This is a genomic window from Pseudomonas glycinis (genome assembly GCF_054871425.1).
Genome location: NZ_JBTYHF010000006.1, coordinates 169,812 through 226,298 on the forward strand (window position 1 = coordinate 169,812; position 56,487 = coordinate 226,298).

Here is a 56,487-nt window from a genome sequence, read left to right on the forward strand (position 1 = left end):
TCGCGGCGCGCGGTGGCTGAAGGGCGAGAAGTGCCAGAGTGCGGCGTCGAGCAGGAGCAGGACGGCGCTCCAGGACAGCAGGTGGGCGTAGAAAAGAGTCATGACCGGTACTCCGCGACGCTGGTGAGAAAAAAGATCGCAGCCTGCGGCAGTTCCTACAGGGAATCGTATTCCAGGGTAGGCGCTGCCGCAGGTTGCGATCTTTTGCGGTTAAGGCTGCAAATGAGTTTTCAGTTCAGCCGCCGCCTGGCGCACCGCCGCTTTGACTTCCGGAATCTGGCTCAGCGGATTGAGCAGACCAAAGTCATGAATCATCCCGTTGTAACGCACCGAGGTCACCGGCACTCCGGCCGCATCCAGGTGCCGCGCATAGCCTTCACCTTCATCACGCAGCACGTCGAACTCGGCGGTCTGCACCAGCGCAGCGGGCAGGCCCTTGAGCTGTTCGCTGCTGGCGTTGAGCGGCGAGGCATGGATCTGCGCACGCTCGGCCGGGTTGGTGGTGTAGTTGTCCCAGAACCACTGCATCATGCCCTTGGTGAGGAAATGGCCCTCGGCAAATTGCTGGTACGAACCGTCGTCGAACTGCGCATTGGTCACCGGCCACATCAACAGCTGGAAGCGCAGGGCAGGGGTTTGCTGCTCCTTGGCCATCAACGCCACGACCGCCGCCATGTTGCCGCCGACGCTGTTGCCGGCGACCGCCAGCCGCTTGCCATCGACACCGATGTCCTTGCCGTGCTCGGCCACCCATTTCGTCGCGGCGTACGCCTGGTTGATCGCGGTCGGGTACTGCGCTTCCGGCGATGGCGTGTAATCGACATACACCGCAACAGCGCCCGAGCCGACCACCAGATCACGGATCAGGCGCTGGTGCGTCGGGAAGTCACCCAGTACCCAGCCGCCACCGTGGAAAAACATGAATACCGGCAACTCGCCTTTGACCTTGGCCGGGCGCACCACTTTCAGGTTGAGGGTCTGGCCATCGACCTTGATCGCCTTGTCGCTGACTTCCACACCGGACAGATCAACGTTCACCGAAGCCTGCGCACCGGTCAGTACCGCACGGGCGTCTTTCGGGCTCAGTTGCTCCAGCGGACGACCACCGCCAGCGGCGAGGGCATCGAGGAACGCTTGGGTGTTGTGTTCGACGCCAGGGCTGCCAGCGGCGAAAGCGCTGCTGACGGAGAGGGCGAGGAGGGACGCGGCGAGGGTTTTCTTGACGATGTTCATGGTGAAATCCTTTTGAATGATTTTGATTTTCTGATCGTTCCCACGCTCTGCGTGGGAATGCAGCCGGGGACGCTCCGCGTCCCAACGATCAGATGGCTGCCTTCGGCAGCTCTTTATGTTCAGGGTTGTTTTCAAACCGTGAGCACAGATTAATGGGCTGCTGAAAAGCGAAAAAGCGGCTATAAAGCGTTTAACTGTCCACCAGAGAGTGACAATGAACCCGTTCGAAGACATGCGTATTTTTTGCCAGGTGATGGACTCCGGCAGCTTCACCGCTGCGGCCGATCAGTTGGGCCTGTCCAAGCAATTCGTCAGCCGCCGTTTGATGCAACTGGAAGAGCGCCTCGGTGTGCGCTTGTTGAACCGCTCGACCCGCCGCCTCGACGTCACCCCCCTGGGGCAGAGCTATTACGAATCGGCGTTGCGTTTGCTCGGAGAAGTCGAGCAGGTCGAGCAGGGCATCGCCGGCGAAACCGCCGAGCCGCGCGGCACGATTCGCCTCAGTGCACCGCTGTCGTTCGCGGTGGCGCATCTGGGTTGTCTGCTGCCGTTGTTCCTGCAGCGTTATCGCGAAGTCACCGTCGAGGTCGATTTAAGCGATCGCCCGGTCGACCTGCTCGGCGAGGGTTACGACCTGGCCCTGCGCATCGGCGTACTGGAAGACTCGACTCTGATCGCCCGACGTATCGCCAGCATCGAACGGGTCTACTGCGCCAGCCCGGCCTACCTCGCCGAACGCGGCACACCACTCAAACCCGAAGACCTGCACAGCCACGATTGCCTGCCTTACGGCCACGGTCGCTCGGTGCAATGGCGCTTCAACGAAGCACCGGGCAAACCGCTGCTGATCAACGTCACCGGGCGTATGCGCGTCAACAACGGCGAACTGCTGCGAGACGCAGCGGTGCAGGGGATGGGCATTACTTATCTGCCAACCTTCATCGTCGGCGCGGCGTTGAAGGACGGGCGGCTGGTGCCAGTGCTGGATGATTTACGCCCGGAGCCACTGACCCTGTCGGCGGTTTATCCGCAGCATCGCCAGGCTTCGCGGCCGGTGCAGGCGCTGGTGGAGTTTTTGCGTGAGCGGCTTAACCAGAGTCATGTGAATCTTTGATAGTGGTGCCTACTGGGCAAACAAACGGCGTGTTATCGATCGGGCGAACGTCACACCGTTTTTTCCTGCGATGTCGTTATGGATATTCCTGTCGGGTATGCAAAACGCTAAGTATCTCGATTCGATCCGTCACCTCATAAATCACTACGTAGTTAGGATGTACAACAATTTCCCGGGTGCCGGGAGATCGACCTTTACGGTAGAGATGGGGATGAACGGAGAGTGAGGTTGTGGATTCTTCGATGGATTTCGAGAGACTCACTGCGGCTGCAAAGTTTCTCTCGCCAATGTATCTGAGGATGTTCGAAAGATCGGCCTTGGCTTCGGGCCGCCACTCAATCTGCATCGGCCTTTTTTCGCATGGATTCGATCAAGGCATGCATGTCCGCCATCACGTCCTCATGGGGGAGACTCGGATGGGGATCATCTCTGGACGCCTGCACCTTGGCTCGCAACCAGCGATCATGACTGGCAGCCTGCTCGTCGTTTTCAAACCCTGAATCGTCGGGAAAGATTTTGCCGTCCATTGTGCCTCCGGGATCAATGCCTGGCAGTCTATTCGGTACAGGGATTGCTGTCGTCGTTGTCTGGATGAACTGCATCTGGGTCGAGCTCCATGAGTACTTGTAGTTCGTCAAATCCTAGCCTGAGCGCTTCCGACGGCCAACCGACGGAAGATGTAGGAAAACGGTTGGGGTATCCCGAGTTCCTTCCTTTTTCTGTAGGACTCGCTGAAGAGGACTGCGCAGTGTGATTACAACATTGGAACAACCACCACCCGGGTCTGTTCTAGACTCACGCCGCTCAATCACGAGCCTCACCCGGAGTAGCGCCATGGAAGTGCCCAACCCCAAAACCGCCATCGAAAGCAATCGACAGGCGTGGAACGATTCCGCCCGTCATCATCAGGATTCGCCGGACTGGCAGGCATTGCTCAACGATGTCGCGCAGGCAGAGTTTTGCTGCCTTGATGACACTTTGCGCGGCTTGCTGGACGTCGACGGCAAAGACGTGATTCAACTGGGCTGCAATAACGGTCGGGAGAGCCTGTCGCTGTTTGCGCTGGGTGCCCGCAGTGTCGTCGGCGTCGATCAATCGGCAGCGTTTCTTGAGCAGGCCCGCGAGCTCAACAGCCGCTCGCCGCATACTGCCGAATTCGTCGAGAGCGACATCCACCATCTGCCCGCATCGCTGCATAACCGCTTCGACGTAGCCCTGATTACCATTGGTGTACTCAACTGGATGCCTGACATCGGCGAATTCTTCCATCATGTCGCGAAGGTGCTGAAGCCGGGCGGCAAACTGGTGATCTACGAAACCCATCCGTTTCTGGAAATGGTTGATCCGCAGGCTGAAGATCCCTACCGCCTCGCCAGCTCGTATTTCCGTGTCGAGCCGTTTGTGCAGGAAGAACCGATTGTGTATGTCGGCAAGGTCGAGCAGCCGGCGGCGAAGTCGTACTGGTACGTGCATACGCTGGGCGCGATCTTCAGCGGCGCCATTGGAGCGGGGCTGAGCATCGTTGATTTTCAGGAATATGCGCATTCGAACCGGGAAGAGGTGTATGACTGCTACCTGAACCAGCAGGCGCAGTTGCCGATGTGCTTTAGCCTAGTGGTGAGCAAGGCCTGAGAACCTTTTTTGCGACGGCTGGCCTCTTCGCGAGCAGGCTCGCTCCCACAGGGAAACGCATCCCAATGTGGGAGCGAGCCTGCTCGCGATGGCGGCCTTGTGACCGCCAGAAAATTCAGGGAACGGCGTGATTGACTACGTGCCCCGGCTGCGCATAAAGATCAATGCCCAGCGCATGAATCACCTTCAACACTGTGTCAAAGCGCGGCTTCGCTCCGGGAGCAAAAGCTTTGTACAAACTTTCGCGACCCATGCCTGAATTCTTGGCGATCTGCGTCATTCCTCGCGCTCTCAAAACGTAACCGATTGCGCGAAGGAATTCTTCGCTGTCTGCGTCTGCAAGAACCTGTGACAGGTACTCACTGATGGCTTCATCACTGTCGAGCAGCGCGACCATGTCGAAATTCGTCAAAGTCTGGCTCATGGTTAAACCTCCTTTGCCATTTTTTGTGCGCGTCGGATGTCTGCGCTTTGTGAGGATTTGTCGCCTCCGACAGTTGCGTAGCTGGCCGACTTTAACCAGATGGCCATGGATAATCAGTCGGCCAGATCTTTACTGGATGTTGGAAGTGTCGTCACAGTTTGTAGGCAACCAGCCAATCGCTTGTGAGAGCTGCGGGTGCAGCTACTGGCCTCATCGCAAGCAGGCTCGCTCCCACAGGGAAACGCATTTCAGTGTGGGAGCGAGCCTGCTCGCGATGGCGGTATCAAAACCGCCGCAAATATTCAGCCTGAATCAAGCCTGCGCGGGCGTACTTACTACTGGTCTTTCCGGCTTGCGCAGCGCCTCCAGCCTCGACTCGCTGTAGCGCGTTTCGCGGAAGAAGCGCCAGTGGCCGAACAGGTCGTAAACATGCGTGATCCGCCCTTGTTCCTTGTAGCCCAGGCGCACATGCATCTTCAGGGCCTGGATATTGGCGTTGTCACAGATATCCACCACCTTTTTATACCCCCCGGCGTCCATGACTTGCCAAAGTGCGGTCTGTGCGTCGACGGTCAAGGTGCTGCCGAAATAGGGCCGGGCAATTTCGGCACCGAACTGGAAGTACTCACCGGGCTCGATCGTGAACGTGTAGCGATAGAAGTGTCGATCGTAATAGTCGCGAGTGCTGGCCCAGACGAATCCGACGGTGTGACCTTCCGGGTCCAGGTACATGTGCCCCGTGTGCCCTTCAGCGGCCAGCTCGGCCATGGTCTGCACACGGTCACCAAAGTACTTGCCGAAAGCCTTGGCGTTATCCTCGGTGATGTCGACTCTGTGTAAACCTTCACAGGGGCGCAGTTTGTTCGGCGCGATCGGTGTGACCAGATCGCGCTCCATCCACAGCAATTCACGGTGAGCGAAGACATAACGTTTGCCGAAAGCGCCAAGGGTGCGGCGCAGGCCTTTTTGTTTGATGCGCAGAAGCAGTTTGTCGATGACGTTCATGATGCTCTCCGAGGCGCTAGCCCTGGTGTGGTGGATGATGTTGCCGGTTGAGTTGCGCAGGTATTTGCCGCTTTCGGTTTGCCGGCACGCTGTGCGCGCCATTTTTGCAGGGCCGGTTTGACGCAGTACCAAAGACGCAGGCCCAGGCCCAGCAGCAAGCCACTTGGGCGCCATGAGTAGAAGCTCCAGCGCCAGTGTTCCAGTTGTCCGGTCATGCGCTCGTGCAGTTGATGACTGGAGTTTCCCAGGCTGACCCGCGAGGCATCGATCCAGTGCCATTGCTCGTCCAGGCCCCAGCGAATCCATTCCTCCAGCAGCACTCGACCACTGCCCAGATCGGCATGTTGCGGCAGGAACGCCAGGTTGTAGTCGTAGAGGCGGCCCTGCTCGAGCAGGCCCAGCCGATAACTGATGCAGCGGCCGTCCAGCTCCAGTATCACCACTCGCACCAGCCCTTGAGCGGCGAGGGCGGTGAAGGCGTTCTGTATCCATTGACGACTGTGGTCAGTTGCGAAAATGCCGACGCCCTCGTCGCCTTTCCAACTGACCGACTCGACTTCTTGCAACGCCTGTAAAACCGCAGGCATCGACAGCGCATCGGGGGTGATTCGCCGTACTTGAGCGCCGCACGCGACAATCCGTTTGCGCGCACGACGCAGTTTGTAGCGCGGGTCGCCGGAAACTTCCTGCTGGTCGGCGTCGCTGATCAGATGCACCGGCACCCGGCAACTCAGGCGCCGTTCAGCGGTGGAGCTACGCGCCATCCAATCGGTGAGGGCACTTTCTTCCCCGGCAGGTTCCGACAGTTCGTTGAGTTGCAGCAGCGCATGGGGCAGGCGCTGACGGATCAGCATCAGCGCATCGCGCATATCCTCTGCGCCGAGCAACGACAGCAGGGCCAACCGATCGGCCAGCGGATAACCCAAGTGGCGCAAGACGCGAAATGGCACGCCCGCGAAGCGTTCGCGGCTGGACACCAGGGGCAGGCACAGGCGCAAAGCCTCTGCTTCCCAGCCGAGCAGAACGTGCAGGCACTGATTCTCTTCCAACGCCTGCTCTGCTGCGCACAACCAGCCGAGGTGGTTGAACGGCGTGTGATCGGCTACGTGAAGGCGCAGCGTTTCATACGCGGTTGCCGGGAAGTCGGCAGCGCACAGGGAGGTGCGCCATTCAAATCGCATCACCATAGGTTCAGACCGCCGTTGCTGGGACAGGTGGACGAGAATTTTTCCGCAGTGCCTCCAGGCGCGACCCGCTGTAACGGGTTTCGCGATAAAAGCGCCAGCGACCGAACAGCGTGTAGATATTCATGATCCGCTGTTGTTCGGTATAGCCCATGCGCAGGTGCAGCTTGAGCGCCGGGATGTTTGTCGATTCACAGACATCGACCACTTTGCGGCAGCCTTTGATGGCCATGGCTTTCCACAAGCGTAGTTGCAGATCAACCGACAATTCGGTGCCCCAGTAGGCGCGAGTCAGTTCGCCACCGAACTCGAAAAACTCGCCAGGTTTCACCGGGAACCGGCAACCGTAGTAATGCCGATCAAAATAATCACGCGGCGAGCCCCAGATAAACGCCACGGCATCGCCATGCTCGTCGACATGCATATGCCCGGTGTGACCTTCATTGGCGAGTTCGGCCATGACGCCGACACGGTCGCCGAAGTAACGGGTGAAGGCGCTGGCGTTGTCTGCGGTGATCCGCATTAATCGCAGTGGCGGGTATGGTTTGAGGTTGTGCGGCGGCACGGGGCTGACCAGATCCCGTTCCATCCACAGCAGTTGCCGATGGGAAAAAATGTACATTCTGCGGATCTTCGCCAAGGTCGCTCGCAGACCTTTGCGACGGATATGTCCGCTGAGTTTTTTAAAGATATCCATGGTCTCTTCTCCTGATGAAAGTGCCGCGCGCAGCATCACGCTCGCAGGGCAGAAGGGCGGTTCATGAAGCGTTCCAGTTCAGGGCAAACAGGGTTTGCCCGGGTAATTCGAAACGCACGCGCCCGTGTTCGCAGGCAAATGGTGCGTCGCGGGCGCGATTGTCAGCGCCGAAGAAATGCAGGGCGCCTTGGTTGAGCGGGCACTTGGCACCGCTTAGAGCAACGCGTTGCAGGCGCGTGCCTTTGTTCACCCCGAGCAACGTGCGCTGCTCGTCGCCGGCCATCGCCAGTACGTCCACTTCGAAGGCGTCGTTATCCAGCTGCAGCACGTGCGGCAGCCAATGCCGGGCGATGAATTGCTGGGCCAGGCCGACCGGTTTCAGCTCGAAGCGATCGCCGGCCAACACGCGCACCATGCCCTTGGCGTAGGGCGGTTCGTCGGCCGCCTGAAACCAGTTGAGCATGCTCAGCAAGCCGTCCTGAGAAGCATTGATGACCACCGATGCCCACCACAGCGCGGCGTAATGAGTTTCCTGGTCGTACGGGCTCAGGCTCGAGCCACTGGACAGATTGGTCTGATCGAGTAGCAATGCTTTGCGCGGCTGACCCTTTGCGTCGAGGCCGACCAGCTCCGCGGCGCGGCGCACGCTGTCGCGGTAGACGCGAGTGGCGAGCAGGTCGCGGATCATCCATTCGTGCCAGGCCAACGCGTCAATCTGATCGGGCGCTTCACTGAGCAGACGCCGTGCCCAATCGATCCCGCGTTTGTCTGCGGCGTTATTGGCGAACGGGCCGTTGACCAGGCGCGAAGTGGCCGGCATGGCGATGCGCACACCGGCACTGGCATTGGCCGGATTGCTGCGCACCTGGCGGGCCATGCTGACGAAAATCGAGCGGTATTCGTCGTAGCTCGAATAGTTGAGATTCGGCTCGTCGGCGAAGCCGATGTAATGCGTGCCTTGACCATCCAAGGCACGAGTGCCGGCGAGCCACGTCTCGAGGCCGTTGCTGCTTTGCACATCGGCGCGCAGATTGGCCTGACGCCCGGTGCCGGCGAGCAGGGTAATGTCCTGGCGGATGCCGAAGCGCGTCTGATAAAGCTGACGAACCGGGTCTTCGAAGCGGGCACTTTTCGACGTTATGTCAACGTAGCTGTAGTAGCTCGCCGCACTCGGTTTCAACGCATCCAATGCGGCATGACTGCTCGCGGGCGGCAACAGATTGGGCAGCGCGATGCCCAGATCCGGAGTGCGCCCGAGCACCATGGCGTGCAGGGTCAGGCGGACCTCACCCGATTCTTCATGCACTGGCTGCAGCTGCTGCGGATTCTGCGCAAACAGGTTGGCCGTGCCATCGAGCCAGAACGCCGCTTTGCCGCTGCCCTGCAGGCGCAAGCGCCAGGTCTGAGGCCGGTCACTGACCGGCAAGGCCACTTGATCGAATTGCCAATAGGCGCGGTGGGGCTTAAGGGCCAGCGACAGCTGTTGTCCATCGTCTACACGCTGTGCTTGCAGCGCGTTGACGCCGCCATGGTATTTGCCGTTCAGCACCGCATGCTCTCCCGGTGCGACCTGGAAAAACAGCTCAGTACCATTGCGGGTTTCGACGCTGAAATGCACTTTGGCCGGACTGAACAGCGCCACGGTGGTTGCGTCATGCTCGACGCGGTAACTACGGAAGCTGTAGCCGGGAATCTCCAGGCGATAACCGGCAGCTCCCGGCACCAGCGGCCAGCTTTGCGAACCGCGAACCTCACTGGCCTTGATGAAGCGATCACCTTGCAAGCGGCCATAGCCGTCAAGCAGATAGATATGCTCTTCATTGGCCTCGGCCTGCCACGCCGGAACCCAGCGCACGGTGACTGTATCCGGGCGGTCGGCTTGCAGATACAGGCTGCCGTCGCGAATGTCGCCCCACTGCATCGGCGCAGCGAAGGCGTTCAGCGTCATGCCGAGTCCGAGCAGCAGGGCCAGGCGCTTCATGCGGCTTTCCTGCGGTGCAGCATCAGCCACATCGGGCTGAGGTCACCGGGCAGAATGAACAGCGTGTGCCAGAACGGCACGCCGCTCAGCCTGCAATAAAGCACCAGCATCGCCAGGGTCACTGCCAGATAGGCGATCGAGGACGCCGCCGCTGCGCCGACGATGCCGTAGCTGGGGATCAGCAGCAGGTTCAGGCCCAGGTTGAGCAACGCCCCAACCCCCATCATCAGCGAGACCGTGGCAGGGCGGTTCTTGCCGATCAGGTCCAGGCGCAGAATGCTTGCGTAGCACAGGCCCAACAGCCCCGGCAGCAAAGCCAGCAGCGCCGGATACGCGGGTTGGTAGGCGACGCCGAACAGGATGATGATCAGCCATTCGCCGATCAGCGCCATCGTGACGCAGGCGCAGAGCATTACCGTCGCGGTCAGGCGCAGCGCCAGCGGCGTGACCTTGTCCATGCCCTTGTCCTGTTGCAGCAGACGCTTCATCAGCGGTGTGGTGACTGCTTCCGGAACGATCAGCAACAGTTCAGCAGCGGCGCTGGCCATGGCGTAATGGCCGAGCGCGCTGCTACCGAGCAGGGCGCCGATGAACAAGTAATCGGAGCGCAGGATCACCTGTTGGAACAGCAGGTCCGGATGGCTGCGTGCACTGAATTTCAGCAGCTCCTTCTGGCTTGCATGATCCCATTGCAGTTGCAGCGGCTGAGCGCGTTTGAGCCACATCCAGCCCACCAGCACTACCAGGCTGATACCGGCCAGCCAACTGATGAGCGCCGCTTCGAGTGCCGCCTCTTTCCACATCCAGAACAGCGCAACAAAAAGCAGCAGCGGTGCCAGCGATTCGATCAGGCGCAGAACATTGAAGGCGACCACGCCACCCGACGCGTTGTGCAAGGTCAGCAGGCCGCTTTTGAGCACGGTCAGCGGTACCGCCAGCAGCAACAGCCACGCCAGCAGACCGAGCTGCATCGTGACGTCGAGTTCGCTGCCGAATTCTCGCGCCAGCGCCACCACCAGCAACGTCAGCAGCCCGGCCAGCAAACAACCGAACACCAGCACCTGGGCGAGCAACAGCCCCATCGGCCGCTGGTTAGCCGCTTCATAACCGACTGCCGAATTCAAGCCGCCGCTGGTGGCCGCACTGATCAGATCCGGCAGGGTGCTGAGCAGGGCGAACAGACCGCGTTCGCTCGGCCCGAGAATCCGCGCCAGCAACACATTGCGCAGCAGGCGCAGGGCGATCATCGCCAGTTTGGTGCCCATGCTCAGGGCGAGGTGCTTGATGTAGCTGCCGCGACTCATGGCCGTGCCCCGCGAAAGATCCGTAGCGACAGCAGCTCCGGATTGCGCGCGGTACGTTGGCTGACGCCGAAGCGCGGCAGGTTCAGCGGGTCGCCGGCGCCGCGATAGAGTCCGGTGGACGTGCCAAGCGCAAACGGATAATCGTGATTGGCGACCTGCTCGCGCACGCGCTCATCGTTGTCGCCGTTGGGGTAGCAATACACCGGCAGTGGCCGATTGCAGCCGTTGTGCAGGGCGTCGCGGCTGCGGCTGATTTCTTCGTGCAAACGCATGTCATCCAGGCCAGTGAGGATCGCATGACTGGCGCCGTGGGGGCCGAAGCGCACCAGACCGGACGCTTCCATGGCGCGCACCTGATGCCAGTCCAGCGCTTGCGGCAGAGAATCCGGCGGACACTGATTGGTCAGACGTTCGAGTTCCTGCGGATCGAGGCTCTTCAGCCCCTGCAGGTAATGCAGCAGCGCCAGGCTGCGCCGGTCGACATCGATATCGTCGAGCAGTACCGGCAGCGGATGACCGGTGATGCGCAGGTGCTCGATCAGGTGCATGCGCGCCTTTTCGCCATGGCTGCCCCACAGCGTTTCACCGACGCTTTCCCACCAGAACCGTTGCCGACTGCCAATGAAATCGGTGGAAAGAAAAATGCTCGCCGGCACCTGATATTTTTGCAGCAGCGGATAGGCATTAACCGCGTTGTCACGCCAGCCGTCATCGAAGGTCAGCGCCACGCGCGGGCGCTCGGTGCGCAGGGCGTTGGGCTGCAACAACTCCATTAGCGGCACGCAATCGAAATGCTTGCGCAGCCATATCAGCAAGTGTTCGAACGCCTGCGGGCCGACACACAGTTCATTGCGGTGCGGCAGGTTGGCGGCACGGTCGTTGGCCAGCACTCGGTGGAGCATCAGGATGACTCCGGCCCCGTGCAACTGGCTGCGCCCCACGGATGAGTTGAGATAGAGCCAGCCGCTGGTGCGTTTTATCAGTTGTTTGATAGCCATGGCATGCGCCCTCTCAACGATTCTGGTCAGGATTCCACTGTGCGTACCGTTGCCCGCGCAGGAACTGCCACAGGCCGACGCTCATGCCTGCCAGCGTCACCAGCAGGAAGGCCGCGAGGCGGAACGGTTTCGGTAAACGGTGTTGCGAATCCAGCAGGCCTGCGATGGCAATCGAGTAGCCGATCAATTGCGCGACCAGGCTCAGGCGATAGAAACCGTGCTGGTTCCACAGCCAGAAATTGCTCAGCAGCAGCGGCAGCAACAGCACCGGCGCCAGTCGACGAATCAGTTTGTGGCTGATCAACGCGATCGAATACAGGCCGTGCTTGAAGGGATTGAGCAGTTCACGGCGTTGCGCCAGGCTCTGCAGGCCACCGACGGTGACCCGCTGGCGGCGACGCCATTGCTTGTCCGCTTCGTCGACGCCCTGATCGATCACCTGCGCCTCGGGCACGTAGACGATGCGTTTATGCGCCACCGGTGCGCATGTACTGATGAAGAAATCATCGTTGACCTCGGCCGGCACGGTCTGGAATAGCTCGCGGCGCAAGGCGAGGAGGGCGCCGTCGGCGGAGACCATGCAGCCGGTGCGATTCTCGACCCGGCGCAACCAGCCTTCGTAATGCCGATACAGGCTGTCGCCGATGCTCAGGCCGCCACCGGTAACCGGGATCACCATGTGCCCCGCGCAGGCGCCGACCTGCGGATCGCTCAACGGCGCGAGCAAGTGGCCGAGGGTATCGCGCGACCATTGGTTGTCGGCATCGGTGAACACCAGAATGTCGCCGCTGCTCAGGGCGGCGCCGGCATTCAGGGTGGCGGCTTTGCCCTGGCGCGGCAGGTCGAGCACGGTGATGCGCGGATCAATCACTTTGTGCGCGCAAGCCACGGTGTCATCGGTCGAACCGTCGCTGGCCAGAATGATCTGCAACGCGGCCGGATGATAGTCCTGAGCCAGCAGCGTGCGCAGCTTGTGCTCGATATGGCGTGCCTCGTTGTGCGCGGCGATCACGATGCTGACGTTCAGCGGCGGTGCGGGGGCATGTCGCCAGGCCGGGAACAGTGGCGCGAGCAAGGTGAGCAGCAGCGGATAGCCGATGTAGGCGTACGCTGGCAACAACAGGCACAGGCAAAAAATGAGTTCAGCCACGGGCAGGCCTCCTTGCATTCCAATGACACAGACCGAGAATCAATGCTGCGCTTGCCAAGTGCAGGCGCACCCAGTGCAGGCCCCAGAGCTGCAAGGTCAGGCTGAGGTTATGCTGGCGAATGCTTTGCCGCAGGCTGAGCAGCAGACTGGGCAGCAGGCCTGCCATCAGCAGCAGTAACGCCTGCTGCGCGTAGCCGCCCAGCAACGAAATAATCGCCAGAGCATCAAGCAGCCACACCAGTAACGAGAGCAGCGGAAACCGCAGCAGACGCAAGCTCATGCCGTGGGCCCGGACCAGTTGCAGATGACTGCCCTGACGCCACAGTTCCTTGCCGACCCACTCGCGCCAGGTCATTTCGTAGCCCCAATGCAGAGCGACGCTGGTATTGACCGACAGCAGGCGAGCACCGTGTCTGTGCAGGCGCAGGGTGTATTCCTTGTCCTCGCCGGTGCGCAGGGTTTCGTTGAATCCGCCGACCTTGTCGAACCACTGCTTGCGCATCAGCAGGTTGGCACTGGGCAGCCATTGCACAGTGCGCGTGGCGCGGCCCGACGGGCGCAAAGAGCGGCGCTGCCACGCGGCGGCGAACCATGGCGCGGCAGCAGGGGTGTGCAGGTCGAGGCCGAAGACGTCGCCCTGGTCGCCCGCAGCCAAAGCCAACATCTGCTTCAGCCAGTCTTCCGGCATCTCGATATCGGCATCAATGAACGCCAGCCATTCACCACAGGCAACCGTTGCGCCACGATTGCGCAAGGCGCCGATCAGCAGGCCGGGCAGCAGCAGAACCTGCGCGCCGAATGCGCGGGCAATCTGCGGCCCTTCGTCGGTGGAGCCGTTGTCGACGACGATCAGTTCACAGTCGATGTCGGCTGCGTGCGCGGCCTTGCTGGCGGCCAGCAGCGTTCGGCCAATGTGCCGGGCTTCGTTGTACATCGGAATGACAATGCTGATCCGGCTCATGCTTTGGCCTCCGTCAGCGCTGCCTGCTCGGCTTTCAGGCGCAGCACCCAGGTCAGCGCCAGCATGATCCACAGGTATTTCAGGTTCGGCGCACTGAGGAACATCAGGAACAGCGTCAATGACAGAAAGCTCATGCCCAGATGGGTAACCATGCTTGCGTGCTGCCACTCGCGCCGTTGCAGCCACGTGCGTCGTGCACGGATCAGGTTGTAGAAACCCTGCACCAGCATGCCGACAAACAGCAGGCCGGCGGGAATCCCCAGTTCGCTGAAGATCTCCAGATAAGTGTTATGCGCCCGGCGATACAGGTCGCCGATCTTGCGGTTGGCCGAGAACGCCTTGGCATAACCGGTGGTCGCGTAGTGCAGCGGGAAGGTGCCAGGGCCGGAGCCGAGCAGCGGATGCTCGCGAATGATCTGGCTGCCAACGACAATGTACGAGGCGCGACGGCCGAGGGATTCGTCCTGGGCCTTGGCCCCGGCGCTGAGGATGCTCAGCGATTGAATGCGTGCCAGATAACCGGCCGGCATCGCATAGATCGCCAAGGGCAGGATGATCGCCGCACCGAGCATGGCGAAGCCGAAATGCCGTGGACGAATGCGTGTCAACTGCTGGCGGTAGTGCCAGACCCCGATTGCCAGACTCAGCGCCAGTACCACCAGCCCTGAGCGCGACTCGGTTTTGGTCATGCCGCCGAGCAGCAACAGACAGCAGCCAGCCCAGAACAGACGATGCAGCAGGTTCGGGCTGCGAATCACCAGCAGCAGGCCCAGCGGCACGGCGAAAGCGATCAGCAGGGCAAAGGCATTCGGGTCTTCGAGCAGGCCGGCGGCGCGGCCCTTGTCCTGGAATCGGCTGGAAAACATCGCCATGGCGCAGGTCGCGCTGACACTGAGCGTGACCAGTCGGGCGAACAGATCCAGATTCAACTCACGGCCGATCAACAGGGTGATCACGAACAAGACCAGGCCCACGCTCAGTTCACGCAGATGAGTCTGCGACATGCCCAGATTGTCGCTGGCGAACAGGCTCAGCAGGTACAGCGCCATGAAACCGATCAGGTAACGCCACAGATTGCTGCGCAGGCGCTGCGACGGAATCTGGTGCAGCGCCAATTGCAGCATCACGATCACTGCCAGCGAGGCACCAATCAATTTGCTGCCCGACACTGAGCTGTCCTTGAAGAACCCTTCGAACGGCACCAGCGCGGCAATGCCGAGCAGGCCCCAGGTCGGCTTGCGGTACAGAACGGTGAAACCGACCAGACCAATCACCGCCCCCGGCGCCAGATACGGCCAGGGACTGGCCAGCAGACCGAGGCTGACCAGGGCGAACAGACTGACGATCGAGAGCGGGAAAATCATGCGCGTGTCTCCCGTGCCGTTTGGATGTACAGCTGCGACCAGCGTTCGGCCAAAGCCTTGAGGTCGTAGCGCTCCTGTTGGGTGCGTCTGGCGTTGTCGCGCAACTGCGCGGCCAGCTTCGGTTCGGCCAGCAGTGTGTCGAGCTGGCGGGCGAGGGCGGCGGTATCCGTCGGCGCCGCGAGCAGGCCGTTGTGGCGGTCCTGCAGGACATCAGGAATGCCGCCGACCGCGAACGCCACCACCGGCACGCCGGCCTGCATCGCTTCGAGCAGAATCATCGGCGTGCCCTCGGTGCGCGAGCTGATCACCAGCGCATCGAGTTGCTGCCACCAGCCTTGCATCGCCGTCTGGTAGCCCGGCAGGCGAATCCGCTGCTGCAACCCGGCAGCATCGATGCGCGCCTGCAAGGCCTCGCGTTCCGGGCCGTCGCCGAGCATCACTGCGTCCAGTTGCGGATGCTGGTGACACAACGCAATCAGCGCATCGAGAAACAGATCCGGGCCTTTTTCACTGCTCAACCGCCCGACGTAACCGGCCAGCCAGCGTTGCCGCTCTGCCAGCGGCGGCATCGCTGGCGCCGGTGGCAAACCGTTGGGAATCACCTGCAACTTCTCCGCGCTCACGCTGGCCTTCAGATGCAGCGTGGCGATGCTTTGTGCCACGCAAACCACCCGTTTCACCGACGCCGTGCGGCACAGTTGCAGGCTCAGCCAGGTGTAGAACTTCTGTTTGCGACTGCGCGGCGTGAAGCCGTGCTGGGTGATCACCAGCGGCAGGCGCAACAGCGTGGCGCCGACCCAGCCGAACAACAGCCCTTTGAAGTTGTGGGTGTTGAGCAATGGTTGGTCGCCACGGCGCTGACGCAAGTGCCGCAGCAATTCGCCGAGCCCGGCACAAGCGCGAGCGTCCACCCCGGCTTCACGAAAGCGCGCGATCAGTTCTGGCGGCGCGTCGAGGAACAGCACCTGGTGCTGCCCCGGCGTGGCCAGGCAATGATCCAGCAACATCCGCTCGGCCCCGTAGAAGCCGCCGCTGCTGAGCAAATGAATGATCGGCAGGGCGACGATTGGGGTGGACACCGCGTTCAATTGCGCACCCAGTGAACCAGGCTCGGCATGGTCCAGTTCTTGTGCGGATTGCCCGGCTGCGACGTTTCTTCGTTGAGCACCAACAACACTGGCACGCCCAGTTCATGGCTGATTTGCGCCGGATGCTTGAAGCGATGGTCGAAGAACTCACGCACATAGACGAACGCGATTGCCAGCAGCAGCCCGGTGAACAGCCCGAATGGAATGATCAGCATCGGCTTGGGAAAAGCCGCTTCGGTCGGCTCGAACGGTGGACTCAATACCCGGGCGTTGGACAAGTCGTTGTCCAAAGCTCGTGTCGTGCTGCTTTCGGCAAAGCGTTGCGCATAGGTGGAAAACGCTGCGTGCAAGGCGCCGATCTCGGTGTCCATCTGGCGCAGCTTGCTTTGGGTCTGCTGCAACTGATGGATGCGATTCTTGAACTCGGCAATGCGCGCGGTTTTCTGCTCGATGACCTGGCTCACCACCGACAGGTCGATCGTGCGCTCCTGGATGCGGTTGTTGACCACTTTGAGGAACTGTTGGCGGGTGCGGGCAATTTGCTCGCGGGCCAGCAACATCGGCTCGCTGCCAGGCTGGAATACCGCCAGGTCATTCATATAGCGGCTGACCTGAGTGGTCAGCGCCTCGCCCATCTGCCTGATCTCGCGGTCCTCGAAGGCAATGTTGTCCACCGTCGTGGTGAAGGTGAACGGGAAGGTGTAGTCGTTGAGCTTGTTGGTGTTGGCGGCGGCCAGGCTGGTTTTCAGGTAATCGAGCCAGCGTTGGCTCTGCAGCAAGCGATCGCGATACAGGTTGAGTGCCTGCTCTTCGGTGTTGATCGCGTTGAGGCGAAAGGTGATTTCCTCTTTCGGGTCGGAAGAACCGACGCTTTCCAGCAGGCTCAGCCGCGCGCCTTCAAGACCATCGAGCCGCACCTGATACTGATGCTTCTTGGTTTCGTAGAACGAATGCGGCAGCTCGATCGACTGCAACGCCTGACGATCGACCAGATAGTTCTGCAGCAACGCGGCAACAAACGTTGTGCCCTGGGCCGGATCGGGGAAGCTATAGACGATCGAGATCACATTGGAACCCGGCAGGGTTTCGATCTTCAGGTTGTCGATGGCGTCCTGGGTCAAACCGTCCAGTGCCGTGTCGCGCACCGGATCGGTTTGCATGCCCAGCCCATCACGCAGCGGATTGATCACGTATTCGCGCAGCGGCGTGCTGACGTAACGCTTGAACGGCTCGCCCGCCAGCTTGCTGAGCATCCCCGGCGGCGGGTTGTACTGACCCATGTCGCGCAGTTCGCTGATGGTCTGACGGATCAGCGCCGGCGAACGGAGGATGTTGCTTTCGGTTTCCATGTCCGCCAGCGACGGCGGAATGAAGGTGGCGCTGTCCTGGGTCAGCGAGGTGGTCGCATCGCCCTGAGACAGCTTTTTCGACTGCACGATGACCTGCGCGGTGATATCGAAGCTCTGTTTGAGCAGCAACGGCAGGAGCAGGGCGATCACTGCAAAGGTCAGGAAGATGCGCTTCACCGTTTGCTTGTTGGCGAAGAAAATCCTGAAGAACTCGTGCAGGTAATTTTCTTTTGGGTTCATGTCGGTCACCTGAGAGTCAGTTGTCACTGCCTTTGTTGTCGACGCGGTAGCCGAAGCTGAAACCGACGCCCTGGAACAGCACCACATCAGCCAGTTGGCGGGCGAGTTCGCCGGCGCTGGCCAGTTTGGTTTTTGGCACGTAGAGCATGTCGTCCGGTTGCAGGTAAGCGATTTGCGGGGCATCGCCGGACAGGGCTTTTTCGACGTCGTAGCGCACCGCTTTCACCTGATTGCCGTTGCGCCGCATGATCACCACCGAATCCAGCCGCGCCTTGACGTTGGTACCGCGCGCCAGGGTCAGCGCCTCGAGCACCGACACCGGCCGGCGTATCGGATACGAGCCCGGTTGTGCGACTTCACCCAGCACGTAGATCTCGTTGCCGGCGGTGGACTTGAGCAGCACGTCCACAGTCATCCGGCCCGGCAGTTGCGCGTACTTTTTGTTGAGGAAGGTTTCCAGTTGATTGACGGTCATGCCTTGCAGCGGCACGGCGCCGATTTCCGGAAAACTCGCGTAACCGTCAGTGCCGACGGTGATCTCCCGGCTCATGCCGGTGGCCGGGTGATTGAGGGCGCTTTTCAGGTTCTGCTCGTTGCTCAGCGGGCTGATGATCTGCACGGTGAGCTGATTGCGGTTGGGCTGGAACAGCTGTTTGCGCTGATAGACGCGCTGGATTTCCTGACGGGCTTCTTCGCTGGTCAGCCCGGCGATTTTCACCGAGGTGTTGGCGCCTGGCAGTTCGATGGTGCCGTCGGGCAGCACCAGTTGATTGCCGTTGAGCTGGCTGGCGGCGGTGAAATTCAGGCCGATCTGGTCGCCCGATTGCACGCGGTAGGCGTCCGAGCCGCTGGTGCTGATATGGAAGATCACGTCCAGCACATCCTGCGGGCGCAGGGTCTGCTCGATCTTCGGCATATCGGTCGCCTGGGCGTTGGCCGGGGAAGCGGTGAGAATATTCACCGGCATGTTCTGGGTGTCGGAAGTGCTGGAGCAGCCCGCAAGCGGCAGCAACAGCAGGACAAGCATTCTGGCGTTCATGGCGTCATCCTTTGCGTTCGCTTACAGGTTTTTGTAAAGCCATTTGGGCATGTAGTACTTGCGCCGGTTGAACACGCTGCCGACCACTTTCGCCCCGGCCTGAGTCAGGCGTTGCACAGCGGCCTGGGCGACTTCCCAGCGGGTGTCTTCGGCGCGCACGACAAACACCACGCCGTCGACCTGAGTGCTGATGACCAGGGTGTCGGCGGCGGAATACACCGCGTCGCCGTCGATCACCACAAAGCGGTACTGGCTGCCCAACTGGTCGAGCAACGGGCTCAGGCGCTCGGCGGTCAGGTGTTCCAGCGTGCGGATCGGCCGGCCGTTGGGCAGCACATGGAAGGGCAGGCTCGAGACCTGCACCACGCAGTCCTGCAACAGCGGCGGGTTGCCCGGGTTGAACAGCAGGTCGCGCAGGCCGCGCTCCTTGCCGAGGTTCATCTGCTGGGTGAGGTTGTTCGCCGACTGGCTGGCATCGACCAGCAGCACCTGGCCGCTGCTCATCTGCGCCAGTTGACTGGCCAGTGCCAGCGCGCTGGTGGTGGTGCCGGCGCCGGGGTTGGCGGCGGTCAGGAACAGAATGCGCAGATCGAGATCCAGCACGGTCGAAGTCAGATTCGATTCGCTGGGGCTGGCGATGCTCAGGCTTTTATTGGTTGAACCGTCCATTAGCTTGCTCCGTGGCCGCTGAATACTTTGAAGGGGGTTTTCAACAGAATCTTCAGATCAAGCAGAAGGCTCTGCTCGGCGATGTAGCTGAGGTCCAACTCAACGCGCTGGTCGAAGTCGATGTTGCTGCGTCCGGAGATCTGCCACAGACCGGTCATGCCGGGGTAGATCGCCAGACGCGCGAGGTGATTGTCCTTGTAGCGGTAAGCGTTGAACGAGGTCGGGCGAGGGCCGACCAGGCGCATGTCGCCGGTCACCACGTTGATCAGATTCGGCAGCTCATCGAGGCTGGTGCGCCGCAGAAAACTGCCGATGCCGGTGACGCGCGGGTCCTTGTCGATCTTGAAGTCGATGGCGTCTGCCCCGTGCTTGTTCAGATGGCGCAGCGACTCTTTGAGTTCTTCGGCGTTGCTGACCATGGTGCGGAACTTGAACATGCCGAACTTGCGCCCGCGATAACCGGTGCGTTTCTGCACGAACAGCACCGGCCCCGGGCTGGTGAGCTTGATGGCCAGGGCCAGGCCCAGCAGCACTGGCGAGATCAGCACGAGAATCGTCAGCGCGCCGAGGCAGGCGACCACCCGGTTGGTCCGCGACAGCTGCCATGGGCGGCCACCATCGCGGCCGCTGAGCCAGCCGCGACCCTGACGGTGGATCGCCGCGTCCAGGCGCATGCGATGTTCCGGGTCGACGCGCTTGTCAGGGCGCATCTGTGCAATCGACACACTTCTTTCATGTCCAGTCATGGCGTCCTCCGCATTCAATCAGCCGCAAGCGGCGCACGGGCAGTGGGGTAGTAGTCGCGGAACCAGGCGATGAAGCGGCCCAGTCCTTCATCCAGTTCTATCCGGGGCTGGAATCCGGTGGCCTGGGCCAGATCGCTGGCCTCGGCGCAGGTGTTGAGCACGTCGCCCGGTTGCAGTGGCAGCAGCTCGACAATGGCTTGCTGATCGAGATGTTTTTCCATCAGCGCGAGGTAGGTTTTCAGCGTGACCGGCTGCTGCCCGCCGATGTTGAACAGGCGCCACGGCGCCATGCTGCTGGCGGGGTCGGGCTGCTCGCGATCCCACTGCGGATTGGCTTGCGGTGGCTGATCGATGAGGCGAGCGATGCTTTCGATGATGTCGTCGATGTAGGTGAAATCGCGCTGATGCTCGCCGTAATTGAACAGCTTCAGCGGCTCGCCTTCGCTGATCGCCCGGGCGAACTGGATCGGCGACATGTCCGGCCGGCCCCAAGGCCCGTACACGGTGAAAAAACGCAGGCCGGTGCAGGGAATGCCGAACAGATGGCTGTAACTGTGCGCCATCAGTTCATTGGCTTTTTTGGTCGCGGCGTACAGCGACAGCGGATGGTTGACGCCATCCTTGACCGAGTAAGGCGTGTGCTGATTGGCGCCGTACACCGAACTCGACGAGGCGTAGATCAAGTGCTCGACCGGGTGATGCCGGCAGCTCTCGAGAATGTTCAGGAAACCGTTGAGGTTGCTGTCCAGATACGCCCGTGGATTGTCCAGCGAATAACGCACCCCGGCCTGCGCGGCGAGGTGGATCACCACTTGTGGCAGCTCGCGGGCAAACAGCGCATCGATCGCCGAAGCGTGGGCCAGATCCACCGTGGCCAGCGGAAAATCGCCAACCTGCTCGCGCACCCACTGCACGCGGTCGTGCTTGAGCTGCGGGTCGTAGTAGTGGTTGAAATTGTCCAGGCCGACCACCGAATGCCCGTCGCGCAGCAAGCGCAGGACGCAATGGGCACCAATGAAACCGGCGGCACCGGTCACCAGAATCTTCATGGCCGCAGACCTTCAGGGGCGATGTGGCGCAGGCCGATGCCGCTGTAATGCAGGCCGGCGGCGGCAACCTGTTCCGGGTTGTACAGGTTGCGCCCATCGATGATCACCTTCGAACGCAGTTTCTCGGCGAGCAGCTCGAAATCGACTACGCGGAAGTTTTTCCACTCGGTGCAGATCACCAGCGCGTCGGCGTCTTCGAGGGTGTCGTCGCGGGTCGCGCACAGGTGGAGGTCGTTGCGGTAGCCGTAGATGCGCCGGCACTCGGACATGGCTTCCGGATCATAAGCCTGCACGCTGGCGCCTTCGGCCCACAATGCATCCATCAGATAACGGCTCGGGGCTTCGCGCATGTCGTCGGTGTTCGGTTTGAACGCCAGGCCCCAGACGGCGATGGATTTGCCGGCCAGGCCTTGCGGGAACTGCGCGCGCAATTTGCTGAACAGGATGTGCCGCTGGCTGTCGTTGACGTCGGTGACGCTGCGCAGCAGTTTCAATGGCATGCCGTTGTGTTCGGCGGTGTGCAGCAGGGCGCGCAGATCCTTGGGAAAGCACGAGCCACCGAAGCCGCAGCCCGGATAGATGAAGTGGTAGCCGATACGCGGGTCGGAACCGATGCCTTTGCGCACCGCTTCGATGTCGGCGCCGAGCAGTTCGGTGAGGTTGGCCAGTTCGTTCATGAAACTGATGCGGGTGGCGAGCATCGCGTTGGCCGCGTACTTGGTCAGCTCGGCGCTGCGGTTGTCCATGAACATCAGTTTTTCGTGGTTGCGGCAGAACGGCGCGTACAGCTCGCTCATCTGCTCGCGGGCAGCGTCATCGCGGGTGCCGATGATGATCCGGTCCGGGCGCATGCAGTCGGCGAGGGCGCTGCCTTCCTTGAGAAATTCCGGGTTGGATACCACGCGCACCTGCAGCTCGGTTTTGCCGCGCAACAGCAATTCGCTGGTGGCCGTGGCCAGGACTTGATCGGCAGTCCCGACCGGCACCGTGGATTTGATGATCAGCGTGCGATCGGCCTCCATCAGGCCGGCAATTTGCCGGGCGACGTTGAGCACATGGCTGAGGTCGGCAGAGCCGTCTTCGTCCGCCGGGGTGCCGACGGCGATGAAAATCAGCTCGGCGTGAGTCACCGCATCACTGGCCTGAGTGCTGAACAACAAGCGCCCGGCCTTGATGTTTTCTTCAAGTGTTGCGGACAGGCCTGGTTCACTGATGGGCGGCACCGCTTGTTGCAGTTGTTTGATCTTGTTCGGATCAATATCAATGCATAAAACCCGATGGCCGACATCGGCAAGTGCAGCGGCTTGTATAAGTCCGACATAGCCAGTGCCAAATACGCTCACGTCCATCTGCGCACCTCAATAAAACCAGAAAAGTTAATTACGGATGAGATTGTTAAAGGGGTATAGCGCAGGGTTTGGAAAGCGTGTCAGCAAAATGACATGTTGCACGGGTATAACACTTGAGGCGTTTTTGGCGATTGGCCATCAAGTCATTGCTGCCATTGAATTTGTTGATTTCTTGCAGATTTGTTCAGATTCTATTTAACCGACAGACGGTCTAAGTCCCCGAAATCAAAGGCTTTAATCGCTACAGGTGTGTCAGATTTGAGTCACCGTTTTTTTGACGCTTTATCCGGCTATCAGTCATTTCTTGCGCTTTGATGGCCGGGTGCTAGTGTCAGGTTCTGACCGACAAAGCTTTGACAACCTCCCATTTCGGACGGCCGGTATCGCCATGTTCAAATACGCCAAGGAACTGCTTTTAGTTGCCTATCTATTGCTCTTTTCCGACTATTACCTTGGTCGGTTAAATGCTATCGGGTGGGGTTTGAATGTACTTGTTTTTGGCGCGATGTTTTTGGCGCTTACTTTTGCTTTATATCTAACTGCCTATATACGTCAGGCTCTCGTTCGACATGCATTCGCATTAACGATGTTTGCCGCAGCGGTTTTTTTTGATGTTTACACACGGGTTACCGCGGATTACCTGAGGTACAGCGATTTCGTTTCGCTGGTGTACTCCGGCGGCTTCATTCAGGAAGCGGCCTATCAGTATCGCGATGCGATCCTGCGCGCGGTGCTCAGTGGCTTGCTGCTGTTGTTCGGCATCGGACTCAAGCCGCGTCATGCGCTGTTCATACCCAACACGTTGCGGGTAGCGGCTCCGGTCATCGGCGTGTTGATGCTCAGCGCTTTGCTGTTTTTACGTGCGGGTGAGGGCGCACGTGGGTTGCCGATCATGTACACGCCGCTGGCCTACCTGAACCTGTTTGCCTACGAGGCGCTGCACGATACCGTTGGCCCCCGTGAAGCGGTGACGCTTGCGCGCGCCACGCCCGCCGTCGGCCATGACATTGTGCTGATCATTGACGAAAGCATTTCCGGCAATTACCTCGACATCAACGCGCCGTTCGGCGTGCACAGCAACCTCAAGCAAGCGCCGGCCGGGGTCGACGTCTTCAACTTCGGTTATGCCGCGTCCATTGCCAACTGCAGCGCCGACACCAACGTCACCTTGCGCTACGGCGGCACCCGCGCCGACTACAGACGCATCAACAGCACGTTGCCGTCGATCTGGCAGTACGCGAAAAAGGCCGGGCTCGGCACGGTCTACATCGACGCTCAGCGCACGGCCGGCAATTTGCAGAACCTGATGACCGCCGCCGAGAAAAACGACATCGACAGTTTCGTGCAATTCGACCAGACCAGCGTGCGCGACCGCGACATGGCGGCAGCGGCGAAGCTGATTGAACTGCTCAACGACAATCGCCCCGAGCTGATCGTGATCAACAAGGTCGGCGCGCATTTTCCGGTGCATGACAAATACCCGGACGCGTTCATGGCCTACCGGCCGACGCTGCCCCGCGGACAGTTCACCGAAGTCGCCGACACTGGCGAACGCAACGGTTTCAACGGCCAGCCGGATGACTGGGTGCTGTATCGCAACGCCTACAAGAACACGCTGTTGTGGAACGTCGGCGAGTTCTTCGCCCGGGTGTTTGCCCAGGCCAACCTGAACAACGCGCTGCTGATCTACACCTCCGATCATGGCCAGGATCTGCATGAGCGCGGCAACCCGGGCTTGAATACCCATTGCGGCGGCGACCCGGTGGAAGAGGAGGGGTTGGTGCCGCTGGTGGTGATCCAGGGTCGTGGATTGCAGGCGCCGGACTGGGCGGCGAATCTGCCGGCAAACAAGGACCGCTCCAGCCACTACAACATCTTCCCGACACTGTTGCAGGTGATGGGCTACGACTTGGGCGCGATCGAAGCGGTGTATGGCAAACCGCTGAGCGTGCCGACGGCGGATGAGTTCACTTTCAACTACCGCTTCAATGCGCGGTTGGGCGCCAAGCCTGAGTGGAAGCATATTGATCTGGGCAGCATCGTTACGCCTGAGCGGGCGCCGGCGAGTGTGGCTGCGGGGCAGTGAGTTTCGGGTCGCTCGGGCGGGCCTCTTCGCTGGCAAGCCAGCTCCCACAGGGTTCGAGGTTGTTCACAAATCCTGTGTCAGCACTGGCCTCTGTGGGAGCTGGCTTGCCAGCGATGGGGCCAGCACTGACACCAGCCAATTCAAAGCTTCAGCCACCGCGCCCGATACTCCCCAGGCGCGCACCCCAGCCAGCGCGCGAAAGCCCGGTTGAATCCCTGCACATCGCTGTAACCCAACCGATCCGCCACTTCGACCAGCTCCAGCGCCCCGGACTGCAACAGGTCCTCGGCCCGATAGCGCCGATGCTCATCGAGCAGTTCGCTGAAAGTCCAGCCCAACGCCTTCAAGCGCCTTGCCGCCGTGCGCTCAAGCACATGCTGTGTAGCACAGAACTGCTGCCAATCCGCTGAAGCCAGCTCTTCGATCAGATAATCGCTTAGCTGTCCGAGCAAGGTCGATTCACTGTGGCGGCGGGTCTGCTCCAGCAGATCGACAAGCGTTGTTTCCAATGCCGGATTGCCCGGTGTCAACGGCATCACGAACAGCTGAGGATCCAGATAAATCGCCGCCCATGACTGCTCTGCGCTCACCGGGGTGCGCAATGCCGATTGATGCTGCTCGCGGCTTGCCGATGCCAGTGCCACACCCAGCACCGGATCACCGGGCACGCCGCTGGCGAGCAACTTGCGCCGCACCAGACTGCACAGGCTGACGAGGATGTAGTCGGTCAGCGCCGCCGGAGCACCAAGACTGCCGGCTTCGACCAAGCGCAGTGTTACGCCGCCATCTTCACGCAGGATTTGCACACGGAAGTGTCCGTTGAAAAACGCAAAGTACTCGGCGAAAAACTCACAGGCACGTTCCAGCGACACGGCGACATCGAACAGATAGGTCAGTCCATTGGTGGCCGTCGAAGCGAAGCGTTCACCCGCCGCCAGACCGATCAGTGGATCGCCGCTCTGTTCCACGGCAAACCCCCAGAAGCGCCGCGACATCAGCAGCGGCATGCGCGTGAACGGCGTGCGCAGATCGAACAGGCTGCGGCGCAGTTGTGCTTCGATTGCGCCTTGGCTGATGCCGCGCGCGAGCAATTCTTCAATGGCCGGCAGCAGGGTCGGCGCGTAAAAAGCGTTGACGGGTTGCGGATGGATTTTGCTCATGTTGTGCGCGCGTCTCCCGTCGCTCCGTTAGCCGCCAGCAAACGCTGATCGACGCTGAGGATCGCCTCGATCATCGCCCGCGCTGCTGGCGTCAGGGTAAAACCGGCGCGGCTGACGATGCCATAACCCAGTTGCAGCGCCGGCTCGTCATGGGGGACGTCGACAAAGTCGAGCAGCTCGATCAGGCCGCGATCAAGTTGTTCACGCAAGGCCTCAAGCGTGGCCAGCCCCACCGCGTCGGAGCGCAGCACTACGCGCTGGATCGCGTCAAATTGTGCGCACTCGACGCTCGGGGTGAAGTCCGGCTCACCGAGGATATCGGCGAGCACCTTGCGGATCATCGGTGGAATGCGCGTGCCGACGATCGGGTAATCGAGCAGGGCGCGCAATCGCAGGTCTCGTTGCGCGAGGAGCGGATGGCCGGCGCGACAGAAAAACCGTCCCGGCCGCGTGCGCAGCAGGTGCACCTGATACTGCGGATCGCTGACAAAGTGCCGCGCGTCCGCGACGAAAAACTCGATCTGCTGCTCGCGCAACCACAGCGTCAATTGCTGCCAGTCGCCCTGATGAAACCGCGTGCGAATCGCCGGATGCGCATCAATGAAGTCGGCCAGCGCTTCCGGCACCAGCACCTGCGCCGGATACGGACCGCAACCGAATTGCAGTTCGCCGCCGGTGAGGCCGTTGTATTGCGTCAATTCGTTGTGCAGCGCCTGACTGCCAGCGAGCAGGCGCCGCGCATGTTGCAGCACCAGCTCGCCTTGCCCGGTCAAGCGAAATTCGCGGCTGCTGCGCTCGACCAGCTCGCAGTCAAGGTCACGCTCCAGAGTCTGGATGCTGCGGCTGAACGCCGGTTGACTGAGGTTGATCGCCTCGGCGGCGCGACCGAAGTTGCGGTAATCAGCGAGGGCGACCAAATGGCGAAGCTGGCGAAGATCCATCATGCGTCTCCTGCATTTTGCGGATACTTTTAATGCATTGGATCGATAGCACGTCCGCTGGCATAAGTACACGCCTGTTCTTCGATGGCACGCCTTCATGTCTCAGTCTCTGTTCGCCTCCAGCGCCTTTACCCGCACGATTCTCGCGCATGCTCGCCAGTCCGGACTGTGCCCGCAACGCTTGATGGCGCGCGTCGGGATCTGCCCGTCAGTGCTCGCCGGGCAGCATCAATTGATCGCCGCACAAGCGGTTGAACAGTTGTGGCGTGAGTGTGAATGGTCAGGGGTAGCGCCGACGTTTGGCTGTGAACTGGCCGACGGGATGGCGACCGATTGCCTGCAAGGACTGAATATTCTGCTCGACTCGTCCGCGACCTTGCGGGCCAGTCTGAAGTGCTTCATCGACTGCTTGCCAAGGGTGATCAATTACGTTGCGGTGGAGTTGGTCGAGGCAGGCGACGTGGCTCGTTTGCGCCTGCGTTCGCAGCAGGGGCATTTGCATCATTTCGCTCTGGATGCGGCAGTGATAACGCTGGTGCGCAACATTGCCCGTCGATTGGGCGGGGCGCCTGGAGATTTGTTTGTGAGTGTCAGCCTGCGCCCGGCGCAATTGGCCGGTGGCTGGCTGCGTAGAGTGGGTATCGCGGTGGAGCAGGGCGAACATCTGTGCCTGACCTTGCCGCGCTCCAGGCTCGATCAGGCCTTGCTGGGCGCCAACCCGTTTCTGTACCAGAGCATGCTGCGTCACTGGCACGCTGCAACTTGCGCACCTGCGCGCGAGGACAATCTGACAATGGCGCGGCACTGGCTGACGGCGGGTGATCAACCGATCGAACGGATAGCTGAGCGGCTGGGTTATCGCCAGCCGAGCAACTTTATCCGCGCGTTTCGCAAACAGTTCGGGATTACGCCGAAGCAGTTTCGGTTGAATCCGGGGCAGGTTTGTTGAAAGCAGGGATTGAGGTGATTGATCGTTATTGAGGGTGCCAACAAGATTTACCCCCTCACCCCAGCCCTCTCCCCCAAGGGGGCGAGGGGGAAAGGGAGCCGATCTTCATGGCGTTCGGAATCTGAGTTCAACTCGGTATCCCACGTCGGCGTATCTCGTACATGCAACTCGGTCGGTCCCCTCTCCCTTTGGGAGAGGGCTAGGGTGAGGGGCTTTTGACTTACGGCGTGACGATATTGAACTGCGGCCCGAACGTATCCAGGCTGCCCATCAATAATCCGAATTTCTGAGCATTGCCCTGCAACTTCACCAGTCCTTTTTGCATCGCCGTCGGGAAGTCCAATTGTTTCAGGCTGATCTTCTCCAGCGTATCGCGGCTCAGGCTGACGCTCGCATCCGCCGCCGGATTCAGACCGGCGCGATGAGTCAGCACGCCATTGCGCAGGGTCAGGGTGAAATCCCTTTGCACATCGTCGAACGTCCAGTTCAGCGTCAGGTCATGGGCCACGGCTTTGTCGCTGTCCAGGCGTACCGCGAGGTAATCGAAGAACATTTCCGGACTCATCGCCCGGACCATATCCACCGACACGGTATTGGCTGACTGCGGCGGCACGCCGTTGCGCAGTTCCATCGCACCGGTCAGGTACATGTTGCGCCAGGTGGCGTTCTCGCTTTGATAGCCCAACTGTTCCAGCGTCTCGGCTTGAGCGTTGCGGGCATCCGCGTTGTCCGGATCGGCGAACAGCAACTGGTTGCCCAACTGCGCGGCCCAGCGGTAGTCAGCGCTGGCCATCGCACTGCGCATTTTCTCCAGCACCGACGCGGCACCGCCCATGGCCTCGACCGAGCGTTTAGCCGCATCGACCGGGGGCAGCGGATTGAGGTTGGCCGGGTTGCCGTCGTAGAAACCCATGTAGCGCTGATACACCGCGCGCGTATTGAAACTCAGCGAGCCGTAATAGCCACGGGTGTACCACTTCTGATCGAGCGAGCCGGGCAGCTTCTTGATTGCTTCGGCAATTTCCAGCGGCGTCAGGCCCTGGTTGAGCAAGTGCAGGGTGCGGTCGTTGATGAACGCGTACATGTCACGCTGATCGGCGAGCAGAGTACGAATCCGCTCGCCACCCCAGGTCGGCCAGTTGTGCTGAGCGAACAGCACGTCGGCCTTGTCACCGTAGCGCATGAGGCTGTCGTCGAGGTATTGCGACCAGGCTTTGGCGTCACGCACCTGCGCGCCGCGCGGGGTGAGGATGTTGTGCATCATCTGCGTGGCGTTTTCGGCCATGCACAGGGCTTTCAACTCCGGTAGATAAAGGTTCATTTCCGCTGGCGCTTCGGTGCCCGGGGTCAGCTGGAATTCGACTTGCAGGCCAGCGATGGTGCGGGTTTCCAACGGCTCGGCAATCAGATCGGTAGGCGCGATCAGTGTGACCGTGCCACCGCTGGGCGCACTCTTGCCGAGGCCGGCATCGACCTGACCTTTTTCACTGCGCGGCAACAGGCTGCCGAACTGGTACTGCGCGCGGCGGCTCATGGCGTTGCCGGCCATGACGTTCTCGCTCATCACGTGTTCCATGAAGCCGACCGGCGCGTAGACCTTGACCTTGCCGGACTTGACGTCGGCCTCGTCGATCACCCCGCGCACGCCGCCGAAATGATCGACATGGGTGTGGCTGTAGATCACCGCGACGACCGGTTTGCGCGGGCGATTGGCGTAGTACAGATCCAGCGCCGTCCTGGCGGTTTCGGCCATGGTCAGCGGATCGATGATGATCAGCCCGTCGTCACCTTCGATGATGGTCATGTTGGCCAGGTCGAGGCCGCGCACCTGATACAGCTTGGGGCTGACCTCGAACAGACCGGCGTGGGCATTGAGCTGGGCCAGTCGCCACAGGCTTGGATTGACCGATTCCGGCGCCTTGTCTTTGGCGAGGAAATCATAGGCATTGACGTTCCAGATGACTTTGCCGGCAGCGTCCTTGATCTGACCCTTGAAGGGTGCGATCAGGCCTTTGCTGACGGATTCGAAATCGGTGCGGTCGCTGAAAGGCAGGGTTTGCAGTACGGCAGCGTTGCTTGCGGCGGTTTGCACGCTCGGCGCCACCGGACCGTCAGCAGCGAGCAACGGCTGGCTCAGGCAAGTGGTGATCAGGCAGGTCAGCAGGCCACGCGGGCTCAGGATGAAACGGGGCATGGGTGTCTCCGGTTTTATTATCGTTATGGCCGAACAGCCAGCAGCTTAAGGCGCGGCGCTGGGTTGACGATGATCATCAGCGGACAAAAACCATTCAGGGCCGCTATCCTAGGCCCAGGTTCACTGATCGGGTTTGCCCATGCTTGAGGTTCGCGACGTTTTCAAAAGCTATGCCACGCCACAGGGATTGTTGCCGGTGCTGCAAGGCGTCGACCTGACGCTGGAGGCCGGTGGCAGCCTCGCGCTGATGGGCGAATCGGGCAGTGGCAAAAGCACGCTGCTGCATCTGGTGGCGGGGCTGGACAAGGTCGACAGCGGCAGCATTCGCAGCGGCGAACATCGCTTGGAAGCCATGAGCGAAGCGCAACTGGCGAACTGGCGGCGCACGGAAATCGGTCTGGTGTTTCAGCAGTTCAACCTGATCGGCAGCCTGCGCGTGGAAGACAACCTGGCCTTTCAGGCGCGCCTCGCCGGGCGCCATGAGCCGCGCTGGCAAGCGCATCTGGTGCAGCGCCTGGGTCTGGGCGATCTGCTCTTGCGGTATCCCGAGCAACTCTCTGGCGGCCAGCAGCAGCGGGTCGCATTGGGCCGGGCATTGGCCTCGCAGCCGAAACTGCTGTTGGCCGATGAACCCACCGGCAGCCTCGATGAAGCGACCAGCGATGAGGTGCTGCGGCTGTTGCTGGAATTGCTCGATGACACGCCGACGACTTTGTTGATGGTCACTCACAGTCAGCGCGTTGCGGCGCGTTTGGCTCAGCGTGTGGTGTTGTCGAACGGACGGGTCGCCTGATGATCTGGCGGCAAACCCTGCGCGCGCTGCTCAGCCACTGGCGGCGCCATCCCGTGCAGTTTTTCAGTGTGCTGACCGGGCTGTGGTTGGCCACCAGTCTGCTCACTGGCGTCGAGGCGCTGAACAGTCAGGCGCGCGACAGCTACGCGCGGGCCAGCCAGATGATCGGCGGTGAACCACAGGCCAGCCTGAGCACGCCAAATGGGGCACTGTTTCCCCAGCGCTGGTTTATCGAATTGCGCCGTCAGGGCTGGCCGGTGTCGCCGGTGTTGCAGGGCCGGCTGACGCTCAAGGGCCACGAAGACCAGCGGATTCAGGTGATGGGCATCGAGCCGGTGTCGCTGCCGTCGGATTCCGCGGTAGCCGGGCAGGCGATGCCGATCGAGCGCATCGTCGAATTTTTCAGCCCGCCGGGCAGCACCTGGATTTCCCCGGACACGATGCAAATGCTCGGCTTGCGCGAAGGCGATACACCGCAAACCGTGAACGGCCAGACCCTGCCGCCGCTGCTCGCGCAGAAGGACATGGCGCCGGGCCTGTTACTGGTCGACATCGGCGCAGCGCAAAGACTGCTCGACCAACCCGAGCAATTGTCGCGACTGCTGCTGCCCAAGGACTTTCATCAAGAATTACCAGCGAGTTTCACCGATCGCTTGCAGCTCAAAAGCAGCGGCGAAGAAAACAATCTCGCGCGGCTGACCGAGAGCTTTCACCTCAATCTTGATGCCCTTGGATTTTTGTCATTTCTGGTCGGCCTGTTCATCGTCCACGCTGCCATCGGCCTCGCTCTGGAACAGCGCCGAGGCTTGCTGCGCACGTTGCGTGCCTGTGGCGTCAGTGCACGAATGCTGATCGCGTGTCTGGTGGTTGAACTGGGTGTGCTGGCGCTAATCGGCGGGTTGTTCGGTGTGATCAGCGGCTATTGGCTGGCCAGCGTGCTGCTGCCGGACGTCGCCGCGAGCCTGCGCGGTCTGTATGGCGCGGAAGTGGCGGGGCAGTTGCGTTTGAGCCCCTGGTGGTGGTTCAGCGGCATCGGTCTGAGTCTGCTCGGCGCGTTGCTGGCCGGTGCCAACAGTCTGTTGCGGGCGGCGCGCCTGCCGTTGCTGGCGGTGGCCGATCCGCAGGCGTGGCATCAACAGTATTCGCGCTGGTTGCGCCGACAGGGTTGGCTGGCGACAGCGCTGCTGATGATTGCGCTGGCGGCGCTGATCTGGGGCGACAGCCTGAGCAGCGGTTTCGTGCTGATGGCCGGGCTGTTGCTCGGTGCCGCGCTGGCCTTGCCGGTGTTGCTCAGCGCGTTGTTGAACCCGTTGCTCGGGCGCAGTCGTTCGGTGCTCGGCCAGTGGTTTCTCGCCGACTGCCGCCAGCAACTGCCAGCCCTGAGTCTGGCGCTGATGGCGCTGCTGTTGGCGCTCGCCGCCAATATCGGCGCCGGCAGCATGACCGCCGGTTTTCGGCAGACCTTCAACGACTGGCTCGAACAACGCCTGAGCGCCGAGCTGTACATCAACCCGGCCAATCCGGCGCAGGCCCGCGAGATGCACAGTTGGCTCAGGCAGCAGCCCAACGTGACCGCTGTGCTGCCCAACTGGCAGGTTTCGGTGACGCTGCAAGGCTGGCCGGCCGATGTCTACGGCATCATCGACCCCTCCTACTATCGCCAGCATTGGCCGTTGCTCGACAGCAGTGGCAGCGATCCGTGGGGCAAACTGGCCACGGATGATGCGGTGATGCTCAGTGAACAACTGGCACGACGCCTGAAAGTGAAGCCGGGCGAGCATCTGAACATTCCCACGCCAAACGGCACGTGGTCGCCGCGCATCGTCGGCATCTACGCCGACTATGGCAATCCGAAGGGGCACGTGCTGATCAGCAGTGAGCACCTGCTGCGCGGATGGCCGCAACTCACGCCGAACCGCTTCAATTTGCGTATCGATCCAGCGCATATTCCCGCGCTGCTCAACGCCTTGCAGGCGCGTTTTGCGCTGGATGACAACCGCATCGTCGATCAGGCGCGGCTCAAGGGCTGGTCGGTGCAGGTCTTCGAACGCACCTTTGCCGCGACGGCCGCCTTGAACAGCCTGACCTTGGCGGTGGCGGGTGTGGCGCTGTTCATCAGTCTGCTGACCCAGAGCCAGAGTCGCCTCAGTCAACTCGCACCGCTGTGGGCGCTGGGCGTGACGCGCAAACAATTGATGCTGCTCAATCTCGGCCAGACCTGGCTGCTCGCCGTATTGACGTTGCTGTTGGCGCTGCCGCTGGGCATTGCTTTGGCATGGTGCCTGGATGCAGTGATCAATGTGCAGGCATTCGGCTGGCGCTTGCCGTTGCGGGTGTTCCCGTTGCAGTTGTTGCAACTGATGGGCCTGGCCTTGCTGGCGACTCTGTTGGCTTCGGCATGGCCGCTGTATTCGCTGTACCGCACACAACCGGCGGACTTGCTGAGGACGTTTGCCCATGAGGACTAAATGGGTCGTGCTGATGATTGCGCTGCTGCTCGGTGGCTGCGATCAGCCTGCACCCGAGGAAAAGGGCTTTGCCGGCATGGGCGATCAGGCACAATCGTTCACCCCGGTTGTGCCCGGTCGGGTGTTCAGTTTTCCGGCCGATCACGGCGCGCATGATGGTTTTCGCATTGAATGGTGGTACGTCACCGCCAACCTCAAGGACCAACAGGGCAATGATTTCGGCGTGCAATGGACGCTGTTTCGCAGCGCCCTGAAACCGGTTGCCGAGCAAGCCGGGTGGGGCAATCAAACAATCTGGCTGGGCCATGCGGCGGTCACCTCGCGCTCGGTGCACCACGCCGCCGAGCGCTACGCCCGGGGCGGAGTAGGCCAGGCCGGCGTGCGCCTGGCGCCGTTCGAGGCGTGGATCGATGACTGGATGTTTGCCAGTCAGGCGCAGGATCCGTTGCTCGATATGCAACTCAGTGCTCGTGACAAGAATTTCGCTTATCAACTGCGCCTCACCTCCAGCCGCCCGCTGGTGCTGCAAGGCGACAACGGTTTCAGCCAGAAATCCGAAGAAGGCCAGGCGTCGTATTACTACAGCCAGCCGTTTTTTCAGGCCAGCGGCACGCTGCAGATCGATGGCCAGACCCACAGCGTCAGCGGCCCGGCGTGGCTCGATCGCGAGTGGAGCAGTCAGCCACTCACCGCCAATCAGACGGGCTGGGACTGGTTCTCGCTGCATCTGGACAGCGGCGAACACGTGATGCTTTATCGCATGCGGCAGAAGGACGGCGCGCCTTATCTGACCGGCACCTGGATCGCCGCTGACGGGCAGATTCAGACATTGCACAGCGAGCAGATCAGCCTCGTTCCCCAGGATACGGCCAAGGTGGCTGATCGACCGATGCCGGTGAAATGGTCGATCCGCATTCCCGACAAGCAACTCGATATCAGCGTTGATGCGCTCAATCGCAATGCCTGGATGGATTTGCGTATTCCGTATTGGGAGGGGCCGGTGAAGATCAATGGCAGCCATCCTGGCCAGGGTTATCTGGAAATGACCGGGTATTAACGGTAGGTGCAGTTTCCCTGTGGGAGCGAGCTTGCTCGCGAAGGCTTTTTGTCGAGCGATGATTTGTTCTGCTTGACCGGGTACATATCCGTTGCTGCGGTAACGGCTGCTTAGGGTTTCGCCCTTACGGCGACTTACTTTTTTACAAGCGCCCCAAAAAAAGTAAGCAAAAAACGCTAGCTCCTACGTTCGGCCCTCGCAGGCTCGGGTTCCTTCGCTGCGGGATCGATCCGGGCGCAGCGGCTACGGTTTGCTTCGCTGCACCTCCTTGGGCTGTGTCTGGCTTCGCCAGACGGTCGCTGCGCTCCCACGCCCGGATCAATCCCTCCACTCAGCCTTCCGACGTCGCCGGTGGATCAAGATCAAGATCAAGAGCAGGCGAGCTGACACTCGGCCTATAGGTGAACGTGGGACTGTAGGAGCTGCCGAAGGCTGCGATCTTTTGCTTTTGCTTTTGCTTTTGCTCTTGCTCTTGCTCTTGCTCTTGCTCTTGTAGGAGTGAGCCTGCTCGCGATAGCTATCTCAAAAACACCGATGAATTACAGCCTAACCCCAATCCCTGTGGGAGCTGGCTTGCCAGCGATGGCGTCAGCAAGGTCGCCACTAATCAAACCGCTCGGAACTCTCCCTTCGCCAAAAGGCTCTACCCAGAAACCCGCCATTTTCGGACTCACCCATGAGCGACGACGTGCAACTCCCAGACCTCAACACCTGGCAACGCCTGTTCGACGATCAGACGCTTTGGCAGCAATCGCCCGACGCCCACTATTTCGATCTGCAGCGCATCGCCGATGACCTGCTCGGCCAAGGCGCGATTGATCTTGAGCAATGGCAGTTGTTGCGCGCCAAAGCCGATGATCTGCACAAGCAGTCACCCGAGGTCAACGTCGCCCGCGAACTCGACGATCCCGAAGCCTGAGGACTTCTGCCATGAATACCACCAGCAACCAGAACGACAACCCCGACGAACCACGCCCGGCCGGCGAAACCGAACGCGATAACGACGCCCTGCGCCCGACCGATCCCAAGCAGCGGCAGGACAGCGGCAAGGGCACGCCGAGTGGCGAATCCACCGCGCAAGAGACCGCCAAGCCACACACCCGAGGGCCACAAACCCAAGTCAAGCCCTGAACAGCGTCTATGCTCACTGGCACGCCCGTCGCTGAAGTCGTTCTGGTGGCGGGTGTCGCCATTTCATCACAGGGAAAGTAATGCATATGAAGCTCGACGCTCTGGCCAAGGCCATCACTCTCGCAACGCTGCTTTCTGTCACGAGTTTCGGCGCTCTGGCTGCCGACATTCCGTTATCCGCCGTCGTTGAGGCCGATTCCGTTACCACCAAAGTGCTCGCCGTCGACCCGGCCAATCACCAGGTCGTGCTGGAAGGCCCCGAGGGACGTCAGGTCCACGTTCAGCTCAGCGACAAAGCGAAAAACCTCGCCAAACTTAAAGTTGGCGATTCGGTGACGATCGAGGTGCAGCGATCTGTCGCCGCTTATCTCGATACGGATGTGGATAAAGGTCTGCCAGGCACCACCGAACGTACCGGCGAACTGCGCAAGGCCCCGGGCAGCGATAACCCTGGTGGCGAGGCTTATCGTCAGGTTCAGGTGCAGCTGAAAATCAGCAAAATCGATTTGAAGACCAATCAGGTCACCCTCCAGAATCCATCCGGACAATCGAAGACGCTCGATGTGAAGAAGCCGGAGATTCAGGCCAAGTTGAAGGATCTGAAAGTAGGGCAGAGCGTTATTGTCACTTATACCGATATCTTGAAAGTGACCAGTCAGCACGATAGTTGAGTATTAGCTCTACAAGTTTATTGCTCTTGTACAACTTTATGTATGAGAGCAATCATATAAAGTCTTTTGTAAGACAATTCTCGGGGAAAATCGGTAAAACACAGTTTTTAACTTTTCAGTTCAAAAATTTCATGTTTCCCCATGACGACACGCCCACTTGTTTGAATTAAAATCCTCGGCGTTCGCCCAGTGTCAGGGCTCTTTACCGGTGCATGGATTGCCAGGCCATTACACTGGGCGAACTCCATTACTTGCAAAAGTTGTATACAGAATCTGCAAACAAAAAGGGCGACTTTTTAGTCGCCCTTTTTTTATTGTTTTCGATCAAGTCGAAGCTTGCATGCCGGCTTTGCCGTGCTGCCCCTGCAAGCGTTTGAGGGTCTGCTGGTACATTTTTGTGCGGCGATGATCCTTGCCATACGTGCCCGCCGCCGCGACGGTGCCGGCCTGAATGTGGTCCAGATAGCGGAAAATCTTCCGCGGCGAGAGGAACCTGACGCCATAGCCCAACCCGACCATTCGATCCTGAAGCGTGTAACCAGGCACCTCCTCATCCATACAGAAGTGCAAACCCAGCGACTTCATCAGCCGCGCATTCCACAGCGTGCAGAAACTTTTCAAATGGGTTTCTTTATACGGGCGTGGCGGCTTCGAACGCAGGCCAAGATGAACTTTGAGCCGACGAACATGATGTTTGCAGAACCGCGAAGTTAAACGCCAGGTATCACGCAGTAACCCACGATCAAGTTGCTCAACACAACCCACCGCCGCCATGTCCGCATTTTTCGTGCATTCGCGCATCATCATCGCAAACACTTCCATGTCGTAGACAAAGGTGTCGGTGTGCAGCAGAAACAAGTAATCGGTCTCAACTTTCGCCAAGGCCAGATCCAACGCCTTGCCATGGGCGATATGCCCCATTTCCTTGCCCGGCGACGGCCGCTCGATCAGATTGATCCAGTCCAGCGAACGCAAATAATCGAGGCTGGCATCCGCCGAATCGTTGTCCACCACCCACACTGCAATGCCCTGCGCCTGAACATGCTCGCGCAACAGCTCCAGACACATGCGGGTAATGTCCGGGGTTTTGTAATTGACCAGAACAAGACTGAAGTTGGGATGCGGTCGGGTAGGTAGATCAAAGGCTTTCATGTCGGAGGGACTCATCCACGGCTCAAGACGACAGGTTGATGAGCCGGGATGCTAGCGGGGGAAGCTTAGGTGAAGCTTAATTTGCCGATCTGATTGGTTTTTGAAAACAAGCGGGATAATTCAGATCCGACATTGTTTTCCAATAGATGCAGCGACCATTTGGTTTTGTCGCTCGTCCTGAACTGCGGTCCATCCGCAAAACCTGTGGGAGCGAGCCTGCTCGCGAAGGTGTCTTTCCAGCCACATCATCGGCGACTGTTACACCGCTATCGCGAGCAGGCTCACTCCTACAGTAGAGCGGTGCAAAATTCAGGTGAGTTTGATCCGCAGCACCTCGGCACATTCCTCAATCGACCGCCGTTGCGTCTCGGCATACAACCCCAGCTCATCAATGGTCGGACGCCCCAGCGCCTGTTCGAAAGCCTGTCGATTGGAGTGTTCGCCGTAATGCGCCTGTGCGGCATCCCCCAGGTTCGACTGAAAAATCCCCGCCGCGCTCACCGGCAGGAAATCTTCGTACACCAGCGGCTCCGCTTTCACATAGCCTTCGCGCAATAAATCCTCCAGTGACGATTCGCCAAGTCCGTGCGGCGCGATGCCTTTTTCCGTAGCGAAATAACGAAAGTACGCCAGCCCCTGTTCGCGCATGCCCTCGATGCTGTCAGGAAATTCCGCAAAGTGCTGAGTCATCAGCGCGTCGTAGCGTGCGGCATTGGCTTCATTGGGGAAGTCGCCCAGTTCATCGCGAGCGGCATTCAACAAGCGGTCATACAGCGCTCGACCCTTGGGCGTGAGGGCAGCGCCGCGTTGTTCGATTTCGCCGAAGCGCGCACTGTGGCTGCCACGGCTTTCGGGCTGATCGGTGAAGGCGATCGGCTCGTCCAGCGCTTTGAAGCTGGTCTGGCGCAGCAGGATCGGGCAGTCGCGGCGCGGTGGGCCTTCAATCACCGCTTTAGGTCTGATGCCATGGGCAGGCATCTGCTCCTGCACGGTGTCGATGTCCAGCGTGCGCGGGGTCAGGTGGTTGATGTGCGGGCCTTTGAACGCAACGACATCGGCGATCAAGCGGTGCTGGGCGCTGAGTTTCTGGTACTGCGCGGCGCTGACGGTGGCGCTGTGGTGCCAGCGAAAAGTCTCCAGTGCCTGTCGGACGAATTCCACGGCCTCCGCTTCATTCAGTCCGCCCGCCGTTTCCGCCTGTTCAATCAGGCGCAACGCCTCTTCAGTAAAAATCGAACGACGGGCCAGTACCGACTCGGCAAACGAACGCAATTCAGGATCTTCAATCAGCTCCAGGCGCAGCAACGAGGTGAACACGCGAAACGGGCTGACCTGCAGCGCTTCTTCATGCACCGCGCGAAACGCCGTTGAATGCACCGGCACACCGGCCGGGGTCAGGTCGTAATAACCCACCGGTTGCATACCCATCACCGCGAACAGGCGGGCGAGGGTGGCCAGTTCGCTCGCGGTGCCGACGCGAATGGCGCCGTGGCGTTCCATGTCCAGCCGCTCGATTTCGCCAGTGCGCTTGAGCTGTCCGGCAATCTCAGGCTGACGTGCCAGCACTTCGCGGTTGGTTTTTTCCACCAGTTTCATCAGCGCGCCGTACAGCGGCACCTCTTCGCGGTACATGTCGGACATCGCTCGGGAGAAGCGTTGGCGGATAAGGTCGGGGCTGACGAACGGCTGCACGGTCATGAAAAAAATTCCTGCCACGGTGACGAAATGGATGCCGGAAAAGATCGCAGCCTTCGCTCACGCGGGCAAACGAAGAATCCTACGAACTTCATTCTGCCAACGACTGATCCACCAGTTCGATCCAGTGCCTGACCGGCGTGCGCCCGGCGCTCGCCAGATGGCTCTGACAGCCCACATTGGAAGTGACGATCAACTCCGGTCGGCCGCTTTCCAGGGCGTTGAGGCGCTGATCGCGCAGTTGCCGCGCCAGCACCGGTTGGGTCAGCGAGTAAGTGCCCGCCGAGCCGCAGCACAAATGGCCGTCCGGCACTGATGTGAGGTTGAAGCCAAGTCGGGTCAGCACTGTTTCCACGGCGCCGCCGAGTTTCAGTGCGTGCTGCAAGGTGCACGGGCAATGCACGGCGATGCGCCGTTCGCTGGCGGCGCAGACCTGTTCCAGCGGTTCCTGCGCGATGACTTGCACCAGGTCCCGAGTCATTTCGCTGATCCGCCGGGCTTTCAACGCGTAGATCGGATCGTCCGCAAGCAAATGCCCGTAATCCTTGATGAACGCGCCGCAACCACTGGCCGTCTGCACGATGGCTTCGGCGCCGTTCTGCAGATGCGGCCACCAGGCGTCGATGTTTTGCCGAGCGCGGTCGAGACCTTTGCCCTGAGCGTCGAGATGATAGTCGAGAGCGCCGCAGCAACCGGCCTCGCTCACCGGGGTGACGCTGATGCCCAAGCGATCGAGCACCCGCGCGGTCGCGTCATTGGTGTTCGGCGACAGACCCGGTTGCACGCAACCTTCGAGCAACAACACCCGGCGCGCATGCCGAGGAGCAGGGCGCGACCCCATAACACCCAAGCGCTGCGGCAGTTTGCTTTCCAGCAGGCGCGGCAGCAGTGGTCGAAAGGTCGCGCCCATGCGCAGCAAGCCTTTGAACAAACCGGGATTGGGCGCTAACGCACGCAAGCCTTCGCGCAGCAAGCGCTGGGCGGCCGGGCGCGGCACCGCGCTGTCGACCACCGCACGGCCGATGTCGAGCAGGTTGTGATAATCGACGCCGGATGGGCAGGTGGTTTCGCAGTTGCGGCACGACAGGCAACGATCCAGATGCAGTTGCGTCTGCTCGGTGGCCGGTGCGCCTTCGAGCACTTGCTTGATCAGGTAAATGCGCCCGCGCGGCCCATCGAGCTCATCGCCGAGCAATTGATACGTCGGGCATGTCGCGTTGCAGAAACCGCAATGCACGCAGGTGCGCAGGATCTTTTCCGCTTCGCCAGCCCGGGGCAATTGCCGCGATTGCTCGCTGAGGGTGGTTTGCATGGCTAGACCTCCGCGTACATTCGTCCGGGGTTGAACAGCCCTTGCGGGTCGAGTTGCGCCTTGAGTTGCCGGTGGTAGCGCAGCAGGGTTGGCGCCAAGGGTTGGAACGGCGAATCCGTGGCGCCGTGGGTAAAGCACGTTGCATGGCCGCCCAAGGAATGGGCGAGTGCGTGAATCTCAGGGCTTTCGGATTTCACCCAGCGTTGCGCGCCGGCCCAGTCGATCAGTTGCTCGCCGGGCAGTTCGAGGGGGCCGAGGTTGTTCGGCAATGACAGGCGCCACAGCGGCAAACCTTCGTCGAAAAAACTCAGGCGCTGTTCGTTGAGGTCGCGCCAGAAAACCGAATCCAGCGGCTCGCCGCCGAGGCGTTGATGCGCCGCCGTCACCGAACCTTCGCCACCTTCCAGGCGCAGGTACAGGCTCCGGCCATCGTGGCACGCGGCGCTGATCGGCAGCGGTTGCTGGCCCCATTCGGCGAGTTTGCTCAAGGCGCGGACACAATCGAGGTCAAGGCGAATGCTCAGGCACTGGCGCGGTTTCGGCAGGACTTTCAGCGACACTTCGGTGAGCACGCCGAGGCAACCAAAACTGCTGGCCATCAGCCGCGACAGGTCATAACCGGCGACGTTTTTCATCACTTCGCCACCGAAGCGCAGATGCTGACCGAGGCCGGTGATCACCCGCGTGCCGAGAACGAAGTCGCGTACCGAGCCGGACCACGGCCGGCGTGGTCCGGACAGTCCCGTGGCGACCATGCCGCCGACCGTGGCGCTGTCGGCGAAGGACGGCGGTTCGCAGGGCAACATTTGCCCGGCGTCATCCAGCGCCGCGAGCAGCTCGGACAACGGCGTGCCGGCACGTGCGGTGACCACCAGTTCGGTCGGATCGTATTGAACGATGCCGCGATGAGCACGGGTGTCGAGCACTTCGCCGGCCACCTCGCGACCGAGAAACGCCTTGCTGTTGCCGCCCTGAATCTTCAGCGGCGTGGCATTGGCCCGCGCGGCGTTGACCTGATCAAGCAGGGCGTTGGCGGCATCGAAATCAGCCATCAGAATCGCTCCAGCTCGGGGAAGGGCAGTTGCCCGGCGTGAATGTGCATCGCGCCGAATTCGGCGCAGCGGTGCAGGGTCGGAATGTTCTTGCCGGGATTGAGCAGGCCCTGCGGATCGAACGCGGCTTTCACCGCATGAAACAGCAGTAACTCGTCGCTGTTGAACTGCGCGCACATCTGATTGATTTTCTCGCGACCGACGCCGTGCTCGCCGGTGATGCTGCCGCCGACTTTCACACACAATTCAAGGATCTTGCCGCCCACTGCCTCGGCGCGATGCAGCTCCCCCGGCTGGTTGGCATCAAACAGGATCAGCGGATGCATGTTGCCGTCGCCGGCATGGAATACGTTGGCCACGCGCAAGCCATATTTTTCGCCAAGACGCGAGATACCTTGCAGCACAGCGGGCAATTCGCGGCGCGGGATGGTGCCGTCCATGCAGTAATAATCCGGCGACAACCGGCCGATCGCCGGAAACGCGTTTTTGCGCCCGGCCCAGAAACGCACGCGCTCGGCCTCGTCCTGGGCCTGGCGCACTTCAGTGGCGCCGGCCGCTGTCATGACTTCCCGTACGCGCTGGCAATCGTCGTGCACGTCGGCTTCGACGCCGTCGAGTTCGCACAACAGAATCGCCTCGGCGTCGACCGGGTAACCGGCGTGGATAAAGTCTTCGGCGGCGCGAATGGCCAGGTTGTCCATCATTTCCAGACCACCCGGAATGATCCCGGCAGCGATGATTTCGGCAACCGCGCGGCCGGACTTTTCCACTGAATCGAAACTGCCGAGCAGGACCTTGGCGACTTGCGGTTTGGGCAGCAGTTTCACCGTGACTTCGGTGATGATCCCCAGCAGGCCTTCGGAGCCGGTGAACAAGGCGAGCAGGTCGAAACCGGCTGAATCGAGCGCCTCGGAGCCCAGCGTAAGACGTTCGCCCTCGATGGTCAGCACTTCGATTTTCAGCACGTTGTGCACGGTCAGGCCGTACTTGAGGCAATGCACGCCGCCAGCGTTTTCCGCGACGTTGCCGCCGATCGAACAGGCGATCTGCGATGACGGATCCGGCGCGTAATACAGGCCGAATGGGGCCGCCGCCTGGGAGATAGCAAGATTGCGCACCCCCGGCTGAACCCGCGCGATACGTGCAGCGGGGTCGATGTGCAGGATGTTGTTGAACCGCGCCATCACCAGCAGCAGGCCCTTTTCCAGTGGCAGGGCGCCGCCGGACAATCCAGTGCCGGCACCCCGCGCGACCACGGGCACGTTGTTCTGATGGCAGAGTTTCAGCAGGGTTTGCACTTGCTCCAGACGCCGGGGCAGGGCGACCAGCATTGGCGTGGTGCGGTAGGCGGAGAGGCCGTCGCATTCGTAGGGTTTGAGTTCATCTTCGCGCCAGAGGATGTCCAGGTCCGGCAGGGCTTGTTGCAGAGCCTTGAGCAATTCGCCCTTGTTCACCTCGGGCAACGGACCGTCGAGGCGTTCGTCGTAAAGGATGTTCATGGGAACGCCAACCTTCTGTCTCCGCTGATCATTCCCACGCTCTGCGTGGGAATGTAGCCCGTGACGCTCTGCGTCACTGGACGCAGAGCGTCCCCTGAGGCATTCCCACGCAGAGCATGGGAACGATCAGTTGCGCCACCTGGGGCATTGCGAATATCCATCTTCATCGCTGTCGTTCCAGAAACTCCCCGTACAGCCGCGCGGTATTTCCCGGCTGTTCGACCATCGGCATGTGCCCGACGTGATCCCACACATCCACTTCGAGATTGGCGATGCCTTTGCTCCACACCGGTACGCTGCTGACGTCGATCAGGCGATCCTTGCGCCCCCACAGCAACAGCGCCGGGCATTTGATCTCGGCGAGTTTCGGCTCCATCGGCGGGCTGGCGCGGAAGTCGCGGAAGATTTCTTCGAGTTCGTCACGTTGTTGCTCGTAGCGCTGGGCGACGGCGTCCAGCACCAGCTTCGGCACCCACGGCGGCGACTCCATGGTCATCGCGTAGAAACGCTGAAATTCTTCGCGGGAGTTGATCAGGAACGGATTATGCCCGCGCGCCAGATGGCGCTCCATGTCGCTTGGCTCCGGTGCGGTGACGCCGGCCGGGTCGATCAAGGCCAGCGAGGCGATCCGCTCCGGATAGGTCGCCGCCAGCCACGCGGCGATATAGCCGCCCATGGAATTGCCGATGACATGGACTTTCTCCACGCCGCAGACGTCGAGCAGTTGAATCATGCGTTTGGCCTGAACCGCAATGTCGTAACCGCCGCCAGCCTTGAAGCCAGTCTCACCGTGGCCGGCCAGATCCGGAATGATCACCCGATACTGACGGACGAAGTGCCGGGCGCAGCGCAGCCAGAGGTTTTTATCGGCGCTGAAGCCGTGCAGCATCAGGATCGCGCTGGATGCCTCGTACGGCCCGCCTTGCCAGGTCGACACGGTCATTTCGGCGATCGGCACTTCGATCTTGTGCAATTTGTACAACCTGGCCTCGCTGGCCATGGCCAGGTTGTACAACCAATGGCCGACCGCCGGGTAACTCAACCAGCTCCAGGCCACGAAAACCGCGAGTGCGACAAACAGCAAAAGCATCGACGTCTTCCTTTTACGTGTTCAGGACAAAATATGGTCGGCCGGTTTCAGCGCCCGGGTCAGCAGGTGATAGCTGAAACTGAAGCCGGGAAACATCGCGATCACATGACCGCTCTTGCTCTGGTACCAACTGTGGCAACCACCGGACTTCCACACCGTGCGCTGCATTTCCCGGTGGATCATTGCAGTGTAGGTACGTTCTGCGTCACGGCGCACTTCGATGCTGCGCAAGCCTTTGGCCCGTACGGTGCGGATGCAGTCGAGGATGTAGTTCATCTGCGATTCGATGATGAACAGCGCCGAAGTGTGGCCAATGCCGGTGTTCGGCCCGGTGACGATGAACAGGTTGGGGAAGTCCGGCAGGCTGGTGCCGAGGTAGGCGCGCGGGTATTCGGCCCAGACATCTCTGAGTTGCACCGCGTTTTTGCCGCTGACCGGGTAGGAAATCACCCCGTCGGTGGCGTCGTAACCGGTGGACCAAACGATCAGATCAACATCGAGATGCTCGCCGTCCACGGTGTTGATCCCGCTATCGTCGATCGAAGCGATGCCGTGCTCGCGACTGTGCAACGTGACGTTGGCGCGGCTAAGCGCCGGGTAGTACGTGCTGGAGACCAAAACGCGTTTGCAGCCGATGGTGAAGTCCGGGGTGAGTTTCTGCCGCAGTACCGGGTCTGGAACCTGACGCTTGAGGAACCGCAGCGCATGTCGCTGGACCAGATGAATCGCCGGTCTCGAGTATTTGAAGGCGATCACCCGGGTTTCGAATTGCCAGTAAATCAGCCAGCGCAGCAGCTTGTACGCCGGCTTCAGGCCAAGCAGCCAGCGCTGGAAACGGCCGAATTTGCGATCGGCACGCGGCAGCACCCAATGCGGCGTGCGTTGGAACACATGCAGATGTTCGACCTGGGGTGCAATCGCCGGGATCACTTGGGCTGCGCTGGCACCGCTGCCGACGATCGCCACGCGTTTACCGCGATAGTCGTAGCTGTGATCCCAATTATTTGTGTGAAAAGTCTTGCCTTGAAAGCGATCCATCCCGGGAAAGTTGGGGATGACCGGCTGACTCAATGGCCCGGAAGCATTGATCAGGAATTGGGTTCGGAAAGTACCTCTGGCGCGGGTGTGCACCAACCAATGCTTTTCCGCTTCGTCCCACTCGACGCGCTCGACATCGGCCCCCAGTTCCACGCGCTCGCGTAAACCGAACTGCTCGATCAGCTGTTCGGTGTAGTGACGCAGTTCCGCCTGTTCGGCGAACATCTGCGACCAGCGGTAGGGCGCGAATGACAGCGAATACAGCGGCGACGGCACGTCCACCGCTGCGCCGGGGTAGGTGTTCTGGCACCAGGTGCCGCCGAAGAAATCGCGTCGCTCGAGAATGCGAAAATCGTCGATTCCGGCCTTGAGCAGGTTGACCGCCGCGCACTGGCCGCCGAAACCGCTGCCGATGATCAACACAGCGTAGGTATGCATGTGCCCCCTTTTTATAGTTGTTTTTCCATTTCCCCTCTTTCATTTATAGCCAACTCTGGGCCGCGCGTGCGGCGCTGATAGCGCTCTATTCAGGCCGCTGGCCGGTGATGGCTATTTAACGGCGCCCTGATAGACTCCGGACACATCCTTGTCGGGATGTAACCATGCATCGCGCGGTCGAGGCCCTTATGGGAAATACGCGAGGAAAGGGACTTTCACTGGCCAGGAGGCTTTACAGGTCGCGGGTGTTCGGGCTGCTGCTCGGGCTGATGTGTGTCAGCGTGGCGATGCACGCGCTCGATCCACCGCTGTGGGTGTGGGGCCTGATGCTGTTCAATGGCCTGGTCTGGCCGCATCTGGCGTTTCAATGGGCGCGCCGCTCGAGCGTGCCGTTTCGCGCCGAACACCGCAATTTGCTGATCGACGCATTCATGGGCGGCTTCTGGGTCGCCGCCATGCAGTTCAATCCCTTGCCCAGCGCGACCACGATTTCGATGATGGCAATGAACAACGTCGCCATTGGCGGTGGGCGTTTTTTGCTCGCCGGGTCGGCGGCGCAGCTATTGGGCATCGGCGTCGGGCTGGTGGTGTTTGCGCCGACGTTCATCCCGCCAACAACGCCGCTGCAGTTGTACGCCTGTTTGCCGCTGCTGTTGCTGTATCCGCTGGCGCTGGGCTGGATCTGCTTTCGCCAGGCCTCGACCCTCGGTCGGCACAAGCGTGAGCTGTTGGCGTTGAGTCGCACCGACAGCCTGACCGGCCTGCTCAATCACGGCGCGTGGAAGGATCAACTGAACCTCGCGTTCCAGCGCTGCAAACGCCAGCAGCAGGGCGCGGCAATAGCCTTGATCGACATCGATCACTTCAAGGCGATCAATGACACCTACGGCCATGTCGCCGGCGATATCGTCCTGCGCCAGTTGAGCAAACTGCTCAAACAGAATCTGCGCGCCACGGACGTGGCCGGGCGATACGGCGGGGATGAATTCTGCGTGATCCTGCCGGAGCTGCCGCTGTTCAATGCCGCTCAGGCCATGGAAGCCTTGCGCGAGCGTTTTGCGGTGATGGGCTACGAGCAGAACCCGGCGTTGAAGGTCAGTCTGAGCATTGGCCTGGCCGCCTACGACCCGAGCCATGCCGACGCCACGCGTTGGCTGGATGAGGCCGATCAGGCGTTGTACGAAGCCAAGGCCAGTGGGCGCAATCGGGTGATCTGCAACAGCGACAACAAGCCGAGGCAGGCGCTGCTGGATTCGGTCTGAAGAGTGATCGAAGATCCCATGTAGGAGCTGCCGAAGGCTGCGATCTTTTGGGACGCTCTGCGTCCCGGCCTGCGTTCCTTTGCTGCGCGTGGGAACGATCAAAATCAAAAGATCGCAGCCTTCGGCAGCTCCTACAGTTTGTTCGGTGTCAGTCGGGCAAGTGTCGCATCCGCTATAGAGCCTCGCGCCGATGTCGGTTACGGTTGAATCCCTCCGACACGAAACAAGGACTGCTTCATGACGTTCTCATTTCCCCGCTCTCTGATGGCCGCCAGCCTCGGTCTGTCCCTCGCATTCTCGGCCGCAAACGCCGCCGAACCGCACAAACAAGTGCTCGCCGATGCCGAGCAGTATCAGCCCGAAGCCCTGAAATTGTTGGAGCGACTGGTCAATATCGACTCCGGCTCAGGTTATGAACCGGGCCTGAAACAGGTCAGCGAGATCGCCATTGATGAGCTGAAGAAACTCGGCGCCACCATCGAGTTGGTACCCAACACCCCGGAAAAATCCAACCACGTGCTGGCCACGCTCAAAGGCACCGGCAAGGCGAAAATCCTGCTGATGGCGCACATGGATACGGTGTTCAAGGAAGGCTCCGCGGCCGAGCGGCCATTCCACATCAAGGACGGCCGTGCCTACGGGCCGGGGGTGATGGACGACAAGGGCGGGATCGTCGCCGGCATCTACGCGCTGAAAGTGCTGAAGAACCTCGACTTCAAAGACTACGCGCAGATCACTTTCCTGCTGGACGCCAGCGAAGAAACCGGCTCGGACGTCGCCACCGACCTGATCAAGAAAACCGCCAAACAGCACGATGTGACCCTCAACCTCGAACCGGGCCGCCCCGCCGATGGCCTGGTGGTGTGGCGCAAGGGCAGTGCGACGGCGCTGGTCGAAGTCAAAGGCAAGGCCGCCCACGCCGGCGTCGCGCCAGAGCTTGGACGGAACGCGGCGATGGAAGCGGCGCACCAGATTCTGCAACTGGGCAAGCTCGGCGATGAAGCGAAGAAAACCACCATCAACTTCACCGTGCTCAAGGCCGGCGATCGCACCAACGTGATTCCTGATCAGGCCACGGCCAAGGCGGATGTGCGCGCGGCAGTGCCGGAGGAATTTGATCGCATCGAGAAGGATCTGGCGCGGGTCTCGCAGGACAAGTTGATTGCCGATACCGAAGTGAAAACCTCCTTGCAGCGCGGATTGCCGCCGATGCCGCAGACGGCTGAGTCGGATCGCTTGATGGCCATGGCTCAAGGCATTTACGGCGAAATTGGCCGCAAGCTGACCGAGGAGGGCAGTGGTGGCGCGGCGGATGCCAGTTTGTCCGCAGGCGTAGGAACGCCGACGCTGGATGGCTTCGGCATTGTCGGCGGCAATATTCACACGCCTGAGGAATATGCCGAAGTGGCGAGTGTGGCACCGCGGATTTACTTGTTGTCGCGGATGATCATGGAGTTGGCGAAGCCGCGGTGATGGGGTTTGCGGTGTGACGAGGCCGGGCGGGGTGCCAGAGAAATCGGCCCCTCACCCTAACCCTCTCCCGGAGGGCGAGGGGACTGACCGCGTTGTTTGTGGTCCATGTGGCAACCGCCAGATCAAGTTGAATTCAAAGTCGCATTCAACGCGATCTCTCACGTCGGCGTAGATCCAGAGCATCCCCCAATCAGTCCCCTCTCCCTCTGGGAGAGGGCTAGGGTGAGGGGCTTTTTGTGGGAAGTGTGGAAGTCGAGGGCGGCGTACAAAAATACCGAAAAGTCCGACAGAAGCTCTGGTTGCGGCCGTTGGGCGCGACTTTTATAGTCTCCGTTCGCAGATAACTCTGCGACGATCTTGGCCGGTCGAATACAGCACCAGACCCCTCTTTGGAGTGAACTTTATGACCGACCAAGTAATGCCGCGCTATCTCCCCATCGACACCTACGACGCCGAATCCCCGGTGCTCTTCATCAATACCCACACTGAACTCAGCGACATGGCCGCCTGTGCGATGCACCGGTTTGTGGTCGTGCGCGATCTGGCCGACACCTTTGCCAGCCTTAACCTCAAGGGCATTTCCGATTGTGATCTGACGCGGGTGACCAGCGCGGTTCATCTGCTGATGCGCGAGGGCTGCGCGATTTTGAATGTGATTCAGGCGCGGGCGGCGCAGCGGGAAGAGGCTTACAAGACGCCGGTTTAGCGGTGTCGCGGCTGGCCTCATCGCTGGCAAGCCAGGCTCCCACAGGTTATGCGACCAAACATGGATTATTTGTGCAACACAAAACCCTGTGGGAGCTGGCTTGCCAGCGATGGCGTCAGCCCGGGCACACCGTCACTCCTTGACGCTCATGTATTCCTTGGCCCAGAGAATGTATTCCTCCGGCTGGGTATAGGTGTGGGTCAACTCGGTCGCGCTCAAATCGGAGGCCTGGGTGAAGATCTGTCGCTGTTCGCGCAGGCTGTCGTAGGTGGCCTTGATCGCGGCGAAGTAGGCGCCGTGGCCGTCGATGGTCACGCGTACACCGAGTTCGGCCAGGCGTTTGTCGTCGCGCAGGGCCGGGTTGCCGTAGGTGACCAGCATCAGCGGCACGGTCAGGTGCTCGGCGATTTGTTCCAGTTGATCAAAGTCCTGCACGCCGACCATGCAGATGCCGTCAGCGCCCGCCGCCTGATATTGGCGGGTGCGGCTGATGATTTCCTGGTTCGGCAGAATGCCGGCATTGGTGCGGGCGATGATCGCCATTTCCGTATCGACCCGGGCTTCCAGCGCCGCGCGGATCTTGCCGACGCCTTCGGCCACGGTGATCAGGTCGGTGGATTTGCGCCCGAATTGCGCGGGCAGCAGGGTGTCTTCGATGGTCAGTGCAGCGACGCCGGCGCGTTCCAGTTCGACGATGGTGCGCATCACGTTGAGGGCATTGCCGTAGCCGTGGTCGGCGTCAGCGATCACTGGCAATTGGGCGACGCGACCGATGCGCGTGGCCTGTTCGGCGAATTCGCTGAGGGTGATCAGGGCGAAGTCCGGTGCGCCAAGCACCTGCAGCGAGGCCACGGAGCCGCCGAGGATACCTACTTCAAAACCCAAGTCAGCGGCGATGCGGGCCGACATCGGGTCGAACACCGAAGCGGTGTGGTAGCAGGTGTCGGAGGCCAGCAGCTGACGGAAATTGCGGCGCAAATCTTGATGGGAAAGCCTGGTCATACGAGTTCCACCAATACATAAGGAATGGAAAGGCTTGAGCAAAGGTGTCAACGCCGAAGAATGAAAAGGCTATCACGCGAATGGGTCAAGAATCATGACGAATTTGCGCGGCAGGACTGGCGGCTGAAAGGTTTAATCTCCCGTGCCGGAAATATCAGGCCGCCACGGCATGTTGCTGTTGATGGGGCAGGAGCACCGCGCGCACCGAATTTCCCGGCTGAAGTTGCAGGCGCTTGGCGGTGAGACGATCAACCACCAGGCTGTTGCCCACCAGTCGACCGTGGGCCGCGGTGATGCGGCAGTTTTCCAGCCGGCGGTTGTGAATCAGCCACAGCGGCGCCTGCTCGTCGGGGGTGCCGAGGCTCAGGGTCAGTTCGAGGCTGTCGCGTACCGTGCGGATGCTGCGGATCGGCGCTTCGATAACCGGGCCACCATCGAAAATGTCGATGTAGCCTTTGTGCGCAAAGCCTTCAGCTTGAAGAATTTTCAACGCTGGTTGAGTGTTCGGATGCGTCTGGCCGATCGCCGCCTGCGCCTGTTCGGTGAGCAGGCAGGTGTACAGCGGCTGGCGCGGCATCAGTTCGGCGATAAAGGCTTTGTTGCCCAGGCCGGACAAGTGATCGGCGTGGGTGAAATCCATCTGGAAAAAGTGTCGGCCCAGGCTGTCCCAGAACGGCGAGCAACCGTTTTCATCGGCACTGCCGCGCAGTTCGGCGATCATCTTCTCGCCAAACAGGTGCGGAAATTCAGCGACGAACAGCAAGCGACCCAGCGACAACAGGCGGCCATTGCTGCCGTTGCGCTGGTCATGGCGCAGAAACAGCGAGCACAGCTCTGATTGGCCGGTCAGCTCGTTATTCAGGAACAACGTCGGAATCTGCCGCTGAATACCCAGATCTGGCGCCGAACTGACGGTGACGCCGAGCCGGTAGTTGTACCAGGGCTCGCGCAGGCCAACGGCGCCGGCCATCGCGCTGACACCGACCACGCGCTGCTCATCATCCTCGAGGACAAACAGGTAATCGGCATCGGCGCGTTCCACCTGTTCGGCGAATGCGCGCTGTGCCCAACGCACTCGATGTGCGAGGCGGTCCTCGTTGGCAGGAAGGGTGGTGAAACCTGGCCCTGCCTGTTCGACGAGGGTCATCAAGGCAGGCAGGTCGCTGACTTTTACCGGACGGACAATCATGCTCCAACTCCTTTGGCGGACCGATTCAGGCGCGGATGGTTAACGCGGCTCACAGAGCGACCAGCCGTATCGAGCTGCCATCGCTGACCTTCAGCGCCGCGCAGATGGCGGGGGGCAGGGGCAGCGGCTGACCGGGGTGATAGTCGAGTTCGGTGACCATCGCGCGGTAGTCATGCAGGGCGTCGTTGCTCAGCAGGTAACGGCCACGGGCGTCGGTCGATGCTTGTTGGCGGACAATGGCGGTATGGCTGTCGGCGATCGAACGAATGTTCGCGGTGCGCGCATACAGGGTCGGGCCGGCGTCGAACAGGTCGATGTAGCTGTTGGTTTCGAAGCCTTCCCGCGCGAGGATGTCGAAGGCTTCCTGGCCGTCCGGATGCACGCGGCCGATGCAGTCCTGCGCCGCTGGCGGCAGCATTGGTACGTAGATCGGGTATTGCGGCATCAGTTCGGCGAGGAACGTGCGGCTCTGCAAACCGCAGAGCCGCTCGGCTTCGGCGTAGGGCAGGTCGAAGAAATGCTTGCCCAGCGCATCCCAGAATGGCGAATGACCCTGCTCGTCGCTGTAGCCGACGATTTCGGTGATCACCGCCTCGGAGAACCGCTGTGCATGCGCAGCAATGAACAGCAGGCGCGCTCGCGACAATAGTTCGGAAAACGGCGTACGCACCAACGCTGCATCGATGTGGAAACCGCGCAGCAAGGTATGCCCGCTGAGGTCATGGCACAGCGACAACGCCGGTACGCCGTGCTCGATGTTCAATTCCCGCGAAGCACTGGTGAAATGGCGGTTGCGCAGGCTGTAGAACGGCTCCTTGAAGCCGGCGGTGGCGAGGATTTCCGAGCAGCCGACCAATTGCTGGCGTTCGAGATCTTCCAGTACAAAGAAATAGTTTTCCGGCCCCTGGGCTGTGGCGGCGCTGTCGAAAGACGCGCACGACGCGGCGATTTTTTCGCGCAGGTGCTCGCTGTCATCCGGCAGCGAGGTCACGCCGATCAGGCTCTCGCGGGCCAGGCGCTGTAGCTGGGGCAGATCATTCTGCTCGACTGGGCGTAAGACCAGCATGGATGTACTCCTGTATCAAAAGGTTCGGCCGATTCGCCGAACCTGACTATCACTGTCGGTTTCCACGCGTTGAATCGGCGGTCGCCTGATTTGTTGTCAGACGCCGCTCTTTTTCTTGTCAGCCTTTGCTCGGATCGGGCAGCGCTGTGCTGGCGCCGAGCTTGTTGAGGAAGAACAGGTACACCAGGCCCAGGGCAATCCAGATCAGGCCGAGTTTCTGCGCATCGACGCCCATGTTGTACATGATGGCGGCAACGATGACGAAGCCGATCACCGGGCAGAGCAGATGGCGCACAAACTGCCCCGACTTCTGCCGACGCCAGTAGTGGTTGATCACCGTCAGGTGCAGCAGCATGAAACCGCTGAGGGCGCCGAAGTTGATCAGCGAGGTGAGAATGTCGACCGCGTCGATGAACAGGTAGCAGATCAGCAGCGACAACACCGCCACCAGATAAATGCTCAGGTACGGCGTGTTGTGTTTCGGGTGGACCTTGGCCAGCACCTTCGGCAGCTTGCCGTCGCGGGCCATGCCGAACAGCAGACGCGAGACGGCGGCCTGCGAGGTGATCGCTACAGCAACGCCCCAGGCCAGCGCCGTGGCGACGGCGGTCAGGGTCGCCAGCCAGCTGCCGGCGGCGATTTCAGCGATTTCATAGAACGCGGTGTCGGCGGATTTGAAGCCCATGCCCGCTGCCAGATCGGTGGCGATCCACGTTTGTACGACGAAAATCGTGCCCATTACTGCCAGAGTGATCAGCGCTGCCTTGCCGACGCTGCGGCCCGGATCTTCCTTGATTTCTTCGGCGAGGGTGGAGATCGCGTCGAAGCCGAGGAACGACAGCACGGCGATCGACACCGCTTGCATCAGCAGGGCGAAGTTGAAGGTTTCCGGGTGATACAGCGGCGCCAGCGTCAGCTCGCCGTTACCGCCACCGTTGTGCAGGGCGTTCCAGGCGTAGAACAGGAAGATGCCCAGCACCACCATTTGTGCCAGCAGGAACAGCATGTTCATCCGCGCGGTGAAGGTAATGCCGCGCAGGTTGACGAACGTCGCGCTGACCAGAAACGCCAGGATGAAGCCGACCTTGGGAATGTCTGGGTACAAATGGTTGAGCGCCATCGCCGAATACAGGTACAGCAGCGGCGGAATCAGCAGGTAATCGAGCAGCATCAGCCAGCCAGCGATGAAGCCGACGTGTTGATTAAGCCCGCGTTGCGCGTAGGAATATACGGAGCCGGCAACCGGAAAGGCCTTGGCCATGCTGCCGTAACTCAGCGCGGTGAACAGCATTGCCACCATGCCGATAATGTACGCCAGCGGCACCATCCCCGGTGCTTCGGCGTTGACGTAGCCATACACACCGAACGGGGCGATGGGGATCATGAAGATCATCCCGTACACCACCAGATCGGTCAGCGTCAGGCTACGTTTCAACTCTTGCTTGTAGCCGAATTCTTCAATTTCCATGAAGCGCAACTCCTTGTCAGCCATCGGTCGGATTATGTTTTATCGGTCCGTCATTTACAGCAAAGGTGCGAGGTAACCTGCCCAGCGCGAAACCGCTTCGGAACTGCGCAGCAGATCATTGCGCACCTCGATCAGCACCGCCTCAAGGCCCCTGGCATCACCGTGCACGGGCACGGTCATGTCGCCCAAGGGATCAATTTTGTACGGCTGGTTGCCCGCGACTTTCAGCGGCTGCGCTTGCAGCCCGTCGAGCAGGCGCTGAGCATAGTCCTGGGCCTGGCCGAACAACACGCCGACTTCCAGTGGTCGCGGCTGGCCGTAATACACCGGGGTGAAACTGTGAACACCGACCACCCGCACCGGCAGACCTTTGGCAATGCGCTCGTCGATCAAGGTCTGCAAGCGCGCGTGAAACGGTTTGAACAACGTCTGGCGCCGGTACTCGCGGGTCGCCTCATCCAGCTCGCGATTGCCGGGTATCGGGTAGATCTCGCTCTGCAGCGGGATGCTGTCCGGCGCATGGCGCGGGCGGTTGAGGTCGATCAGCAGCCGTGAATAATTGGCGCTGAGCAACGTGGCGCCGAGCTGTTCCGATAACTGTTCGGCCAGTTGCAGCGCGCCGATGTCCCAAGCGATATGTTCGCGTGCGGCTGCCGCGTCCAGGCCCAGATTGTTCAGGGCCTCGGGGATGTAGCGACTGGCGTGTTCGCACACGAGGATCAACGGGGTCGTCGAGTCCTCGCGGCTCAGGTTGTAGACCGGGCGGGTGTACAACCCAAGCTCGGCGGATTCAGTACAGGCGTGCATAGTGCTCACACAGGTCAGCGGGCGAGAGCTGTTCCGTCAGCGCCAGTTCCTCGGTTTTCAGGGCGTAATAAGTGTCGAGCAACGGCTTGGGCAGCCATTCGTTGAAGGCTGCACTGTCACGCAGGCAATCCAGCGCCTGGGCCAGCGAGGCGGGCAGGGCGACGATGCCCCGGGCCTTGCGTTGTTCGTCGTTGAGTGAATCGGGAATTTCATCGGTAACCGCGTTCAGCGCCAGACGCTGTTCGATCCCCAGTCGCCCGGCAATCAGCAGCGCAGCCATGGCCAGATGCGGCGAGGCGGTAGCGTCCATGGCGCGGAATTCCAGGTTGAACTGCTGCGCGGCAGACTTGCCGCCCAAGGTCACGGTCGGGCAGATGCGCAGCGCCGCTTCACGGTTCTGCTGCCCCAGACACGCATACGACGCGCTCCAGTGGTGCGGCTGCAAACGCTGGTAGGACAGCGGCGTCGGCGCGGTGAACGCGCACAGCGCCGGCAGATAGTGCAGGACGCCGGCAGCCCAGTGCTGACCGATGCTCGACAGGCCGTTGCTGGTGCCAGCGTCGTACAACATCGGCTCGCCGGCCAGATCGAGCAGGCTGACGTGCAGATGCACGCCGTTGCACACCGCCTCAGCGGCGGTCTTCGGCGCGAAACTCAGGCCGAGCCCCATTTGCCGGGCGATTTCCCGGGTGATTTCCCGCACGTTGACCGCGCGATCGGCCGCCGCCACGCCAATAGTCGGGCGGCAGGTGATTTCGTATTGGTGCTTGCCGTATTCCGGCAGGAACATTTCCGGCTCGACGCCGCCGGCGCGCAGCGCGCTGAGCAGCCAGCCGCCGAATTCGGCGCCTTGGCGCTGCGCCTCGAGAGAGAACGCCGCATGCTCGGCGACACCTGCATGCAGGTTGAACTCATGTTCGAAGGCGGCGTTGACTTGCAACCCCAGCTCATCGTGATAGCGCTCGATTTCATCGCGCAGCAATGTGCGTGGGCAGGCGCCCCATGCCTGGCCGTCGGTCTCACGAATGTCGGCGTGAACGAAATCCAGCACCGGCGCATTGGCATCCGGACCGCTGCCGACAGTGACGCGGCTGCTCAGATCGGGAATCAGCCGCAGGTCGCCATACGCGCCCCAGGGATTGCTCGAAGCGATGATGTCTTGCGGCGTCAACGCGCTGTTAGCCGGGACCCAGCCGCAACCCGCTGCCTGGTAGTGCTCCAGCTCATCGCTGGGAAACGAGCGGCCACGGGTGATGCCGATCAGGTCGGTTGTCACCAGCGTGGTCATCGGTAAAGGCGTCAGGCGCGGGCTCATGGCTGCATCTCCTGCAAACGGCCGAGCACGGTGTCGGTGTCGGTGATCCAGCAGTAACCCTTGATCGCGTTGAGGCAGGCGTGATGGCGTTCAACTGTGTAAGTGGCGCAGGCATCCTCCACCAGCGTGACCAGATAGCCACGGTCGGCGGCGTCGCGCACAGCCATGTCGACGCATTGGTCGGTGACAATACCGGCGATGATCAGATGGCGGGTCTGCAGATTGCGCAGCACGTAATCAATGTTGGTTGAATTGAACACCCCGGAGGAGGTCTTCGGCAGCACGATTTCGTTTTCGGTCGGGGTCAGCTCAGCGATGACCTGAGCTTGCACGCTGCCCTTGGGCAGGTGCATGTCCGACAGTTTGTGATCCAGCGAGCGGTCGCGACCGTCGGCGGTCAGGCTTTCGATAATCGTGTGCAGCACGTTCTGCTGCACCTGACGAAAGGCGCCCAGCAGACGCTGTTGGTTGGGCACCACTTGGCTGCGCGTGCGCTGGAGAAAATACTCGGCATCCGGCTCGCTCAGGTGTGGGTCGAATTGCGGTTCGAGCCAGGCGCGCTGCATGTCCACCAGCAACAAAGCGGTGTGGTCGGTCGCAAACGGCAGATCCCGAGGCGAGCGGTGGGGAAGGCTGAACATCCTTATTTGTCCTCCAGCAGGTGAGTCGCAAAATCGTTGCGCAGGGCATCGATGCCTTCCAGGCGATCGGCCGGGTCCGGCACGCGCAAGGTCAGGCAGGCGATCAACGCCTCGACCTGCGCCAACGCCGGCACCATGGTGTCGAACGGCGACGCCGATTCCACCGGCGCGCTGATGATCAGGTCGGCCAGTTCGCGCAGCGGCGAGGCGTAGACATCGGTGAACAACACCACTCGCGCGTTGTTGTTTTTCGCCG

52 protein-coding genes (2 of these 52 running past the window's edge) are annotated in these 56,487 nt (G+C 61.0%); 13 read left to right on the forward strand and 39 right to left on the reverse strand.

From position 1 onward, the window contains the following. Together ACYSTU_RS15985 and ACYSTU_RS15990 are read right to left on the reverse strand one after the other, a co-directional pair. A protein-coding gene (locus ACYSTU_RS15985) for a mechanosensitive ion channel family protein (protein ID WP_024012433.1) crosses the window boundary here: on the reverse strand, positions 1–102 show its 5' end (the start). It extends 1,326 nt beyond the left edge of the window; only the first 102 of its 1,428 coding nucleotides appear in the window; the start codon lies at positions 100–102; the stop codon falls past the left edge of the window. A 108-nt stretch (positions 103–210) separates the two neighbouring features. Further along, positions 211–1,233, reverse strand: coding sequence for an alpha/beta hydrolase (locus ACYSTU_RS15990; protein ID WP_498999947.1), 1,023 nt, complete (start codon positions 1,231–1,233; stop codon positions 211–213). 214 nt (positions 1,234–1,447) lie between these two features. Between ACYSTU_RS15990 and ACYSTU_RS15995 the strand changes: the two genes are divergently transcribed. After that, on the forward strand, positions 1,448–2,347 hold the full coding sequence (locus ACYSTU_RS15995; RefSeq protein ID WP_024012435.1) for a LysR family transcriptional regulator: 900 nt from the start codon (positions 1,448–1,450) through the stop codon (positions 2,345–2,347). Positions 2,348–2,423: 76 nt separating this feature from the next. On the opposite strand, the gene ACYSTU_RS16000 is transcribed toward ACYSTU_RS15995, so the two are convergent. After that, a complete protein-coding gene (locus ACYSTU_RS16000) occupies positions 2,424–2,693 on the reverse strand; it encodes a type II toxin-antitoxin system RelE/ParE family toxin (RefSeq protein WP_082228561.1) in 270 nt (89 codons plus the stop codon). Next, a complete protein-coding gene (gene relB / locus ACYSTU_RS16005; protein WP_038862015.1) occupies positions 2,683–2,874 on the reverse strand; it encodes a type II toxin-antitoxin system RelB family antitoxin in 192 nt (63 codons plus the stop codon). The genes ACYSTU_RS16000 and relB overlap by 11 nt, the downstream gene beginning before the upstream one ends. Before the next feature lie 307 nt (positions 2,875–3,181). Here relB and ACYSTU_RS16010 point away from each other — a divergent pair, with 307 nt between their 5' ends. Then, positions 3,182–3,979: a class I SAM-dependent methyltransferase gene (locus tag ACYSTU_RS16010; RefSeq protein ID WP_498999952.1), complete on the forward strand. Its 798-nt coding sequence runs from the start codon at positions 3,182–3,184 to the stop codon at positions 3,977–3,979. Between the two features lie 115 nt (positions 3,980–4,094). Here ACYSTU_RS16010 and ACYSTU_RS16015 read toward each other — a convergent pair whose 3' ends face one another. The 17 genes from ACYSTU_RS16015 to ACYSTU_RS16095 form a co-directional block, all read right to left on the reverse strand. Beyond that, the gene (locus ACYSTU_RS16015; RefSeq protein WP_016774087.1) at positions 4,095–4,403 is read right to left on the reverse strand and encodes an addiction module antidote protein; all 309 of its coding nucleotides are present in this window, start codon (positions 4,401–4,403) and stop codon (positions 4,095–4,097) included. 312 nt (positions 4,404–4,715) lie between these two features. Continuing rightward, positions 4,716–5,408, reverse strand: a complete 693-nt coding sequence (locus ACYSTU_RS16020) for an N-acetyltransferase (RefSeq protein WP_281119696.1) — start codon at positions 5,406–5,408, stop codon at positions 4,716–4,718. Then, complete coding sequence (locus tag ACYSTU_RS16025; RefSeq protein ID WP_498999957.1) at positions 5,405–6,595, reverse strand: GNAT family N-acetyltransferase; 1,191 nt, start codon at positions 6,593–6,595, stop codon at positions 5,405–5,407. The genes ACYSTU_RS16020 and ACYSTU_RS16025 overlap by 4 nt, the downstream gene beginning before the upstream one ends. A gap of 4 nt (positions 6,596–6,599) precedes the next feature. Next, the gene (locus ACYSTU_RS16030; RefSeq protein WP_498999960.1) at positions 6,600–7,289 is read right to left on the reverse strand and encodes an N-acetyltransferase; all 690 of its coding nucleotides are present in this window, start codon (positions 7,287–7,289) and stop codon (positions 6,600–6,602) included. Positions 7,290–7,350: 61 nt separating this feature from the next. Beyond that, a complete protein-coding gene (locus tag ACYSTU_RS16035) occupies positions 7,351–9,270 on the reverse strand; it encodes a hypothetical protein (RefSeq protein WP_206420598.1) in 1,920 nt (639 codons plus the stop codon). Next, entirely contained in the window at positions 9,267–10,574 is a 1,308-nt protein-coding gene (locus tag ACYSTU_RS16040; RefSeq protein WP_498999964.1) for an oligosaccharide flippase family protein, read from the reverse strand. Before ACYSTU_RS16040 ends, ACYSTU_RS16035 begins: the two co-directional genes overlap by 4 nt. Continuing rightward, entirely contained in the window at positions 10,571–11,572 is a 1,002-nt protein-coding gene (locus ACYSTU_RS16045) for a polysaccharide deacetylase family protein (RefSeq protein WP_206420596.1), read from the reverse strand. Before ACYSTU_RS16045 ends, ACYSTU_RS16040 begins: the two co-directional genes overlap by 4 nt. A 13-nt stretch (positions 11,573–11,585) precedes the next feature. Continuing rightward, positions 11,586–12,722 carry a glycosyltransferase gene (locus ACYSTU_RS16050; protein ID WP_498999967.1) on the reverse strand — a complete coding sequence of 379 codons (1,137 nt, stop codon included), beginning with the start codon at positions 12,720–12,722 and terminating at the stop codon, positions 11,586–11,588. Further along, complete coding sequence (locus ACYSTU_RS16055; protein ID WP_498999970.1) at positions 12,715–13,683, reverse strand: glycosyltransferase; 969 nt, start codon at positions 13,681–13,683, stop codon at positions 12,715–12,717. The genes ACYSTU_RS16050 and ACYSTU_RS16055 overlap by 8 nt, the downstream gene beginning before the upstream one ends. Further along, complete coding sequence (locus ACYSTU_RS16060; RefSeq protein ID WP_498999973.1) at positions 13,680–15,047, reverse strand: O-antigen ligase family protein; 1,368 nt, start codon at positions 15,045–15,047, stop codon at positions 13,680–13,682. The genes ACYSTU_RS16055 and ACYSTU_RS16060 overlap by 4 nt, the downstream gene beginning before the upstream one ends. Continuing rightward, a complete protein-coding gene (locus ACYSTU_RS16065) occupies positions 15,044–16,135 on the reverse strand; it encodes a glycosyltransferase family 4 protein (protein WP_498999975.1) in 1,092 nt (363 codons plus the stop codon). The genes ACYSTU_RS16060 and ACYSTU_RS16065 overlap by 4 nt, the downstream gene beginning before the upstream one ends. Beyond that, positions 16,132–17,724, reverse strand: coding sequence for a GumC family protein (locus ACYSTU_RS16070; RefSeq protein ID WP_024012450.1), 1,593 nt, complete (start codon positions 17,722–17,724; stop codon positions 16,132–16,134). The genes ACYSTU_RS16065 and ACYSTU_RS16070 overlap by 4 nt, the downstream gene beginning before the upstream one ends. Before the next feature lie 16 nt (positions 17,725–17,740). Continuing rightward, positions 17,741–18,763: a polysaccharide biosynthesis/export family protein gene (locus ACYSTU_RS16075; RefSeq protein ID WP_498999978.1), complete on the reverse strand. Its 1,023-nt coding sequence runs from the start codon at positions 18,761–18,763 to the stop codon at positions 17,741–17,743. Between the two features lie 21 nt (positions 18,764–18,784). Beyond that, positions 18,785–19,432 carry a CpsD/CapB family tyrosine-protein kinase gene (locus tag ACYSTU_RS16080; protein WP_024012451.1) on the reverse strand — a complete coding sequence of 216 codons (648 nt, stop codon included), beginning with the start codon at positions 19,430–19,432 and terminating at the stop codon, positions 18,785–18,787. Next, positions 19,432–20,178 (reverse strand): sugar transferase, encoded by a 747-nt coding sequence (locus ACYSTU_RS16085; RefSeq protein WP_016774101.1) that lies wholly within the window; start codon positions 20,176–20,178, stop codon positions 19,432–19,434. Before ACYSTU_RS16085 ends, ACYSTU_RS16080 begins: the two co-directional genes overlap by 1 nt. A 14-nt stretch (positions 20,179–20,192) precedes the next feature. Further along, positions 20,193–21,227 (reverse strand): NAD-dependent epimerase, encoded by a 1,035-nt coding sequence (locus tag ACYSTU_RS16090; RefSeq protein ID WP_498999983.1) that lies wholly within the window; start codon positions 21,225–21,227, stop codon positions 20,193–20,195. Beyond that, on the reverse strand, positions 21,224–22,576 hold the full coding sequence (locus ACYSTU_RS16095) for a UDP-glucose dehydrogenase family protein (protein WP_016774103.1): 1,353 nt from the start codon (positions 22,574–22,576) through the stop codon (positions 21,224–21,226). The genes ACYSTU_RS16090 and ACYSTU_RS16095 overlap by 4 nt, the downstream gene beginning before the upstream one ends. Positions 22,577–22,964: 388 nt before the next feature. Here ACYSTU_RS16095 and ACYSTU_RS16100 point away from each other — a divergent pair, with 388 nt between their 5' ends. After that, positions 22,965–24,662, forward strand: coding sequence for a sulfatase-like hydrolase/transferase (locus ACYSTU_RS16100; protein WP_498999986.1), 1,698 nt, complete (start codon positions 22,965–22,967; stop codon positions 24,660–24,662). A gap of 140 nt (positions 24,663–24,802) precedes the next feature. Here the strand turns inward: ACYSTU_RS16100 and ACYSTU_RS16105 are convergent, their stop codons facing one another. Continuing rightward, the gene (locus ACYSTU_RS16105) at positions 24,803–25,822 is read right to left on the reverse strand and encodes an AraC family transcriptional regulator (RefSeq protein WP_498999989.1); all 1,020 of its coding nucleotides are present in this window, start codon (positions 25,820–25,822) and stop codon (positions 24,803–24,805) included. Further along, entirely contained in the window at positions 25,819–26,763 is a 945-nt protein-coding gene (locus ACYSTU_RS16110; protein ID WP_498999991.1) for a LysR family transcriptional regulator, read from the reverse strand. The genes ACYSTU_RS16105 and ACYSTU_RS16110 overlap by 4 nt, the downstream gene beginning before the upstream one ends. A 97-nt stretch (positions 26,764–26,860) precedes the next feature. On the opposite strand from ACYSTU_RS16110, the gene ACYSTU_RS16115 reads away from it, so the two are divergent. Beyond that, positions 26,861–27,712: an AraC family transcriptional regulator gene (locus tag ACYSTU_RS16115; RefSeq protein WP_498999993.1), complete on the forward strand. Its 852-nt coding sequence runs from the start codon at positions 26,861–26,863 to the stop codon at positions 27,710–27,712. A gap of 220 nt (positions 27,713–27,932) precedes the next feature. Here ACYSTU_RS16115 and ACYSTU_RS16120 read toward each other — a convergent pair whose 3' ends face one another. Then, positions 27,933–29,906: an alkyl/aryl-sulfatase gene (locus ACYSTU_RS16120; protein WP_498999996.1), complete on the reverse strand. Its 1,974-nt coding sequence runs from the start codon at positions 29,904–29,906 to the stop codon at positions 27,933–27,935. A gap of 139 nt (positions 29,907–30,045) precedes the next feature. Here ACYSTU_RS16120 and ACYSTU_RS16125 point away from each other — a divergent pair, with 139 nt between their 5' ends. The 6 genes from ACYSTU_RS16125 to ACYSTU_RS16150 all read left to right on the forward strand — a co-directional run bounded on the left by ACYSTU_RS16125 (position 30,046) and on the right by ACYSTU_RS16150 (position 36,026). After that, a complete protein-coding gene (locus ACYSTU_RS16125; protein ID WP_498999999.1) occupies positions 30,046–30,699 on the forward strand; it encodes an ABC transporter ATP-binding protein in 654 nt (217 codons plus the stop codon). Then, positions 30,699–33,167, forward strand: a complete 2,469-nt coding sequence (locus tag ACYSTU_RS16130; RefSeq protein WP_499000002.1) for an ABC transporter permease — start codon at positions 30,699–30,701, stop codon at positions 33,165–33,167. The genes ACYSTU_RS16125 and ACYSTU_RS16130 overlap by 1 nt, the downstream gene beginning before the upstream one ends. Next, on the forward strand, positions 33,157–34,224 hold the full coding sequence (locus ACYSTU_RS16135; protein ID WP_499000004.1) for a lipocalin-like domain-containing protein: 1,068 nt from the start codon (positions 33,157–33,159) through the stop codon (positions 34,222–34,224). The genes ACYSTU_RS16130 and ACYSTU_RS16135 overlap by 11 nt, the downstream gene beginning before the upstream one ends. A gap of 676 nt (positions 34,225–34,900) precedes the next feature. Beyond that, positions 34,901–35,143, forward strand: a complete 243-nt coding sequence (locus ACYSTU_RS16140; RefSeq protein WP_016774112.1) for a hypothetical protein — start codon at positions 34,901–34,903, stop codon at positions 35,141–35,143. Between the two features lie 11 nt (positions 35,144–35,154). Next, positions 35,155–35,355, forward strand: coding sequence for a hypothetical protein (locus ACYSTU_RS16145; RefSeq protein ID WP_056784567.1), 201 nt, complete (start codon positions 35,155–35,157; stop codon positions 35,353–35,355). Between the two features lie 86 nt (positions 35,356–35,441). Then, positions 35,442–36,026, forward strand: coding sequence for a hypothetical protein (locus ACYSTU_RS16150; protein WP_071172870.1), 585 nt, complete (start codon positions 35,442–35,444; stop codon positions 36,024–36,026). Between the two features lie 324 nt (positions 36,027–36,350). On the opposite strand, the gene ACYSTU_RS16155 is transcribed toward ACYSTU_RS16150, so the two are convergent. From ACYSTU_RS16155 to ACYSTU_RS16185, 7 genes are all read right to left on the reverse strand, one after another. Next, entirely contained in the window at positions 36,351–37,178 is an 828-nt protein-coding gene (locus tag ACYSTU_RS16155; protein WP_125916449.1) for a glycosyltransferase family 2 protein, read from the reverse strand. A gap of 309 nt (positions 37,179–37,487) precedes the next feature. Further along, positions 37,488–38,876, reverse strand: coding sequence for a 2-oxoadipate dioxygenase/decarboxylase HglS (gene hglS, locus ACYSTU_RS16160; protein WP_499000010.1), 1,389 nt, complete (start codon positions 38,874–38,876; stop codon positions 37,488–37,490). Between the two features lie 88 nt (positions 38,877–38,964). Next, positions 38,965–40,185, reverse strand: coding sequence for a glycolate oxidase subunit GlcF (gene glcF / locus ACYSTU_RS16165; protein WP_499000014.1), 1,221 nt, complete (start codon positions 40,183–40,185; stop codon positions 38,965–38,967). 2 nt (positions 40,186–40,187) lie between these two features. Further along, positions 40,188–41,237: a glycolate oxidase subunit GlcE gene (gene glcE, locus ACYSTU_RS16170; RefSeq protein WP_499000017.1), complete on the reverse strand. Its 1,050-nt coding sequence runs from the start codon at positions 41,235–41,237 to the stop codon at positions 40,188–40,190. Beyond that, positions 41,237–42,736 (reverse strand): glycolate oxidase subunit GlcD, encoded by a 1,500-nt coding sequence (glcD, locus tag ACYSTU_RS16175; RefSeq protein WP_499000020.1) that lies wholly within the window; start codon positions 42,734–42,736, stop codon positions 41,237–41,239. Before glcD ends, glcE begins: the two co-directional genes overlap by 1 nt. Positions 42,737–42,899: 163 nt before the next feature. Continuing rightward, complete coding sequence (locus ACYSTU_RS16180) at positions 42,900–43,826, reverse strand: alpha/beta fold hydrolase (protein ID WP_016774118.1); 927 nt, start codon at positions 43,824–43,826, stop codon at positions 42,900–42,902. A gap of 21 nt (positions 43,827–43,847) precedes the next feature. Beyond that, positions 43,848–45,302: a flavin-containing monooxygenase gene (locus tag ACYSTU_RS16185; protein ID WP_122880114.1), complete on the reverse strand. Its 1,455-nt coding sequence runs from the start codon at positions 45,300–45,302 to the stop codon at positions 43,848–43,850. 188 nt (positions 45,303–45,490) lie between these two features. On the opposite strand from ACYSTU_RS16185, the gene ACYSTU_RS16190 reads away from it, so the two are divergent. The 3 genes from ACYSTU_RS16190 (at position 45,491) to ACYSTU_RS16200 (ending at position 48,743) form a co-directional block, all read left to right on the forward strand. After that, positions 45,491–46,564 (forward strand): diguanylate cyclase, encoded by a 1,074-nt coding sequence (locus ACYSTU_RS16190; protein ID WP_499000023.1) that lies wholly within the window; start codon positions 45,491–45,493, stop codon positions 46,562–46,564. Between the two features lie 237 nt (positions 46,565–46,801). Next, on the forward strand, positions 46,802–48,037 hold the full coding sequence (locus tag ACYSTU_RS16195) for a M20/M25/M40 family metallo-hydrolase (protein WP_130889028.1): 1,236 nt from the start codon (positions 46,802–46,804) through the stop codon (positions 48,035–48,037). Positions 48,038–48,440: 403 nt separating this feature from the next. After that, positions 48,441–48,743, forward strand: a complete 303-nt coding sequence (locus ACYSTU_RS16200; RefSeq protein WP_024012470.1) for a hypothetical protein — start codon at positions 48,441–48,443, stop codon at positions 48,741–48,743. Between the two features lie 132 nt (positions 48,744–48,875). Here the strand turns inward: ACYSTU_RS16200 and ACYSTU_RS16205 are convergent, their stop codons facing one another. From ACYSTU_RS16205 to ACYSTU_RS16240, 8 genes are all read right to left on the reverse strand, one after another. Continuing rightward, the gene (locus ACYSTU_RS16205) at positions 48,876–49,745 is read right to left on the reverse strand and encodes an isocitrate lyase/PEP mutase family protein (RefSeq protein ID WP_016774123.1); all 870 of its coding nucleotides are present in this window, start codon (positions 49,743–49,745) and stop codon (positions 48,876–48,878) included. Between the two features lie 154 nt (positions 49,746–49,899). After that, a complete protein-coding gene (gene astA, locus ACYSTU_RS16210) occupies positions 49,900–50,934 on the reverse strand; it encodes an arginine N-succinyltransferase (RefSeq protein WP_016774124.1) in 1,035 nt (344 codons plus the stop codon). Between the two features lie 49 nt (positions 50,935–50,983). Beyond that, positions 50,984–52,000, reverse strand: a complete 1,017-nt coding sequence (locus ACYSTU_RS16215; protein WP_499000029.1) for an arginine N-succinyltransferase — start codon at positions 51,998–52,000, stop codon at positions 50,984–50,986. A gap of 118 nt (positions 52,001–52,118) precedes the next feature. Beyond that, a complete protein-coding gene (locus ACYSTU_RS16220) occupies positions 52,119–53,468 on the reverse strand; it encodes an APC family permease (RefSeq protein ID WP_197892799.1) in 1,350 nt (449 codons plus the stop codon). Positions 53,469–53,522: 54 nt separating this feature from the next. Beyond that, positions 53,523–54,275 (reverse strand): N-formylglutamate amidohydrolase, encoded by a 753-nt coding sequence (locus ACYSTU_RS16225; protein ID WP_499000032.1) that lies wholly within the window; start codon positions 54,273–54,275, stop codon positions 53,523–53,525. Further along, a complete protein-coding gene (locus ACYSTU_RS16230; protein ID WP_499000035.1) occupies positions 54,259–55,590 on the reverse strand; it encodes a type I glutamate--ammonia ligase in 1,332 nt (443 codons plus the stop codon). The genes ACYSTU_RS16225 and ACYSTU_RS16230 overlap by 17 nt, the downstream gene beginning before the upstream one ends. Beyond that, on the reverse strand, positions 55,587–56,231 hold the full coding sequence (locus tag ACYSTU_RS16235) for a cysteine hydrolase family protein (RefSeq protein WP_281880691.1): 645 nt from the start codon (positions 56,229–56,231) through the stop codon (positions 55,587–55,589). The genes ACYSTU_RS16230 and ACYSTU_RS16235 overlap by 4 nt, the downstream gene beginning before the upstream one ends. 2 nt (positions 56,232–56,233) lie before the next feature. Then, positions 56,234–56,487, reverse strand: partial view of a MurR/RpiR family transcriptional regulator gene (locus ACYSTU_RS16240; RefSeq protein WP_499000038.1) — the end only. Its footprint extends 601 nt past the window's final position; only the last 254 of its 855 coding nucleotides appear in the window; the start codon falls outside the window, past its right edge; its stop codon occupies positions 56,234–56,236.

What these genes read in the sequence shown, in the direction of transcription:
- ACYSTU_RS15990 (WP_498999947.1), bottom strand. Translation starts at nt 1,233, where the DNA reads ATGAACATCGTCAAGAAAACCCTCGCCGCGTCCCTCCTCGCCCTCTCC.
- ACYSTU_RS15995 (WP_024012435.1), top strand. Translation starts at nt 1,448, where the DNA reads ATGAACCCGTTCGAAGACATGCGTATTTTTTGCCAGGTGATGGACTCC.
- ACYSTU_RS16000 (WP_082228561.1), bottom strand. Translation starts at nt 2,693, where the DNA reads ATGCAGATTGAGTGGCGGCCCGAAGCCAAGGCCGATCTTTCGAACATC.
- relB (WP_038862015.1), bottom strand. Translation starts at nt 2,874, where the DNA reads ATGGACGGCAAAATCTTTCCCGACGATTCAGGGTTTGAAAACGACGAG.
- ACYSTU_RS16010 (WP_498999952.1), top strand. Translation starts at nt 3,182, where the DNA reads ATGGAAGTGCCCAACCCCAAAACCGCCATCGAAAGCAATCGACAGGCG.
- ACYSTU_RS16015 (WP_016774087.1), bottom strand. Translation starts at nt 4,403, where the DNA reads ATGAGCCAGACTTTGACGAATTTCGACATGGTCGCGCTGCTCGACAGT.
- ACYSTU_RS16020 (WP_281119696.1), bottom strand. Translation starts at nt 5,408, where the DNA reads ATGAACGTCATCGACAAACTGCTTCTGCGCATCAAACAAAAAGGCCTG.
- ACYSTU_RS16025 (WP_498999957.1), bottom strand. Translation starts at nt 6,595, where the DNA reads ATGGTGATGCGATTTGAATGGCGCACCTCCCTGTGCGCTGCCGACTTC.
- ACYSTU_RS16030 (WP_498999960.1), bottom strand. Translation starts at nt 7,289, where the DNA reads ATGGATATCTTTAAAAAACTCAGCGGACATATCCGTCGCAAAGGTCTG.
- ACYSTU_RS16035 (WP_206420598.1), bottom strand. Translation starts at nt 9,270, where the DNA reads ATGAAGCGCCTGGCCCTGCTGCTCGGACTCGGCATGACGCTGAACGCC.
- ACYSTU_RS16040 (WP_498999964.1), bottom strand. Translation starts at nt 10,574, where the DNA reads ATGAGTCGCGGCAGCTACATCAAGCACCTCGCCCTGAGCATGGGCACC.
- ACYSTU_RS16045 (WP_206420596.1), bottom strand. Translation starts at nt 11,572, where the DNA reads ATGGCTATCAAACAACTGATAAAACGCACCAGCGGCTGGCTCTATCTC.
- ACYSTU_RS16055 (WP_498999970.1), bottom strand. Translation starts at nt 13,683, where the DNA reads ATGAGCCGGATCAGCATTGTCATTCCGATGTACAACGAAGCCCGGCAC.
- ACYSTU_RS16060 (WP_498999973.1), bottom strand. Translation starts at nt 15,047, where the DNA reads ATGATTTTCCCGCTCTCGATCGTCAGTCTGTTCGCCCTGGTCAGCCTC.
- ACYSTU_RS16070 (WP_024012450.1), bottom strand. Translation starts at nt 17,724, where the DNA reads ATGAACCCAAAAGAAAATTACCTGCACGAGTTCTTCAGGATTTTCTTC.
- ACYSTU_RS16075 (WP_498999978.1), bottom strand. Translation starts at nt 18,763, where the DNA reads ATGAACGCCAGAATGCTTGTCCTGCTGTTGCTGCCGCTTGCGGGCTGC.
- ACYSTU_RS16080 (WP_024012451.1), bottom strand. Translation starts at nt 19,432, where the DNA reads ATGGACGGTTCAACCAATAAAAGCCTGAGCATCGCCAGCCCCAGCGAA.
- ACYSTU_RS16085 (WP_016774101.1), bottom strand. Translation starts at nt 20,178, where the DNA reads ATGACTGGACATGAAAGAAGTGTGTCGATTGCACAGATGCGCCCTGAC.
- ACYSTU_RS16090 (WP_498999983.1), bottom strand. Translation starts at nt 21,227, where the DNA reads ATGAAGATTCTGGTGACCGGTGCCGCCGGTTTCATTGGTGCCCATTGC.
- ACYSTU_RS16095 (WP_016774103.1), bottom strand. Translation starts at nt 22,576, where the DNA reads ATGGACGTGAGCGTATTTGGCACTGGCTATGTCGGACTTATACAAGCC.
- ACYSTU_RS16100 (WP_498999986.1), top strand. Translation starts at nt 22,965, where the DNA reads ATGTTCAAATACGCCAAGGAACTGCTTTTAGTTGCCTATCTATTGCTC.
- ACYSTU_RS16105 (WP_498999989.1), bottom strand. Translation starts at nt 25,822, where the DNA reads ATGAGCAAAATCCATCCGCAACCCGTCAACGCTTTTTACGCGCCGACC.
- ACYSTU_RS16110 (WP_498999991.1), bottom strand. Translation starts at nt 26,763, where the DNA reads ATGGATCTTCGCCAGCTTCGCCATTTGGTCGCCCTCGCTGATTACCGC.
- ACYSTU_RS16115 (WP_498999993.1), top strand. Translation starts at nt 26,861, where the DNA reads ATGTCTCAGTCTCTGTTCGCCTCCAGCGCCTTTACCCGCACGATTCTC.
- ACYSTU_RS16120 (WP_498999996.1), bottom strand. Translation starts at nt 29,906, where the DNA reads ATGCCCCGTTTCATCCTGAGCCCGCGTGGCCTGCTGACCTGCCTGATC.
- ACYSTU_RS16125 (WP_498999999.1), top strand. Translation starts at nt 30,046, where the DNA reads ATGCTTGAGGTTCGCGACGTTTTCAAAAGCTATGCCACGCCACAGGGA.
- ACYSTU_RS16130 (WP_499000002.1), top strand. Translation starts at nt 30,699, where the DNA reads ATGATCTGGCGGCAAACCCTGCGCGCGCTGCTCAGCCACTGGCGGCGC.
- ACYSTU_RS16135 (WP_499000004.1), top strand. Translation starts at nt 33,157, where the DNA reads ATGAGGACTAAATGGGTCGTGCTGATGATTGCGCTGCTGCTCGGTGGC.
- ACYSTU_RS16140 (WP_016774112.1), top strand. Translation starts at nt 34,901, where the DNA reads ATGAGCGACGACGTGCAACTCCCAGACCTCAACACCTGGCAACGCCTG.
- ACYSTU_RS16145 (WP_056784567.1), top strand. Translation starts at nt 35,155, where the DNA reads ATGAATACCACCAGCAACCAGAACGACAACCCCGACGAACCACGCCCG.
- ACYSTU_RS16150 (WP_071172870.1), top strand. Translation starts at nt 35,442, where the DNA reads ATGAAGCTCGACGCTCTGGCCAAGGCCATCACTCTCGCAACGCTGCTT.
- ACYSTU_RS16155 (WP_125916449.1), bottom strand. Translation starts at nt 37,178, where the DNA reads ATGAAAGCCTTTGATCTACCTACCCGACCGCATCCCAACTTCAGTCTT.
- hglS (WP_499000010.1), bottom strand. Translation starts at nt 38,876, where the DNA reads ATGACCGTGCAGCCGTTCGTCAGCCCCGACCTTATCCGCCAACGCTTC.
- glcF (WP_499000014.1), bottom strand. Translation starts at nt 40,185, where the DNA reads ATGCAAACCACCCTCAGCGAGCAATCGCGGCAATTGCCCCGGGCTGGC.
- glcE (WP_499000017.1), bottom strand. Translation starts at nt 41,237, where the DNA reads ATGGCTGATTTCGATGCCGCCAACGCCCTGCTTGATCAGGTCAACGCC.
- glcD (WP_499000020.1), bottom strand. Translation starts at nt 42,736, where the DNA reads ATGAACATCCTTTACGACGAACGCCTCGACGGTCCGTTGCCCGAGGTG.
- ACYSTU_RS16180 (WP_016774118.1), bottom strand. Translation starts at nt 43,826, where the DNA reads ATGCTTTTGCTGTTTGTCGCACTCGCGGTTTTCGTGGCCTGGAGCTGG.
- ACYSTU_RS16185 (WP_122880114.1), bottom strand. Translation starts at nt 45,302, where the DNA reads ATGCATACCTACGCTGTGTTGATCATCGGCAGCGGTTTCGGCGGCCAG.
- ACYSTU_RS16190 (WP_499000023.1), top strand. Translation starts at nt 45,491, where the DNA reads ATGGGAAATACGCGAGGAAAGGGACTTTCACTGGCCAGGAGGCTTTAC.
- ACYSTU_RS16195 (WP_130889028.1), top strand. Translation starts at nt 46,802, where the DNA reads ATGACGTTCTCATTTCCCCGCTCTCTGATGGCCGCCAGCCTCGGTCTG.
- ACYSTU_RS16200 (WP_024012470.1), top strand. Translation starts at nt 48,441, where the DNA reads ATGACCGACCAAGTAATGCCGCGCTATCTCCCCATCGACACCTACGAC.
- ACYSTU_RS16205 (WP_016774123.1), bottom strand. Translation starts at nt 49,745, where the DNA reads ATGACCAGGCTTTCCCATCAAGATTTGCGCCGCAATTTCCGTCAGCTG.
- astA (WP_016774124.1), bottom strand. Translation starts at nt 50,934, where the DNA reads ATGATTGTCCGTCCGGTAAAAGTCAGCGACCTGCCTGCCTTGATGACC.
- ACYSTU_RS16215 (WP_499000029.1), bottom strand. Translation starts at nt 52,000, where the DNA reads ATGCTGGTCTTACGCCCAGTCGAGCAGAATGATCTGCCCCAGCTACAG.
- ACYSTU_RS16220 (WP_197892799.1), bottom strand. Translation starts at nt 53,468, where the DNA reads ATGGAAATTGAAGAATTCGGCTACAAGCAAGAGTTGAAACGTAGCCTG.
- ACYSTU_RS16225 (WP_499000032.1), bottom strand. Translation starts at nt 54,275, where the DNA reads ATGCACGCCTGTACTGAATCCGCCGAGCTTGGGTTGTACACCCGCCCG.
- ACYSTU_RS16230 (WP_499000035.1), bottom strand. Translation starts at nt 55,590, where the DNA reads ATGAGCCCGCGCCTGACGCCTTTACCGATGACCACGCTGGTGACAACC.
- ACYSTU_RS16235 (WP_281880691.1), bottom strand. Translation starts at nt 56,231, where the DNA reads ATGTTCAGCCTTCCCCACCGCTCGCCTCGGGATCTGCCGTTTGCGACC.